Below are 55782 nucleotides of genomic sequence, written 5' to 3' on the forward strand. Positions count from 1 at the left end.
GCTGGACGCCCTTGGCCACCCCGTACGCCGAGCCGCCGACGGTGCCGGCGACGTGCGTGCCGTGCCCGTTGCAGTCGTCGGCCGAGCCGCCGTCGACAGCGTCGAAGCCGGTGACGGCCCGACCGCCGAAGTCGCTGTGGCTGAACCGGATGCCGGTGTCGATGATGTAGGCGTGCACGTTGCTCGCCGTGTTGGGGTAGGTGTAGGAGCTGTCCAGCGGCAGGGCCCGCTGGTCGATCCGGTCCAGGCCCCAGGAGGGCGGGTTGGTCTGGGTGCCGGTGATGGAGACCGTGTGGTTCTGCTCGACGTACGCCACGGCGGGGTCCGCGGCGATGCGGGCGGCGGCCTGGGCGCCGACCCGGACCTCGAAGCCGCGCAGGGCGGCGCCGTAGGTGCGGGCGACCGAGCCGCCGTGCCGGCCGACGAGCCGCTGCGCGGTGTCACCGACGCTGCTGCGGGCGACCGAGCTGTCCTTGAAGACGACGATGTAGCTGTCGGCCACGGCGGTGGCACCACCCGCGGCGCGGATCGTGCCCACCGGCTCGGCGGCCATGGCGGGCGTGGCGGTGGCCACCATGGCCAGCGCGGCCACCCCGACGAGTAGGGACCTGCGTGGAAGACCCATCTTCTACTCCCTCCGACCGGCACCGACCGTCCAACTGTTCGTGACGAGTGAATCGATGAATGCCGATCAGGCCGAGGGTAGAGCGACGTGAACAGAAATTCAAACATGTCGAATCATCTATAACACCGGGAAGATGGCCCCTAGGGGAGGCGGTTACGGGACGAACGGGGGACCAGCCCGGATTCACGATCATCGAAAGCGGGCAAGGCTGTTCGTCATGGAGAGTCACCTCACCGTGCTGCTGCCGCTGACCGCCGTCTGGCTCACCGCCGGCTGGTTCGCGGACGGGCTGCCCCGGCTGGACCACGCCCGGGCCCTGCACCGGCGTACCGGATGGGTGCTCGCCCTGACGCTGACCGGCCTGGGGCTGACGGCCGGCGTGCTGGTCGCGGGGCTCTCCAGCGCCGGCGCAACCCCGGCGGACCGGGCGGCTGCCGGTCTCACCCTCGCCGCCGCCCCCGCGCTCGTGGTCGCGGCCTGCACGGTGCGCCGGGTACGCCGGCTGCGGGCGGGCGCCGCCGCTCTCTCCTCGGCATCGGAGACCCCGGCGCCGCACGGCCTGCGGGCCTCCGCCGCACACCCGCTGATCGGGCTCCCGGTGCAGGTCACCGGCCTGGGTATCCTGCCGGCGGTGGCCGCGGCGAGCACCCCGGACCTGCCGTTCGGGGCCGGCGTCACCGGCCTGGCGATCACCGTGGGCGTGCTGGGCGTCGCCGCCATCGGCGTACGCCACGCCCTGCGACACAGCCGGCTCGTCGAACGGGCCGTGCCGGCACACCCGACGTCACCGCGAGCGGCCGGGGCCCTGCACGTATAGCAGCTCCAGGATCGCCCGGGTCGCCTCGAACCAGCGGTCGAGCCAGCCGGGCGGCGGAACGCTGCCCTTCGGCGGCAGCTCCATCAGCAGCCCGCGCAGCAGCGGATGGTCGACCAGCGACTCGGCCGGCTCCACCGCCCAGCCACCCGGCGGGAACGACGGCTCGGTCAGCGGGTTGGGATCCAGCGAGGGCAGGGAGAGCGGCGGGCCGGCCTGCTCCGGCGGGGCGGCCGGCGGCTCCCGGCCACCGATCTCGGTGTCGGTCGACACCACCTCGGTCAGGACGGTGTCGCGGCGTGCCCCCCGGTACTTGCCCCCGAACCGTTCCGGCTTGCCCGGCCCGTTGGTGAGGTTGTCTGACCCGATCGTCGTCATCCGTCCCGCCTGCCTCGCTCGGTTGCCGATCCGTGCGGCCGGTCGTCGACCAGCGCCGTACCGAGGGGTACAACGACACGGGACCCGATGTGGCGACGCCGACGGCGGGACGTCTTCGCGTCCGGCCCGGACACGGGCACGACGGTGCCCCCGCCCGGCTCTACCGCCGGACGGGGGCACCGTCGTCACATCACAACCCGTCAGCCCCTGTCGAACACACCGCCCCTGGCGCCAGCGACGAAGGCGTGCCAGCCACCCGGGGCGAAGACCAGGGCCGGGCCCGTCTTGTCCTTCGAGTCCCGCACGCCGACCGCCCCCGTCACGTACGCCACCTCCACGCAGTTGTCACAGTTCGGCCCGCTCTTCGAGCTCTTGAACCACGTCGCCTGCGTCAGGTCCACGGGGAACCCTTTGGTCGCCATTTCCACAACGGCTCCTCTGCCAGTTTCGCGATGTGTGCGATGGACTCCTCCGGACGAATGGCCGCCGCTCGGATGTGATCAAAGATGAAGCTGTACTTCTGCAGTTCGTCACTCTTCTCCAGGAAGAGCCCACCCGTGGCATTCTCCGCGTACACGACATCCGGATCACCGGGCTCAGGGAAGCTGAGGATCGTGAAGGTGCCGTCCATGCCGGCGTGCGCTCCCACCCCGAAAGGCAGTATCTGGAGCGTCACGTTCGGCAGTTCCGCCACCTCGACCAGCCGTTTGAGCTGATCACGCATGACCTCGTCCCCGCCCACCGGACGGCTCACCACCGCCTCATCGAGCACCACCCACAGATCGACCGGATCATCCTGCGTCAGCAACGACTGACGGCCCAGACGGACACGCACCCGTTGTTGCACCTGGTCGGGCGTGAAGTCGGGCCGGGCGGCCCGGATCATCGCGCCCGCGTACTCCTCGGTCTCCAGCAGACCGGGCACCACCTGCTGCTCGTACGCCCGGATCGAGCTGGCCGCCGCCTCCAGTCCGACGTACGCGCCGACCAGCACCGTGCTGTAGGGGTGCCACCAGCCCTTCTGCCGCGCCTCCCGGGCGATCTGCACCAACTCGTCGCTCTCGGCGCCCACCACGCCGTAGATCCGCAGCATGTCCCGCACGTCGCGCGGCGTCGCCGTGGTGTGGCCGGTCTCGATCCGCGACACCTTCGACGCCGAACACTCCAACTGCTCGGCGACCACCTCGATGGTGATCCCGGCAGCCTCCCGCTGCCGGCGCAGTTCGGCGCCGAGGCGACGACGTCGGATGGTGGGGCTGCGCCGCTCGCTCACGGGATCAACCCGCCCTCTGGTCGGGACCACCGGCTGTCAGGCCTCACCCGGCCCACCTCCGCCTCGCCGTGCGCCACCCTCGTCACCCGCCAGGGGCGCGACCGTCGTACGGCGGGCATCGTTCGCGGCGTGGGGTGGTGCCGGTCATCGGCCGGCCGCGACGGGCGAAACCGGCCCCCAGTGTGCCGGGCGGACGTGAACGGCTTCAAGCGCCGCTTTGCGCGAGCCGCTCACGTATCGGCAAAAGTCGACATGCAACTTGCATGTAGCACGTCGCTGATGCAGTCTGTCCGTATGGCACGGGTTACTCACCGTCTCCGTCCGCTTCCCCGCCTTGGTGACCCCACGGACCGCGGGACGCGCGGCGGCGGGTCCGCCCGACAGTCCACAACCAGACCTGCCCCGGGTTGATGACCTCGCCGCTGCACGCCAGTTGGCTGCGGCGGCGGGAGCGGTACCCGGAGTAGCCGGGTGTTGGTCGGGTGGCGGTCCGCCACCAGCGGGTACGGCCCGACCACCACCGCCCGCAACACCGGTCCACGAGGCATGACCCCGCCATCGGGCCATCGACGTCCCCCGACCCACAGCCGCCGGCCCGCCCGCCGGCCGACCCTTCCCAGGAGCCCATGTGCTTCCCCGCTCCGGTGACGTACTGCACGTGACTCGCGCGGCGAGTGTCCAGTTCCTCAGACCCATCATGTTCCGGGTCATCCGGGTGCTCGACTGGCCGACCTACGACGGCTGGATCTGGCTCGAAGGCTACGAGTTGAACGCATCAGGGGACGCGGTCACCCGGCGGTCGATCTTCGTCCAGCGGGAAGGGCTACGGCAGCTGTCCTCGGCCCCCGAGCCGCGGCCGCACACCGTGCACGCGCCGCGCCGACCCGTCTCCCGCACCCCGGCCCGGGTGGGCTGACCTGCGCGATCGGCAGCCTGGGGGCGTGCCGTCGCCATAGGATGAGGTACGCCCACCCCGGCACGTTTCCACCCCGCGCGTCCAGGACCCCGAACCTGGGATGGCCATGGTCAATCAGCCCGCCGCGCGGCGGCACCACCGCTCCCGTATCGCCTACGCCTTCGGACTCCTGGCGCTGATCGGCGCCGCCATCACCCTGGTGGTCGTGGTCCGCGATCCCGCCCTCTCGTCCACCACCCGGCTGACCACCCCGGTCCCGGCTCCGGAGATCACCGTGGTGGACGAGGACCCGCCCGACGACGGGCCGGACGCCCTCGACGCCCCGTACGCACTGACCGGACCGGACGAATCGGATGCGCTCGACGCGACCGACGATCCCGGACCCGTCGCCGCCGGGGCCGACGTCCCCGCCGGCTCCCAGGGCGGCCCGGCGCAGGCCGGCCGCCCCTCACCGGACGACGTCCGCCAGTCCCTCTTCTGGTCCGGGATCTTCGGGCTGGCCATCTCGCTGGCCGGGCTCGGCCTGATCGGGACGAGACGGCGCATGTGGTGACCTGGCGGCACTCCGTCCGGGGATGCGGTCAGCGGCTCACCGGGTGGCGGTCGGTTCGACCGACGGCGTGACCTCGCCGGTCGGCGAGGCGGCCTCGCGGGCCACCACCAGCGTGACCTCCCTGTCCTCAGCGACCAACTCGCCCGCCTCCGGTTCGGTGCGGAGCACCGTTCCGGCGGGACGGTCGGACGTCTCGTACTCCACCCGATGGTCCAGCCCGACGTCGTCCAGGATCGCCTGCGCCGTCTCCAGCGGCAGATTGACCACCGGCGGCATCGGCACCTCAGCCGCCGCAGAGGGCGTCGGGGAGGCCGACGGCGACGAGGTGGTGGGGGCGGGCGAGGTCGGCGCGGCGGTGGTCGGCGAGGCGCGGGGCACCGACGGCGACGGCTCCGGTCCGCCCGGATCGTCGTCCGCCGACTGGAGAGCCAGCCACAGCCCGACGCCCAGCAGGCCGAGCAGCAGCAGCACGACCACACCCCACAGGATCGGCAGCCACCAGCGTCGCGCGGCCTGGTCCTCGGCGTACCAGTCGGCCTCCGGCTGGTCGGCGGGTCGGGCGGGACGCACCTCCGCCCGGCCGGACCAGGGCGCCGGCCCGGACCGCTCCGGCTCCATGGCGGCCGTACGGTCCGGCGGGGCGGTGCCGTCGCCAGGCACGGGTCGGATGGCGTCGCCGTCGCCCCGGGCGGGACCGGGCAGCGACTGCGTACGGTCGGGTTCCGCCCCGGCCGGGGGATTTCCCGGCGGGGGCAACGGACGGGTCCGGTCGTCGTGCTCCCCGGCGGGCGGTTCCTGGCGGTCGTCGCTCATCGCACGTCCCTTCCCGGCCCGGGCGGGCGTCGTGGGCCCCTGACCGCCAACCTAGCGGTCCCGGGGGCCATCGGCCGGGATCAGCGTGCCGGACGCTCCGTCACGGTGTCGGGGTGGCCGATCCGCCGTCCTCCGGGGCGTCGCCGCACCAGATGGACACCTGGTCGTTCCACCGGGCCGCGCCGTCACCGGTCGGGTCCTGACGGCTCACCGTGCCGGTCCTTCCGGTCCGGTACTGCGGGTAGAAACCCTCGTCGACGAGTTCGGCCGCCGCCTCGGCACACTTGTCGCCCACCACGTCCGGCACGGTGGCGGCCGGCGCCGGCCCGCTCACGTAGAGCGTCACGGTGCGCCCCGGCTGCACCTCCGTCCCGACCTCCGGGGAGGTGCGCTCCACGGCCCTCCCGGTGCCGTGGCCGAAGACGAGTCGCCAGCCCAGCCGCTTCTCGCGCAGCTCGTCGCGGGCGTCCGTGAAGTCCTCGCCGATCACCGCCGGGACCGTCAGCCCTGCGGAGCGGCTCGGCGCGGTCGTCCGGGGAGCCGACGGCGACGGCCGGCGTGAGGTCGGCGAGGCCGCGTCAGGGGTGCCGGTGGCGGGCAGGCTCGCCGCCGCCGGCGGTCGGGCCGGTGGACCGTCCTCGCCGGCCAGGATCCAGCCGCCGGTCGCGCCGACGGCGGCGAGCAGCACGACGGCCACCCCGCCCCTGAGCAGCACCGTCGACCGGCCCGTCCCGGCGTCGTCCCGAGCGCCCGCGTCCCCGTCCGTCATCCACCCACCCCACCTCGATCACCGGCGACCGTACCCGCCGCCGACGACGCGGACGCGTCGCGGTCCGCTGACGGCGGATCGCCACGACTCGCCGCGCCGAGCACGGGACGTTACGCTCCCCGGCATGGCCAGACGAGGCTGGGGAGGATCGATCGCCACCGCGGTCGGCGTCGCTGCCGGCGCGGGTGCGGCCCAACTGGGCTTCGGCTACGGGCTGGGCATCATCAACTGGGCACCGGCGGACGCGACCGCCGGCGGGACCGCCTGGGTGGCGGGTCTGATCTGGGCCACCTGGATCGCGGCCACCTCGACGGTCTTCGGCGCGGTCTGCGCGCAGCGCCTGCATGACCGCGCCCCGGCACCGGACGCCGGGCCGGCCGACGCAGTTCCGACCGGGCCGGCCGACTCGGCTCCGACCGGGCCGGCCGGGCACGCCCTCGGGTCCGTCGCGCTCGCCGTGGCCGCCGGGGCGGGCGCACTGATCACCGTGCTGCTGGTGGCCGTACCGGCCCGGGAGGCGGTGGCGGTGGCGGACACCGGCTCGCCCCGGAACGTCGCGGCGGGTTACGCGGTGATCGGGGTGCTGGTCGGGGTGCTGACGGCGGTCTGGGCGCTGCGCTCGCGGGCCGCCGCGAACAACGTGATCGCCACGGTCGGCTGGCTCTGGCTGCTCGCTGTGGTCGCCGTCGTGGACGGCGTACTGGCCGGGCGCGGGCTGACCAGTGCGCAGCTCGGCATCTGGCAGCTCGGCCCCGACGACGGGCGCTACTGGATCCGCGACTACTTCTACTGGCCCGGTGCGCTGCTGTCCCTCGGATCCGCGCTGGTGATCGGTGCCCTCGCCGCCCGCCGGGACGCCCGGCATCCCGACCACCGGGTCGGGGCGGCCGTCTCGGGCGCGGCCGGGCCGCTGCTCGTCGCGACCGCGTACTTCCTGGCGGTGCCGAGGCTGACCGCGATCAGCCCGGAGCAGGTGTCGGCGCACCTGATCGCGCCGTACGCGGTGATCGTCGGGGTGGGCGGCGCCGTACTGGTCGCCGCGCTCGCCCAGCGGGCCGCCCGACGGGTCGCGAACCGGGGACCGGCGAGGGTGCCCCGCCAGCGCACCGGCGAGCCCGCCGACCACCCGGGCGACCCGGCTGCGGGCCGGCACACCCAGCCGGCCGACGGTCCCGCCGATGACGCCGAGGCGCCGCCGGACGGCACGGACACCTTCGCTGCGCCGGGCGGTACGGACACCTTCGCGACGCCGGGCGGCAGCGCGCCGGCCGTTTCGCCGGCACATCGCCACCACGACGCTGCCGGTCGGGTGGAGGCCGAGGAGGGCATGCCGGCGTCGACGACGGCCGAAGAGCCGTCCGTCCCGGCTGCCGACGATCCGGCCACCGGCCGCCGATCCCGCTCCGGCCGCCGGACCCGCTGAACTTGGGCCGGGCGCGGGACGGCTCCGGCACGCGACGCCCGGACGCGGGTCAGTCGACCGGCCAGGTGTGCACGGGCTCGTTGCTGCGTTGCAGCTCGGCGTAGCGCTGCACCATGTGGTGCAGGGCGGCGTCCCGGTCCATGCCGCGTTGCCGCTCGGCCGCCCAGACCGCCTCGGTCTGCCAGACCGCACCGTTGCGGCCGGTACGGCAGCGCTGCTCGATGATGCCGAGCAGCCGGTCGCGTTCGGCCGGGGCCACCCCGAACCGGTCGAGCCCGGCGGCGGCTTTGGGCAGCAGGACGTCCAGGACCAGCCTGGTCACCGGCACCTCACCGAGGCGGGGCCAGTGCAGGACGGCGTCCATGCCGCGCCGGGCGGCGGCGTGGAAGTTCTCCTCGGCGGAGCTGAAGGTGAGCTGGCTCCAGATGGGGCGTTCCGCCTCCGCCAGCCCCCGCGCCAACCCGAAGTAGAAGGCGGCGTTGGCCAGCATGTCGACCACGGTCGGGCCGGCCGGCAGCACCCGGTTCTCCACGCGCAGGTGCGGGCGGCCGTTCATGATGTCGTAGACCGGCCGGTTCCACCGGTAGACGGTGCCGTTGTGCAGGCGTAGCTCGCCCAGCTCCGGCACGCCGCCGCCGTGCAGGACCTCGACCGGGTCCTCGTCCTCACAGATCGGCAGCAACGGCGGGAAGTAGCGGACGTTCTCCTCGAACAGGTCGAAGATCGAGGTGATCCAGCGTTCACCGAACCAGACCCGGGGGCGTACGCCCTGCGCCTTCAGCTCGTCCGGCCGGGTGTCGGTGGCCTGCTCGAACAGGGCGATCCGGGTCTCCGCCCAGAGCTGCCGCCCGTAGAGGAACGGCGAGTTGGCCCCGACGGCCACCTGCACCCCCGCGATGGCCTGGGAGGCGTTCCAGTAGTCGGCGAAGCTGTCCGGGGCGACCTGGAGGTGGAGCTGGAGGCTGGTGCAGGCGGCCTCGGGGGCGATCGAGTCGGTGTGGGTCTGTAGGCGTTCGACACCCCGGATGTCGAGCTCGATGTCCTCACCCCGGGCGCCGACGATCTGGTCGTTGAGCACCCGGTAACGCTGGTTGGTGGAGAGGTTGTCCTCGACCAGGTGACGCTCGGTGAGGGTGGGCAGGATGCCGACCAGGACGATCTTCGCGTCCGACCTGGCGGCCCGCTCGTCGGCCCGGGAGAGGCTGCCGCGCAGGTCCTGCTCGTAGTCGGCGAACCCGTTGCCCTCGATCAGCCGGGGCGGCGCGTTCAGCTCCAGGTTGAACTGGCCGAGCTCGGGTTGGAAGAGCGGATCAGCGATGTCGGCGAGGATCTGGTCGTTGCGCATCGCCGGCTCGGCCGACGAGTCGACCAGGTTCAGCTCGATCTCCAGCCCGGTCGTCGGCCGGTCGGCGTCGAATCCGAAGTCGTCCAGCATCAGGGCGAAGACGTCCAGGCACCGCCGGACCTTCTGTCGGTAGCGGACCCGGTCCTCCCGGGAGAAGGCGCCCTGCTCGACGTCCCTGCCCATGTTTCCTCCCGGCGCGAGGCGCAGTCGGACCGTGCCGGCCCGGTGAGCGCGTGGTGAACCCTCCACGTTAGGAGCGTCGGCATCGTCGGGACCAGAGGCAGGTACCGGTGGTCCCGTGGCCGGGACGACCGTTCTCCGGTTCGGCGGGCGCGCTCCCGGGGCATCTCTACCCAGCCGATGTCGGGCCGGACCGCGAGTAGGTCGTGACAAATTGCACCCCGTCCGGCGGCCTCCGTTTCCGCGTACACACGTCGGGCCCGCGCCGTGGTGCGGCGCGGGCCCGGAGGCGGTACGGCGGATCAGGCCTGGCGGACGGCCTCGCCCTCGATCTCGATCTTGATCTTCCTGCCGACCAGCACGCCGCCGGTCTCCAGGGCGACGTTCCAGGTCAGGCCGAAGTCCTCGCGGTCGATCTCGGTGGCGGCGGAGAAGCCGAAGATGTCCTGCCCGAACGGGCTGCGGCCGACGCCCTCGAACTCGACCTCCAGGTCGACCGGGCGGGTGACGCCCTTGATGGTCAGCTCGCCGGAGAGGACGAACTCGTTGCCGTCGCGCGACTTCACGGCCGTGCTGCGGAACTCCAGGGTCGGGAAGTTCTCGACATCGAGGAACTCGGGGCTGCGCAGGTGCCCGTCCCGGTCGGCCTGGTTGGTGTTGATGGTGGCCGCCTGGATGGTGGCGCTGACCGAGGACCCCATCGGGTCCTCGGCGACGGTGATGGTGGCGCTCGCGTCGGCGAACTCACCGCGTACCTTGCTGACCATCATGTGCCGGGCGACGAAGCCCACGCGCTTGTGTGCCGCGTCCAGCAGGTAGGTGCCGGCGGCCGGGATCGTGAGGCCGTCCCAGTCGCGGGTAACCGGTGCGGTGCTGCTGGTCATGGAATTGCCCTCCGTGGGAAGATTGTTTAGTAGCCCAATGACTGCTGAAGCAACTATAGGCACAACAACATTCCCCCTGTCAAGGACTGCTACGATGGAACGCGTGGACCAGAACGTGTTCGACGACCCCCGGATCACCGCCGTCGGCCTGCTCGTCGAGGCGCACGCCGGGATCTCGGCCCGGTTCGCCACCCAGTTCGAGGAGCACGGCCTCTCACCGGTCGAGTTCGAGGTGCTGACCAGGCTCGCCCGCTCACCCGGCAACCAGTTGCGGATGACCGATCTGGCCGCGCAGACCTCTCTCTCGACGAGCGGCGTCACCCGGGTGGTGGACCGGATGGAACGTGACGGCCTGCTCGCCCGCCGCGCGTGCCCCTCCGACCGGCGCAGCTCGTTCGCCGTGGTCACGGCCTCCGGCCTGCAACGACTCGACGAGACCCTGCCCGGGCACCTGCGGATCATCGAGCAGTGGTTCACCGGCCAGCTCGACCCGGAGTCGCTGGCCGCCCTGCTCGACGGGCTGCGCCGGGTCCGGGACGCGGTGCACCCCGGCGCCACCGCCGGAAGCACCGGCGCGACCCCCGACTGGGACGGGACGGTCACCCCGTCCTGAGCCGCCCCCGGGGCCGCTCGGCACCGGCAGAAAGAGCGGCAGAACTGCCGCGCCCACGGGGGGATAGGCGACCAAACCGGACGGAGCCACGGGCGGGCGGTGGCTAGTCTTCGGCGGTGGGGACGCACCGGGGGGTGCTGGCGCGGGCGACGGGTGAGGGGTAGCAAGAGGGGCTTCGTCGCCCGCGTCACCCCCGGTTTACTTTGTGGGGCACCCACGTCCGGCCGGCTTCTCCCCGGCTACCCGCTCCGGCTCTCGGTCGACGCGTGGAGCAACTCCTCCTCGTGCGGCAACAACCGGACACCGCTCTGCCGGCAGGCCCGGTCGAGACGGTCCAGCACGGCACGATCGCCCGAACTCGCGGCCCACCCGACCAGCGCCTCCACCACGTCGCGCCGGTCCTGGCCGCCGACGTCTGCCTCCGCCGCGGCGGCGAACCACTCCGTCGCCAGCTCACGATCGCCCCGGCGCAGCGCCAGGTGCCCCTCGACCAGCGCGCAGATCCCGTCCTCCGGACGCGCCCCGGGCGACGTCGCGCCCTGCGAACGCCCGGGGGACCAGACCTCCCCGAGGCCCGGCACGGGCGATCCCGAGGGCGGGCGCAGCTCGGCCAGCACCTCGGCCGCCTCGGCGGACCGGCCGGCCCGGGCCAGCGCCAGGCCCACCGTGCCGAGCACCCGGCGACGGTGGCCGGGGTCGCCGAGGTCCGCCAGCGCCGCCACCGCCCGCCGGCCCTGGTCGACGGCTTCGGCGTACCGGCCGTCGAGGCGGGTCACCTCGGCGAGGTTGGCCCGCGCGAGCAACCGCAGCCGCTGCTCCCCGCTCTGCGCCGCGAGCCGGTCGACCGCGGCCAGCCGGCGCCGGGCAGCCGCCAGGTCACCGACCCGGATGTCGTGCCAGGCGAGATTGTTCTGCGCCACCGCCATGTCCCGGACCCGCCCGTGCCGGACAGCCAGTGCGAGCACCGCCTCGACCTGGGTCCGCGCCTCGTCGTGCTCGCTGACGGTGACCAGGAGCGCGCAGAGCACCGTACGCGCCTCCAACTCCCCGGTGACGTCACCGGCCTCCCGGAACGCGGCCAGCGCCTCCCACGCCGCCGACAGCTCCTCGGCCCCGGCGCCGTGCTCGGCGGCGAGCCGGGCCACCCCGAGGGACGCCCACGCCCGCAGCACCGGGCCGGCATCGGCGGTACGCGGATCCGCCAGCAGGCGCCGCAGCCACTGCCGGCCGGGGACGTCCCGCCCCCGGAACCGCCACCACCGGGACAGCGCCGCCGCCAACCGCAACGCGGTCAACGGATCGTCGACGGCGGCGTGCGCCAGAGCCGAACTGATGTCGCCGCTCACCTCGTCCAGGCGGTGCACCGCCGCCAGCAGGTCGGCGCCGGCCAGCTCCGGTGCGGTCCGCGCCACCAGCCGCGCGACGACCTGCGCGTGCCGGCGCCGGATCGCGGTCAGCTCGCCGGCGCCGGTCGCCTGCTCCATGGCGAAGTCCCGCACGGCGTCGAGCAGCCGGAACCGGAACGGCCCGGTGCCCCGGACACTCAGCAGGCCGAGTTCGACAAGCCGGTCCAGCAGCGGGACCGGATCCACGACCACCGTCCCGTCCCGGTCGGCGGCGTCGGCGAGCATCTCCTCGGCCAGCTCGACCGACCAGCGGTTGCCGAACGCGGCGAGCCGACGCAGCGCGGCCCGCTCGTCCGGGGCGAGGAGGCGGTAGCTGACCGCCACCGCGTCCCGCAGGGTCTCCGCCACCGCTGCCCGAGAACCCTCCGGGCGGCCCGGCTCCGCCGTGTCCCAGCCCGGCCGCTCGGCCGCCCCCGGCGAGGTGGCCAGGTCGAGGACGCGGTCGCCGTACCGGTCGAGCAGCTCGTTGAGATCGAGAATCCGGCCCCGGGCCGCCATCAGCTCGATGGCGAGCGGGAGCCCGCCCAGGCGGCGCACCAGCGCGGCCAGGGCGGGCAGCTCGGCGGGACCGGGCGGCTCCCGGCGGACCTGGGCGAGCCGGGCGGTGAAGAGAGCCACGGCGGGGTAGTCGGCCAACGCCGCCGAGCCCGCCCACTCACGGCCCGGCGGCGGTACGTCGAGCGGGGCGACCGGCCACACCCGTTCCCCGGGCAGGCCGACCGGGCGCCGGCCGGTGACCAGCACCCGCAGCGACGGCACCGCCGCGCCGAGCCGGTGGACCGCCTCGGCGACCACGTCGGGTGCCCGCTCGGCCGCGTCCACGAGCAGCAGTGCCGGTCGGCCGTCGAGACGGGCGGGCAGTTCGGGAAGGCGGGCGACGCCGAAGACGGCGACCGAGGCGGAGAGCACGTCGGCGGTGTCCGAGCCCTCGCCGACGAGCACGCCGGCCGCCCCGCCGGAATGGTCGCCGGCGACCGCGTGCGCCACCGACAGGGCCAGCGCGGTCTTGCCCACGCCGGCCAGCCCGACCAGGCTGACCAGCCGGGGCCCGTGGCTGTCGGTGAACAGACCGACCAGCTCGGTCAGGTCGCGGTCCCGGCCGATCAGCGCGACCGGGGGCGGGAGCACGGCCGGCGTACCGGCGTGTCGGTCGAGGTCGACACGGGCCGGCGCGGCGTTTCCGGGGGCGATCGGCCCGGCGGCCGGGGCCGGCCCCCGGGCGGCGGCCAGGAACGTCGACCGGGCGGCTCCGGCCAGCTTCAGCGCGCCGGTGAGCAACTCGACCGTGGTGCGATGCGGCCGGGACGAGCGGCCCCGTTCCAGGTCACGGACGGTCCGGATGCCCACACCGGCTCGGCCCGCCAGCTCGGCCTGGGTCAGGCCGGCGGCGAGCCGGTGGCCGCGCAACAGCTCCGGCAGCCCGGTGGGACCGCCCGGATGCCGCGAACGATCATGATCCGGAGTCATGGGCAGGAAGGGTACGGACGGGGTGTGACCGACGGCAGTCGAGCGTCACCCTGCCGACGCCCCGGCGCGGATATCCGACAACGGCACGGACGGACAGCGGCGCGAACCGGCCCCGGCAGTGCGAAACGGGCCCGGTGGCGCGGCGGCTGCCGGACCCGCCGCCGTCACATACCGAGATCGCGCGCGATGATCATGCGCTGCACCTCGGACGTGCCCTCGCCGATCTCCAGGATCTTGGAGTCGCGCCAGAACCGCGCCACCGGGTACTCGTTCATGAAGCCGTAGCCGCCGTGGATCTGGGTGGCCTCGCGGGCGTTGTCCACCGCGATGGTGCTGGCGTGCAGCTTGGCGATGGCGGCCTGCCGCTTGAACGGCTCACCGGCGAGCATCCGCGCCGCCGCGTCGTAGTAGGCCAGCCGGGCGGTGTGCGCCTTCATCTCCATGTCGGCGATCTTGAACTGGATCGCCTGGTAGTTGCCGATCGGCTGGCCGAACGCCTGGCGCTCCTTCGCGTACCTGACCGACTCGTCGACGCAGCCCTGGGCGAGGCCGACGGCCAGGGCGGCGATGGCGATCCGCCCCTCGTCGAGGATGCGTAGGAACTGGGCGAAGCCCCGGCCGCGCTCGCCGAGCAGGTTCGCCGCCGGCACCCGACAGTCGTCGAAGGTCAACTCGTGGGTGTCCGAGGCGTTCCAGCCGACCTTCGAGTAGCCCGGCGCGACGGTGAAGCCCGGCGTACCGGAGGGGACGATGATGGTGGACAGCTCCTTGGAGCCGTCCGGGCGGGTGCCGGTGACCGCGGTGACGGTGACCAGCACCGTGATGTCGGTGCCCGAGTTGGTGATGAACGCCTTCGAGCCGTTGATCACCCACTCGTCCGTGGCCTCGTCGAGCACCGCGCGGGTCTGCGTGCCGCCGGCGTCCGAGCCGGTGCCCGGCTCGGTCAGCCCGAAGCCGGCCAGCGCCTCGCCGCTCAGCAGCTTCGGCAGCCACCGGGCCTTCTGCTCGTCGGTGCCGAAGCGGTAGATCGGCATCGCACCCAGCGAGACCGCCGCCTCCAGCGTGATGGCGACGCTCGAATCGACCCGGGCCAGCTCCTCCAGCGCGAGACAGAGCGCGAAGTAGTCGCCGCCCATGCCGCCGTGCTCCTCGGCGAAGGGCAGGCCGAACAGGCCCATCTTGCCCATCTGCCGGATCACCTCGTACGGGAAGGTGTGCTTCTCGTAGTGCTCCGCGATGACCGGGGCGACCACCTCGCGCGCGAGTTCCCGCACGCTCTCCCGCAGCGCCTCTTGCTCCTCGGTGAGCCGGAAGTCCATGCAATCCTCCTGTGTGGATCGGCCGCCGGGCGCTCGTGACGCCGGGGACGGGTCGCTGGTGCGGTGCGGGCCCGCGCCGGCCGGGTGGGCCGGCGGCGGGATCAGACCGGGGTGACGCCGTGCCGGCGCCGGGAGAAGTGCCGATCCTTGGTGCGGGCGGCGGCGAACCGGCGGACCAGTTCGGCCCGCAGCTCGTGCGGCTCGACGATCGCGTCGACCACCAGCTCGCTGGCGAGCCGGACCACGTCGATGTCGCGCTCGTACTCCTCGCGCTTCGCGGCGACGAACGCGGCCCGCTCGGTCTCGTCCTCGATCGCCGCGATCTTGTTCGCGTAGACCGCGTTGACCGCCGCCTCGGCGCCCATCACCGCGATCTTGGCGGTGGGCAGCGCGATCGTGGCCTCGGGCTCGAAGCCCGGGCCGGCCATCGCGTAGAGGCCGGCGCCGTACGCCTTGCGGACCACCACGCAGATCTTCGGTACGGTCGCCTCGGAGATCGCGGTGATCATCTTGGCGCCGTGCCGGATGATGCCCTGCTTCTCCACCGCGCTGCCGACCATGAACCCGGGTACGTCGGAGAGGAACAGCAGCGGCACGTTGAACGCGTCGCAGAGCTGCACGAAGCGGGTCGCCTTGTCGGCCGAGTCGACGAAGAGCACCCCGCCCTTGAACATCGAGTTGTTGCCGACCACGCCGACGACCTCGCCGTTCAGCCGGCCGAAACCGATGGTCAACTCCTTGGCCCAGAGGGCCTGGATCTCGAAGAAGGATCCGTCGTCGAGCAGGCCCTTCACGTACCGCCGCATGTCGAACGCCTGCCGCTCGCTCGCCGGCACCAGCGCGGCCAGGTCGACCTTCTCCGGCGCTCCGACGGCCGGCGCTGCCGGTGGCTGCTGCGTCCAGTTCGCCGGCAGGTACGACAGGTAGCGCCGGACCACGTCGAGGGCGTCCGCCTCGGTCTTGCAGAGGAAGTGCCCGACGCCCGACTCGGCGCAGTGCACCTTGGCCCCGCCCATCGCCTCCAGCGTGGTCTTCTCGCCGGTGACCATCTCGACCATCCGGTCGGAGCCGAGATACATGCTGGCGTTGCCGTCGACCATGGCGACCACGTCGCAGAACGCCGGAATGTACGCCCCGCCGGCCGCGCTCGGCCCGAACAGCGCGCAGACCTGCGGGATCGAGCCGGAGGCACGGACCTGGTTCCAGAAGATCTTGCCGGCGCCGCGGCGGCCGGGGAAGAGATCGACCTGGTCGGTGATCCGGGCGCCGGCCGAGTCGACCAGGTAGATCATCGGCACACTGGTCGAGTAGGCCCGCTCGATGATCCGGATGATCTTCTCGACGGTGCGGGCGCCCCAACTGCCGGCCTTGACCGTGGAGTCGTTCGCCATCAGGCAGACCGGGCGGCCGTCGATGGTGGCGGTGCCGGTGACCACGCCGTCGGCCGGGAGTCCGTCGGCCGTCGCGTTGGCGTAGAGGCCGTCCTCGACGAAGGAGCCCTCGTCCACCAGGAGCGCGACCCGCTCCCGGGCGAAGAGCTTGCCCTTGGCGGCGTTCGCCGCGTGGTACTTGTCCGCACCACCGGCCCGGGCCCGCTTGCGCAGCTGCTCCAGTGCCTCACCGTCGAGCGTCACGCCGACTCCCTCGCCACCTGAGCCGGTCACCTCGCGGGCGACCGACTGACCTGAACGATCGTTAGGCTAGCGCATTCGCGCGATGCTCGGCGACCCGCGGGCGACGGCGGAGACATCACCCGACCGCGCCCGCCGAGAGGCATTGAAAATCATGAATCTATATGGCTAGGCTCCAGACACCCCTCCTCCCGGAATGGAGTCAACGATGACCTCACGACTCAACCGGCTCGCGGTCGCGTTCGTCGCGACGGCACTTGCCACCCTCGGCGTCACGGTCGCCAACCCGGCACCCGCCTCCGCCGCCATGACCATCTGCTACAACACCAGCCAGGCGGGAAGCTACGCCGGCACCGCCAACCAGGCCGCCTCGATCTGGAACAACGCCACGTCGAACCTGACGCTCACGGCGAACTGCGGCTCCAACCTGCGGATCTACCAGATCACCGGCGGCGGCTCGTACGCCGTCCGGACCAGCCTCGGCAACGGCCGGGTCTACATCGACACCCAGCAGGCCGCGCAGTACAGCCCGCTGCGGATCATGACCCACGAGATCGGGCACATCCTCGGCCTGCCCGACAACTACAACGGGAACTGCTCGCTGCTGATGTCCGGCGGCAGCGCCGGCACCAGTTGCACCAACCCGTACCCGAGCACCACCGAGGCGAACCGGGTGAGCAACCTCTTCGCCGGCACCCGCAGCACGGACCGCGCCGGGTCCGAGATCTTCCGCGACAGCTGGCCGGCCGCGCTCACCACGGTGGGCTGACCGACCGGGTACGTCGGAGGGGCCGGCACGACGCCGGCCCCTCCCCGCATTCCCGAGCGGTCAGCTCGGCATCGGCGTCAACCGGGTACGCGGGCCCGCGCGGAGCACCCCGGACGGGAGCTGCCCGCCGACCAGCCGCTCGGCCAGCTCGGCTGCCTCGATCAGGGCGGCCAGGTCGACGCCGGTGTCGATGCCCATGTCGTGCAGCATGTGCACCGCCTCCTCGGTGGCCAGGTTGCCGCTGGCCCCCGGCGCGTACGGGCAGCCGCCGAGGCCGCCCACGCTGGCGTCGAACTCGGTCACCCCCAGCTCCAGCGCGGTCAGCATGTTGGCCAGGGCGGTACCCCGGGTGTTGTGGAAGTGCAGCAGCACGGGGACGTGCGCGTTGCGGTCGCGTACCGCGGTCAGCAGCTCGCGGACCCGCCGGGGCGTACCCATGCCGGTGGTGTCGCCGAAGGCCACCCGGTCGGCGCCGTCGCGGACCACCCGGTCCACGATGCCGGCCACCCGGGCCGGGTCGACGTCCCCCTCGTAGGGGCAGCCGAAGCTGGTCGCCACGATCACCTCGGCCTGCGCGCCGGCGCCGTGCAGCAGGTCGATCAGCTCGGCGATGTCGTCCAGCGACTCGTCGGTGCTGCGGTTCACGTTGCGCCGGTTGTGCGTGTCGCTGGCCGAGACCACCACCTCGATCTCGGTGAAGCCGGCCGCCAGGGCCCGCTGCGCACCCCGGGTGTTCGGCACCAGCGCCGAGTAGCGCACGCCGTCGGCCTTCACGGCCCGCTGCCACACCTCGTCGGCGTCGGCCATCTGCGGGATCGCCTTCGGGTGCACGAACGAGACGGCCTCGATCCGTTTCACCCCGGTGCCGGAGAGGGCATCGAGCAGCCGCACCTTGGCCTCGGTCGGGATCGGATCCTCGTTCTGGAGCCCGTCGCGCGGCCCGACCTCACGGATCGACACGGAGCCTGGCAGTTCCGCCATAAGGGGTCACCTCACTGTGACGCGTGCTGTCCTGTCCTCCCCAGCCTCCCACCCACTCCGCCCGCTCCGCACCCAGCGGCATCGATCATGAGGTTGACCGCGGCAACAACGAGGAACCGCACGGCCAACCTCATGATCGACGCAGCGAACCGGGGGGTGGGGGTGAGGTGGGTCAGGATGGTCAGCGCATGCGGCCGACGATGCCGGTGTCGTAGTCGCCGGAGAGGAACTCCTCGTTCTCCAGGAGTTCGGCGTGGAAGGGGAGGTTGTTCTTCGGGCCGGCAAGCTCGAAGGCGGCCACCGCCGCCCGCGCCCGCTCGATCGCCTCGGCCCGGGTCGCGCCGCTGACGATGAGCTTGGCCATCAGGCTGTCGTAGAACGGGGTGACGGTGTTGCCGTCGACGTAGCCCGAGTCCACCCGGACGCCCTCGCCCGCCGGCTCCACCCAGGTCTTGATCACACCGGGACCGGGCAGGAAGCGCTTCGGGTCCTCGGCGTTGATCCTCAGCTCGATGGCGTGTCCACGTGGGGCGAGCGCGTCCGGGTCGAACGTCGGCGCCAGGCCGGCGGCCACCCGCAACTGCTCCTCGACCAGGTCGACGCCGTAGACCAGCTCGGTGACCGGGTGCTCCACCTGGAGCCGGGTGTTCATCTCCAGGAAGAAGAACTCCTGCGTCGACGGATCGAACAGACACTCCACGGTGCCCGCGTTGCGGTAGTTCACCGCCTCGCCGGCCCGCACGGCCGCCGCCAGCAGCCGCGAACGCAGCTCCGGGGAGACCGCCGGCGACGGCGACTCCTCGACCAGCTTCTGGTTGCGCCGCTGCACCGAGCACTCCCGCTCGCCGAGGGCCACCACCCGGCCGTCGGCCAGGCCGAGGATCTGCACCTCGACGTGACGCACCCGGGGGAAGTACCGCTCGATCAGCACCGAGCCGTCGCCGAACATCCGCTCGGCGAAGGAGCGCACCTTGTCGTACTCGCTGCGCAGCGCGGCCTCGTCGGTCGCCACGCCCATGCCCATGCCGCCACCACCGGCGGCGGCCTTGACCATCACCGGGTAGCCGATCTCCGCCGCCGCCGCGACCGCCGCTTCGAGGTCGGCCGCCGGCTCGGTGGTGCCGGGCGCGACCGGCACCCGGGCCGCCGCCATCAGGTTCCGGGCGTTGATCTTGTCGCCCATCGCGGTGATCGCGTCCGCGCCGGGCCCGACCCAGATCAGCCCGCTCGCCTCGACGGTACGGGCGAAGTCGGCGTTCTCCGACAGGAAGCCGTAGCCGGGGTGGATGGCCTGCGCGCCGGTCGACTTGGCCGCCGCGAGGATGGCCTCGACGTTGCGGTAGCTCTGGGCCGGGTTGGCCGGGCCCACGCACACCGCCTCGTCGGCCTCCGTCACGAACGGCAGGCCGGCGTCCGCCTCCGAGTGCACCGCGATCGCGCGGATACCGAGCCGCCTGGCGGTACGGATGATCCGGCGGGCGATCTCGCCCCGGTTGGCGACCAGCAGCGACTCGATCATGTTTCCTCCCAGCGTCCAGGGGTCGGGACGGTGCTAGGGAACCATGGCCGGAAGGTTACTGACGAGTTGGCGTCGGGTCAGGAACCGGGGTGGGCCAGGAGAGCGGCCAGGGTGGCGGCGCGGAGCAGCTCGGCCCGCCGGCGCCGGTCCACCTCACCGCCGAGGAACGGCGTCGAGTTCATCAGGCCGAACGCGGCGTGGGCCAACACCCGCGCCTCGCCGTCGGGCATGCCCGGATGCAGTGTGGTCAGCACGGTCACCCACTGTTCGACGTAGAGCCGCTGGAGCCGGCGGATCCGACGCCGGGGCTCGTCGGGGAGCCGGTCCAGCTCGTGCAGGTGCAGGGCGATCACCGCCGGGTTGGCCAGCGCGAACTCGACATGGAAGTCGATCAGCGACTCCAGCGCGCCGCGCGGGTCGTCGGGGTGACCGGTAGACCGCTCCTGACCACCGGTGAGCAGCTCCTCGCTGACCGGAATCAGCGCGGCGACCAGCATGGCCTCCTTGCCGGCGAAGTGGTGGTAGAGCGCCGGGCCGGTGACCCCGGCCGCCGCGCCGATGTCGTCCATCGAGACGCCGTGGTAGCCCCGGGAGGCGAAGAGGCCGACCGCGATCTCCAGGATCTCGTCCTTGCGGGACCGGCGCCGGCCCGACCCCGCGGCACCGTTCCTCCCGCCCCGTGCCTGCTGCTCCACCGTCACCGGGCAAGCGTAGACCTCGACCGGCCCCGCGTGGAGCCTCTGTTACCCGTCGGTTGGCTCACGTTCGGGCCGGTGATCGCCACTTTCGCGCCGGTGACCGCCGGGCCCGCCCCCTTGACCCTCGCCCCGATCGAGCCCCGAGGCTCGCCGGCACGCCCGCCCCACACCGCGGGAGCTCCGCCCACACCCGCCCACACCCACCCCCGCTCCCTTCTCCGCGATCTTGCACTTTGTGCCCGGGCGAAACGGCTGATAAGCCGCGAATCAAGGGCCACAACTGCAAGATCGCGGGGAACGGGCGGGGGCGGGGAAGGGGCGGGGGTGGTTGGTTTGGCGGGAGGGGGTTGAGGGGGTGCAGTGGGTGCGGTGGGTGCGGTGGGTGCGCGGGACTCCTCCCGGCCACCGCCCAACCTTTTCCGGGTCCCGGTGCGTCTGCTTGGTGACGCGGTATGCGTGACGGCCGGTTGGAGGGGAGGTCGGATGGGACCGCCGACGACCGACGACGGACGGGACGGCTACGTCGCTTTCGTCGAGTGCCACCAGCACCGGCTGCTACGCGCGGCCTACCTGGTCTGCGGCAACCGGCACCAGGCCGAGGACCTGCTCCAGGATGCCCTGCTCAAGCTGGCCCTGCGCTGGCCCGCCGTGCGGCACGGCGACCCGGCCGCGTACGTGCGCGCGATCCTCTACCGCGACACCGTCTCCTGGTGGCGGCGCCGCCGCCGGGAGTGGCTGAGCGCGTACCCGCCGGAGCGGGCGACGGCCGAGGGCGACGGAGCACTGCGGCTCGCGCTGCGTGACGCCCTCGGCCACCTGCCGCCCCGGCAGCGGGCCGTACTGGTGCTGCGTTACTTCGAGGACCTCACCGAGGCGGCCACCGCCGAGGCGCTCGGAGTCACCGTCGGCACCGTCAAGAGTCAGTCCCATGCGGCGCTACGCCGGCTCCGCGAGGTCGCGCCGGAGCTCGGTCACGACGAGGAACGGCCCGGCGACGGCCTGGTCACCGGGATGGAGGTGAACCCGTGAGGGAAAAGGAACTACACCAACTGCTCACCGTCGCTGCCGAGGACGTCCGGCCGGCGCACCCCGCGGCGACCGGCTGGGAACGGGCCCGCCGGGTGCGTCGCACCCGCCGCGCTGCCGGCGCCGCCGCGCTCGCGGTCGCCCTGTTCACCGGCGGTACGGCGCTGGCTCTGCGCCCCGCCGATCCGCCGTCACCGGCAACCATCGCGACACCGGGCCGAAGCGCGATCCCGACCCCCGTGCCCGTACTGACGCTCCCGGCCGACCTGGCCTATCCCGGGCACCCGCTGGGCCGTCTGGGCGATCCGGTCGGCGCGACGCTCTCGGCCCGCCCGGTCCGCAAGGCGCTGGCGCTGTACCAGCCGGTCGACCCGGAGACCGCTGTCGAGGGGCGGATCCGGGTGCTCGGCGACGACGGCATCGTCCGGGACCTGGACGTGGTCACCCCCGCCAGGACCCGCGACGCGGAGGGCAACGAGGCGGTGCCACTCAAGACCGGAAGTCTCTCCCCGGACGGACGGACCGCCGCCTTCGCCCAGACCGGCGAGGTGATCGTGGTCGACCTGACCACCGCCGCCGTGCGCCGCCACCCGCTCAAGGGCTACCTGGAGCACGTCCTCTGGTCAGGCAACCGGCTGCTCGTCGGCGACCAGAACGCAACGTACGAGGTGGACCGGGCCACCGGCACCGCCAGGAAGCTGCCGGTGTCGCCGTGGGACGTGGTCGCCTCGGACCCGGCCGCCCGGCCGGATGCCCTACTCGAACTGGGCGGCACGCCGATGAGCGTGACGCGGATCCGACCGGTCGGCGAAGTCACGCACCGGGACAGCCGCCCGGTCGACTTCCGAGCGCTGCCCCGCGGCAACGTGGTCGACGAGTTCTACGGGCGGGGCTGGCAGCGGGGCGACCTGGTGGCCCGGGCCGGCTGGCTCACCATCGGAGACTCGAGCGGGATGGAGGGGGTCGCGCTGCTGAACGCCGGAACCGGCGTGGTGACCCACCTGCTCAACGTGGGCTTCGGCCGCTGGAAGAGCTGCTGTGAAGTGCTCGGCTGGGACCCGGACGGGACGGTGCTGCTCCGCTACGACCCGGGCGGGCTGCTGCGCTGGCGGCCGGAGACCGGTGAGGTCACCGGCGTGGTCCAGGACCTGTACGGCGAGGTCTCCCTCGCCACCGGCTGACCGCGCCGGCCTGTCCCGGCACCACCGCGTCCGTCAGTCCCCGTACGGGCCGCCCGTACTGTGGCCGCCATGACAGCTGCCCTGGTCGGAGCCGGCTCTACGGCACCTATCAAGATCTTGCTGGCCGAGGACCAGGGGATGATGCGCGGGGCGCTCGCCCTTCTGCTGGACCTCGAAGAGGACATGGAGGTCGTGGCCCAGGTGGCCACGGGCGACGAGATCGTGCCGGTCGCGCTGAGGATCCGGCCCGACGTCGCGGTGCTGGACATCGAGTTGCCCGGTCGTACTGGGCTGGACGCCGCCGCCGAGCTGCGTATTCAACTGCCCGACTGCAAGGTGCTCATCGTGACCACGTTCAGCCGTCCGGGCTATCTGCGCCGGGCGATGGAGGTCGGGGCGATGGGGTTCCTGTCGAAAGACGGCCCGGTCGACCAGTTGGCGGCGGCCATCCGGCGGGTGCTCAACGGTGAGTCGGTGATCGACCCCGCGCTGGCGGCTGCCGCGCTCAGCGCGGGGCCGATCCCGCTGACGGCCCGGGAGCGGGAGGTGCTGGAGGCCGGGCGGGGCGGGGCGACGGTGGCGGACATCGCGGTGAAGCTGTGGTTGTCGGAGAGCACAGTCCGTAACTACCTGTCGTCGGCCATCGGCAAGACCGGCGCCCGCAACCGTACGGAAGCGGCCCGGATCGCCGACGAACGAGGCTGGCTCTGAACCGGCTGCTCTGAACGGCTCTCCACTGTGCTGCCGGCAATGACATTTGTCCTGCCGGAGTCCGGACATTCTCTTCTACAGGACGTCTGAACTGCGCAATAGCGTTCTCGGCATGACGAGAACACACGGGGCGACAGCGACGGTGGCCTTTGCCGGTGCGGTCCGGACGTTCGGAGACGTGCAGGCGGTCGCCGGGCTCGACCTGACGATCGGGTCGGGCGAACGGGTCGCGCTGCTAGGCCGCAACGGGGCGGGCAAATCGACCTCGATCAGCCTGCTGCTGGGTCTGGACGAGCCGACCGCCGGCCAGGTGCGGCTGTTCGGGGATACGCCGCAGCGGGCGGTCCGCGCCGGGCGGGTCGGCGCGATGCTCCAGGACACCAAGCCCGTTCCCCGGGTCACGGTGCGCGAGCTGGTGGCCTTCGTCGCCAGCACCTACCCGAAGCCCATGCCGGTCGACGGGGCGCTGGCCCTGGCCGGGCTCGATGAACTCGCCAACCGGCGGGTGGACCGGCTCTCCGGCGGCCAGGCGCAGCGGGTCAACTTCGCCGTCGCCCTCGTCGGTGACCCGGACCTGCTGGTCCTCGACGAGCCGACCGCCGCGCTCGACGTGGCGGCCCGCCGCTCGTTCTGGGCGTCGATGCACGCGTTCACCCAGCGGGGCAGGACGGTGCTCTTCTCCACGCACTACCTGGAGGAGGCGGACCAGAACGCCGACCGGGTCGTCGTCATCGACCAGGGTCGGGTCATCGCCGACGGCAGCGGCACCGACATCAAGCAGGCCGTCGGCGCCAGCCTGGTCTCCTTCGACCTCCAGGGCCGTCCGGCGCCCGCGGGCCTCGCGTCGCTGCCGGGCGTGCTCTCGGTGACGGTCCTCGACGGCCGGGTGCGCCTGCGGACGGCCGACTCCGACGCGACGGCCCACGCCCTGGCCCAACGAGGGCCGGTACGGGGCCTCGAAGTGACCTCCGCCGGCCTGGAGGACGCCTTCCTGGCCCTCACCTCCGCCCCGTCTGACTGACGTCGTCCTCCGTCCCACCAGAGCGTCTCCTCCATACCAACCCAGAAGGCAGGTTCGTGATGCTCGGCCAGATCGTCCCGGTGTACCAGTACTCCAAGCTGGAACTTCGCCGCATCTTCCGGGACGCCGGTTTCGTCATCTTCGGCATCGGCACTCCGGTACTGATGTACCTGATGTTCACCAACGTCGGCGGCAGGACCGACGGCTCCTCCGGCTGGGCGGTCACCGCGATGGTGGGCCTGGCCGCGTACGGTGCGCTGAGCGCCGGGCTGACCGCCGGCACGGCGGTCGCCGAGGACAAGGCGGTGGGCTGGCTCCGGCAGCTACGTATCACCCCGCTGACCCCGGCCCAGGTGGTCGCCGGGCGGGCCGTGACCGGTTCACTGACGGTCCTGCCGACGATCGCGGTGGTGCTGCTCACCGGGGCGATCGTCAACGGCGTACGACTCGGGCTCGGCCAGTGGGTGGCACTGATCCTGCTGCTGTGGATCGGATCCCTGCCTTTCACCATGCTCGGCCTCGCCAACGGCTACGCCCTCTCCGCTCAGACCACCAACGTGGTCAACGTGATGACCAACCTGGTGCTCGCGTTCGTCGGCGGCCTGTGGTTCCCGGTCTCGGAGTTCCCCGACTGGCTGGCCGCCGTTGCCCGGTGGACTCCGGCGCACCGTTTCGGGGAGCTGGGCTGGGACACCGCGCGGGGTGTCGTACCGGGCCTCGACACGGTTCTGGTGCTGGTCGCCTGGCTGGCGCTGTTCAGCGGGTACGCCGGCTACGCGTACCGTCGGGCCAGCCGTCGCGCCTAGCGGTGGGACCAGGGCTGTCGTCGGGCAGTGAGACCACGACACGGGCAGGAGACGGCCGGACATGCGAAAGCCCCGATGGCCGACCACGAACGTCGACGCCGACCAACTGCCGGAGCTGACCGGGGGAAAGGCTTTCCTTCCGTGGCTGATGTTGACCGCCGGTGCCGTCGCTGACCTCGTACGGGGTGACGTGTCCCTGCCCTGGCTGGCCGGTGCCGGCCTGCTGACCTTCATCGCTCTCTACGTCGCGGTGACGTTCCGAGCGTTCGGCTCCCGTCGCCGTACGAACCCGACCACGCTGGGCCTGGTCGCCGCCCAGGCCGCCGTCACGTACTCGCTCGCCCTGGGGTACGGCGGCAGCTGGATCCAGCTGTTCATGCCGTTGGCGCTGGCGTGCGGTGTCGCACTCCGTGGTCAGCACCTAATCGTGGCGCTGATCGTCCTGGGCGGTTCGGCGGGCGTGATCTCCGGGGAACGGGACCACGACCCGCTGGCGGCGATGATCAACGGTTACGGGACCTTCATCTCCGGCGTGGTGACGGCCGCGATCCTCGGTCTCGCGGCGACGACGGCGGAACTCCGCCGGACCCGGGAGGAACTTGCCCGGTCCGCGGTGGATCAGGAACGCCTACGCTTCGCCCGCGACCTGCACGACCTGCTCGGACACAGCATGTCGGTCATTGTCGTGAAGGCCGAGGCGGTGCGACGACTGATGGAGCGAAACCCGGCGCAAGCAGCGGCCCAGGCGTCCGACATCGAGACCGTCGGCCGGCAGGCCCTGACCGAGATCCGGGAAGCCGTCTCAGGCTACCGCGAGAGCAACCTCGCCATCGAGCTGGACCGGGCCCGGTCGGCCCTGACCACTGCGGGGGTGACGCAGGATGTCCGGCTCTCCGGTCCACCACTCGATCCGGAGCCCGAGGCGGTGCTCAGTTGGGTGGTGCGGGAGGCGGCGACGAACATCATGCGGCACAGCAAGGCCACCCGTGTCGAGATCGTCATGGCACACACCAGGCAACAGATCCGACTGGAGATCACGGACAACGGCACCGGTCCGCCCCCGTCCCGTCCGGCGGTCCGGCGTGATGCGACCGCCGGCACCGGGTTGAAGGGCTTGGCGGAACGCCTCGCCGAGGCGGGCGGATCATTGGTGACCCAGGCCGGACCACAGGGCGGTTTCCAGGTGATCGCCGAACTACCGAAGCCGATGTGACCTCGAAGCCGCAGCCGGCACGCGGGGACCGACTGATGTGTCAGCTCGCGAGGCCGCCGGGCTGGTCGCCCTTCACGACGGGGGCCCGGACCAGGTTTCCCCACTCGGTCCACGAGCCGTCGTAGTTGCGCACCTGTGGGTAGCCCAGCAGGTGCCGCAGCACGAACCAGGTGTGACTCGACCGCTCGCCGATCCGGCAGTAGGCCACGATGTCGTCGTCCGGGCTGAGCCCGAGCTGGTCGGCGTAGATGGCGCGCAGCTCGTCCGCCGACTTGAACGTACCGTCGTCGTTGGCGGCGGACTTCCACGGCTTGCTGACCGCGCCCGGGATGTGCCCGCCGCGCAGCGCGCCCTCCTGCGGGTAGTCCGGCATGTGCAGCATCTCGCCGGTGTACTCGCCCGGCGACCGGACGTCGACCAGCGGGCGGCCCGCCGCCACGTGCGCCATCACCTGCTCGCGGTACGCGCGCACCGGCGCGTCGTTGCGCTGCGGCACCGGGTAGTCGGCGCGGGGCCGGGTGGCCTTGTCCCGGGTCAGCTCGCGGCCCTCGGCGACCCACTTCTGCCGGCCGCCGTCGAGCAGCCGCACGTCCGGGTGGCCGAAGAGGGAGAACACCCACAGGGCGTACGCGGCCCACCAGTTGAAGTTGTCGCCGTAGAAGACGACCGTGTCGCCCCGGCCGATACCCTTGGCGGCGCACAGCTCGGCGAAGCTGCGGGCGTCGAGATAGTCCCGGGTCACCTGGTCGTTCAGCTCGGTGTGCCAGTCCACCTTCACGGCGCCCGGGATGTGGCCGGTGTCGTAGAGCAGCACGTCCTCGTCGCACTCGACCACGACGAGACCTGCGTCGCCCAGGTGCTCGGCCAGCCATTCGGTGGTGACCAGCCGCTGCGGGTCCGCGTACGACTGGAGTCGGGGATCAGGATCGCTCGGCACAGACATGATCCCCAAGGTACGCCCGATCGCGGGCCCGCGGCCGGTCATCGGAAATCGGTGCAGCGGATGTGACGCGTCGCGCGTGACAGTGGCGAAACCACCGACCACCGAGGATCGCCATGACCGTACGGCACCGAACCGGGCCGCCCCGGGCCGCCGCGTCACCAGTGGACTTCACCGACTTCTACCAGGCGCACTTCCACCGGCTGGCGGTGCAGCTCTACGCGTATCTGGGGGACCACGCCGAGGCACAGGACCTGACCCAGGAGGCGTTCTGCCGGGTGCTGGAGCGCTGGGACCGGATCAGCGCGTACGACGACCCCTCCGCGTGGGTCCGTCGGGTCGCCTGGAACCTGGCCACCAGCCGCCTGCGCCGGGTCCGCACCGCCGTGCGGCACCTGGCCCGTCAGCGGGAGGAACACATACCCGGCCCGGAACCGGACCGGGTGGCGCTGAGCCGGGCCCTGGCTTCCCTGCCCGCGAGTCAGCGCCGGGCCATCGTGCTGCGTCACCTGGCGCACCTGAGCGTCGCGGAGATCGCCGATCAGATGGACGCCCCCGAGGGCACCGTCCGCTCCTGGCTGTCCCGGGGCCGGGCGGCGCTGGCCATCTCCTTCACCGAACGGCAGGAGGCCCACGATGCGTGAGACCGCCGTGGACGAGATGTTCGCCGAGTTCGAGGCCGACGCCCTGACCAGCTTCCGGCCACCGGGCGTACCAGCGGCGCAACGCCGGGTACGCGACCGCCGGCGACGTCGCCGGCGGCTGTTGGCGGGCGTGGGCGCGCTTCTCCTGGCCGGACCGGCCGGAGCGTTCGTCGCCGCCGGCCGGGACGCGGATCCCGGCCCGCTGATCCCGACGCCCGCCCCCTCCGTGTCGCCGACACCCACCGGGCAGCTCCCGGAACGGAGGGTCATTTTGCCCGGCGCGCCCGGCGAGCTGACCAAACTGCGATTCGTCGACGCCCGGCACGGCTGGGTGCTCTTCGACACCTGCGATCCGGGCGATCCGGACGCGACCGGTTGCCGGCGGACTGTCGGGCGGACCACCGACGGCGGGGCGACCTGGCAGCCGACGGCCAGGCTCGCCGACACGGAGGGACTGGCGTCCCTGTTGCCGGTCGACGACCGGACGCTCACGGTGATGGTCGGCGGTGGGTACATCGTCACCACGGACGGGGGCGCGGCCTGGTCCCACCACCCGTTCAGCGCCCCGCCGCCGAGCACCGCCACCCGCAGCGGGTTCCTCGTCCGTTGCCCGGGCGGACCCGGGCTGGGCGACGACGCGACGGGCAGGAAATGTCGCCTGGCGCGGGTCGGCTCCGGTCCCGTCCAGTCGCAACCCCCGGTGACCCTCACCCGGGAGAACACCGACCAAAGGCTCGTCGAGGGCGGCGACGGGCGGCTCTGGCTGACCGTACGCGACAGGGACCGGCTCACCGTCCTGGTCAGCACCGACGAGGCGGCGACCTGGCGGAAGCTGCCGGCCGTGACGGGGGCCGGACGGCTCCTGGTCTCCCCGGACGGTGCCGACGCCTGGCTGGTGAGCGTTCAGGAGGACGGATTCGACGTGAAAGCGACAAAGCAGGTGTGGCGGCTGGTCGGGAGCAGGTGGGAGCAGCGACCGGGCCTGCCCGACAGCACCAGTGACGTCGCCGCCGCGAACGGAGGGGTCCTCGCCGTCACCGGTGCCTACGGCAGCGCCGGCTTCTGGGCCGGCGGACGCTACGTCGACGTGCCCGAGTTGAGCGCCGCGCTGCGGTATGGCACCGACGAGAGCCCTTCGGTCGAGGTGCTGCGGGACGACACCGTCGTCGTGAGCACCGGAGCCGCCCAGATCACCGGCGTCGGTTCCGGCGTCGCACGCACGTGGACCCGGATCTCCTGACGACGCACCACGAAGAAGCCGGGGGGACAGCATGGGCCAGGCTGCCGGTACCGTCGACGGGCCCGACCGATGCCGTCGGGTTCGTCGACGGGCCCGTCGGCGGCGCGGGCATGCTCGACGGCGGGTTCGCCCGGCGTCGCAGGCAGGCGCGGGTCAGGCGCGGCGGTGGGCGATCCGCCCGGCGACCACGGTCACCAGGCAGGTGCCGTCGGCGTCGTGGACGGCCAAATCCGCGCGCCCACCGGCAACCAGCGTCGGCGGTACCGCGGCGGGCAGCACCAGCAGGTCGTTGCGCTCCACGGCCGCCCGCAGCGCCGGATCGGTCAGGTGGCCGGCCAGCACGGCGGTCACCCCGAGGCGCAGCAGCGCGTACACCCGCTCGCGCGGCGTGTCGGCGGCCGGCAGCGGACCGTCGTGCACCAGCCCCGGCCCGAGCGTGCCCGGCCAGCGGCGGGACCGGGCCCCGGCGTACGTCCCGGTCAGTTCGGCCAGCGGACCGACCGCGACGATCCGGTCGGCCCGGACCACGACGGCGGTCCCGGCGGTGGCCGGGGCGTCGGGCGCGGTCCGCAGCAGCGGCGCGGTGTGCAGGGTGAGCACGGCTCAGTCGGTGATCGGGCCGAGGGACGGGCGCTTGGCGGTGACCGTGTCGCCGGAGGACCGGCCGGTGAGCCGGCGCTTGATCCACGGTGCCAGGTGCCGCCCGGCCCAGTGCAGGTCGGCGGCACGGGCAGCCAGCCAGGGCGTCGGCGCGGGGTGTTCCGGCACCATCAGCCACTCCTCGTCGCAGCCGACGCCCAGCGCGTTGAGCACCTGCGCCGCGACCCGCCGGTGCCCGGCTTCGGAGAGGTGCAGCCGGTCGGTGCTCCAGAGCATCGGGTTGAGGTACGTGTCGTCGGCGTACAGGTCGACGAGCGTTGCGCCGTGCCGCTCGGCGGTCTCGCCGACGGCCCGGTTGAGCAGTTGCGCCCGGGGGGCGACGAGCCGTTGACCGGGCAGCCGGGCCATCACGTCGGCAAACCGGAAGAGGATCACGTCGGCACCGCCGGAACGCAGCTTCCGCACCACGTCGTCGAAGCGGGTAACCAGCGCGTCCGGGTCGAAACTGCGGCGGAGCATGTCGTTGCCGCCGGCGGCGAAGCTGATCAGGTCGGGCTTCATTGCGAGTGCGGCGGGCACCTGCTCGGCCACCACACCCGGGAAGAGTCGGCCCCGGATTGCCAGGTTCGCATACCGGAAGTCGGGGCCGGCGTCGACCGCCAGCCGGGTGGCCACCAAATCCGCCCAACCCCGGTAGCTGCCGTCCGGGTACGCGTCGTCCATGCCCTCGGTGAAGCTGTCCCCCACCGCCACGAAACTGCGCCAGCGCACCTGATCATCCCTCCGCCATACGGTGAGGAAGGGCACCTTGCCAACGCTTCCGATAGAGGAAGGGTCCCTTCCCAACGCGGGACAGTCTTCCACCAGAGAGTCCGTCGTCGGGGCCCGTGCACGGGCAACGTGGCGGAGGTCATCGACCCGGATCAGGAGTCGGGCCCGGTCCGGCCCGACGAGCGGCGGTACGACCCCCACGCTGCCGCCGACCGCTCCCGCCTCGGAGGCGGACGACGAGCAGCGCCAGGGTGGCACCGGACAGCGCCGCCGCGGCCAGGAACGTGCCACGTGTCGAGGTGGCCGCCTGGACCGAACCGAGCAGCAGCGGCGAGACGAACAGGCCAGCGAAGGTGGCGCTGGCCAGCAGGGCGGTGGCCTGGCCTCGTCGGGCGGGTGGGGCGTGTTCGGCCACCATGACGGTCAGTGCCGGCACGGCCAGTCCCATGCCGATCCCGAACACGGCTGGTGCGACCAACATCAGCACCGGCGCACCGGTCAGCCCGAGGGTGATCAGCGCGGCCGTGAAAACGGCGAGGGTGACCGCGAGCAGCCGCAACTGGCCCAGGCGGGCCCGGATCCGCGGGTAGCCCAGGCCAACAATGCTCATGACCAGCGACGGGGTACCCGTGAAGACCGCCACGACGGCCGTCTCGGTGATGCCGACCTCGGCCAGCCGCAGCGGGAGGAACACCAGCACCCCGTACAACAGCAGGCTGGTCACCGCCTGGAGGCCGTAGATCCCGACGAGCGCGGGGTGGCCGCGGAGCAGATTCCACAGCGACCCCGACCGGCCCGGGCGGCCGGCCGACACGTCGCCGGAGGCGTTGGCGGCCCGGCGGCCGGGAAGTGCCCACAGCGTGACCAGGCCGAGCGGCACCCCGAGCAGGTAGACGCCGAACGGCGCGTGCCAGGAGATCCCGCCCAGCACCCCGCCCAGCAGCGGGAACAGGACTCCGCCCAGGCTGATCGCGGTGGACCGCCAGCCCATCGTCCGGTCCCGGGCCGCCCCCTCGTGGAGGTCGAGCAGCCCGAGCGTGGTCCCCGCGAAGACCAGCGCCGCACCGACGCCGAACAGCAGGCGGGTGGCGATCAGCAACGGATAGCTGTCGGTGGCCAGACCCGCGCCGCCGGCGAGGCCGTACAGGATCAGCCCGAGGGCCAGCGGGGTACGCACGCCCCACCGGTCGATGGCGCGGCCGACCAGCGGGCCGGCGAGAGCGAGGGAGAGTCCGTGCGCGGTCAGGACGAGCCCGGCGGCGGTGCCGCTGATTCGGAGCTCGGTGCGGATCAGTTCGACCACCGGGGTCAGCACCGCGCCCGCGAGCACGGTCAGCAGGGAGCCGGCGAGCAGGACGGCCAGCGCCGTCCGGCGGCCGGCGACCGGGGCGGTGGTGGGCGCCGCGACGCCGGTCACGAGCGGGCCGCCGGCCAGGTGAGCGGTCCGTGTCGGCTCCATGACGTGAGTCTTCAACCTCAACCACAGTCGAAGTCAAGCTGCCAAGCGGCACCGCCGAGAACCGCGGAGGTGGCGATGGCCCACTGGGTGCCCAGCCGACGGGATTTACCAGGCAGGAGCGTTGTCGGCCATCCGTCGGGCCGTCCCATTTGCGGAACTGCCGGCTGATCGGCCGGGTCCGGTCAGCTGGATGGCGGTGCTACGGATGCGCCGCGGCCTCCGGTGTGCGAGCCTCGTCCGAACCATTTTTCACGGGGTCGTGTCACTTGTTAACCGCCGGGTGTACCCAGCACAGCAGACGGTGACGCCGCCCAGTTCCGGGGAGAAACACTGTGCCGAACCTTGACGTCGCACTGAAGAGTGCAATGAGCATCGACGGCGCGATCGGCGCCGCACTTGTCGACTACAACAGCGGCATGACGCTCGGCGTGGCCGGAGGCACCGGGGAGATCGACCTGACCGTCGCCGCCGCCGGCAACACCGACGTCGTCCGCGCCAAGCTGCGCACCATCGAGATGCTCAACCTGAACGACGAGATCGAGGACATCCTCATCACGCTCGGCAGCCAGTACCACCTGATCCGTCCGTTGACGAGCCGCACCGGCAAGGGGCTCTTCTTCTACCTGATGGTGAGCAAGAGCGGCGCCAACCTGGCGATGGCGCGTCACCAGCTGCGCACCATCGAGAAGAGCCTGGAGCTGTGAGCGGGATCGGCGGCACCGAACCCCCCCTTCCCCGCCGCGCCGCCCGCGACACGGACACCCTGCCGCCACCGCGCCGATTGCCTCCGTCGCTGGCCGGGAACACGGCACTGCCGTACCCGGCGATCGGGCAGGAACTGGCGGAGCTGCGCCTGCACATCCCCGGGGTGCACGGCTGCGTCCTCGGCGGCGTGGACGGCCTGCTCATCACCCACAACCTGCAGACCGAGGTCGACCCGCACGACCTGGCGGCCCTCGCCGCCACCACGTACGGGCTGGGTCGGCAGGTCGGGCTCCGGCTGGGGCAGGGCGACTTCCAGCAGTCCACGGTCCGCAACGCCGACGGCTACCTGAGCGTCTACGCGGTCAGCCCGCAGGCGCTGCTCGCCGTGGTCGGCGAGGACAGCATCAACGTGGCCCGGCTGCACCTGCACGCCCCGGGGGTGGCCACACGGCTCGCCGGCCTGCTGGACGAATCCGCGCACGCCACCGGCCACAGGTCCTGAACGGAAAGGACTGGTTGACCCGGAGGGCCGGGTGGTCGGGCCGCGCGGGCCTCCGGAATCCGCCTCACCGACGTACCGAAATGGATCGTCGCTCCACCGCCCGCCGCCGTACGCTGCGCCAATGCTGCTACGCATGTCGACCCTGCTGCTCCGGACCCTGCGCGAGGACCCGGCCGACGCGGAGGTGCCGAGCCACCGGCTCCTGCTGCGGGCCGGTTACATCCGTCGCGCCGCACCGGGCGGCTACACCTGGCTGCCGCTGGGCAAGCTGGTGCTGGACCGGATCACCGAGGTGGTCCGGCAGGAGATGACGGCGATCGGCGACCAGGAGGTGCACTTCCCGGCGCTGCTGCCGGCCGAGCCGTACCGGACCAGCGGCCGGTGGACGGAGTACGGCGACGACATCTTCACCCTCGCCGACCGGCGCGGCGCGGAACACCTGCTCGCGCCCACCCACGAGGAGTTGGCCGCGCTGCTGGTGAAGGACCTGTTCACCTCGTACCGGGACTTCCCGGTGACGCTCTTCCAGATCCAGACCAAGTTCCGGGACGAGGCTCGGCCCCGCGCCGGCCTGCTGCGCGGGCGCGAGTTCCTGATGAAGGACGCCTACTCGTTCGACCTCGACGAGGCGGGCCTCACGGCGGCGTACGAGCGGCACCGGGGCGCGTACCGGCGGATCTTCGACCGGCTCGGGCTGGAGCACACCGTCGTGCACGCGACGTCCGGGGCGATGGGCGGTTCGGCGTCGGAGGAGTTCCTGGCGGCGACACCCGTCGGCGAGGACACCTTCGTCGGCTGCACCGCCTGCGACTACGCGGCCAACACCGAGGCGGTGACCACACCCGCCCCGCCGGCCGGCGACCCCGACGCGCAGCCGGCGGCCCAGGTGCACGACACCCCCGAGACCCCGACCATCGCCAGCCTGGTCGGGCTGGCCAACGCCCGGCGGCTGGGCGGGCGGGACGACTGGACCGCCGCCGACACCCTGAAGAACGTGGTGCTCGCCCTGCGCCACCCCGGCGTGACCGAGCCCGAACTGCTGGTGGTCGGGTTGCCCGGCGACCGCGAGGTCGACCTGAAGCGGCTCGGCGCCTCGGTCGCCCCCGCCACCGTGGACGTCTTCGACGGCTGGGACGCCCACCCCGAGCTGGTCCGTGGCTACCTCGGCCCACAGGTGCTGGCGAAGCTCGGCATCCGCTGTCTGGTCGACCCCCGGGTGGTGCCGGGCAGCGCCTGGCTGACCGGCGCGAACGAGCCGGGCCGGCACGCGACGGGGGTCGTCTGCGGCCGGGACTTCGTGCCTGACGGCACGATCGAGGCGGCCGAGGTGCGCCCCGGCGACCCCTGCCCGGCCTGCGGCAGCGGCGAGCTGACCACGCGGCGGGGCATCGAGATCGGGCACATCTTCCAGCTCGGTCGCCGCTACACCGACGCCTTCGCCGTCGACGTCCTCGGCCCCGCCGGCAAGCCCGTCCGGCCGACCATGGGCTGCTACGGGATCGGCGTGTCCCGCGCGGTCGCGGCGATCGCCGAACAGCACCACGACGAGCGGGGACTGGTCTGGCCGGAGTCGGTCGCGCCGTGCGACGTACACCTGGTGGTCGCCGGCAAGGGGCCGCAGTTGGAGGCGGCGCTGGAGCTCGGCGGGCGGCTCGCCGCCGCCGGCCTGCGGGTGCTCGTCGACGACCGGACGCAGGTCTCCGCCGGGGTGAAGTTCACCGACGCCGAGCTGATCGGCATCCCGCGCACCGTCGTGGTCGGCCGACGTCTCGCCGACGGGTACGTGGAACTTCGCGACCGGGCGTCCGGCGAGCGCGTCGAACTGTCGGTCGACAAACTGGCGGAACTGCTCGTCGATCGGGTAGACCGGGAGCGCGGGGACGTGGTGTAGCGAATGTGTCACGGGGTACCGCAGTCTGATCGACTGAATGCGTTCTGGAGGCTCTCATGACCGGTTACCGGGTCAGCGACGTGATGACGAAGCAGGTCATCTACCTGCCCGCCGAGACCACCCTTGACGAGGCGGCCAGGGTGATGAAGGAGGCGGACATCGGCGACGTGGTGGTCACCGACGGTGCCACTCTCGCCGGCATGCTCACCGACCGGGACATCGTCGTCCGGGCGGTGGCCGAGCGCAGCGACCCGGCCAGCACCACGATCGGCTCGATCATCACCCGCGAGGTGGTGATGATCGAGCAGCACTCGACCGCGGCCGAGGCGGCGGCCCTGATGCGGGAGCGGGGCATCCGGCGGGTGCTGGTCTGCGACAGCGACCGCAAGCTGGTCGGCATCGTCTCCCTCGGCGACCTCGCCATGCAGCTCGACCCCAGCTCCGCGCTCAGCGACATCAGCGAACAGGCACCCACCGTCTGAGGTGTCAGGAGGGGCTCCTTCCTGACACCTGCGGTAGAGGAAGGAGCCCCTCCTGACGGCGGTAGCCTCGGGGGCATGTCATCCATGCCGGCCAGGCTTTCCGAGATCGTCGACGAGTTCGCCGACGCGCCCCGCGACGTGGTGCTGGAGATGCTGCTGGAGTATGCCGACGTCATCCCGCCGCTACCCGCCGGCTCCGCCGACCGGGAGGGCATGGAGCAGGTGCCGGAGTGCCAGACGGCGTTCTTCCTGCGCGCCCGGGTGACTTCGGAGAAGACGGTGGAGACCCTCTTCGACTGCCCGCCGGAGGCGCCCACCACGCGCGCCTTCGCCGGCATCCTCGCCGAAGGGCTGGCCGGGGCGAGCGCGGACGAGGTGCTCGACGTGCCCGACGACCTCTACCAGCGGATGGGGCTGGCCCAGGTGATCAGCCCGCTGCGGGTGCGTGGCGGCACGGCCATCCTGGCCCGGCTCAAGCGGCAGGTCCGGGAACAGATCGGCTGACCGGAGGGTTGTCACCCGGCATGGAGATCGAGATCTACGCCGACGTCGCGTGCCCCTGGTGCTACATCGGCAAGCGTCGGCTGGAGCAGGCCCTGGAGTCGTACGACGGCGAGGTGACCGTCCACTACCGGCCGTTCCAGCTCGACCCGTCGCCGGTGTCGGAGCCGCGTCCGCTGGTCGACGCGCTGGCCGCGAAGTTCGGCGGGCCGGACCGGGTCCGACAGATGTTCGGGCAGGTGACGGAGGTGGCCTCGGCCGCCGGCCTCACGCTCGACTTCGATCGCGCGGTCACCGCCAACACCTTCGACGCGCACCGCCTGGTCTCGTGGGCCGCGGACCGGGGCCGGGCCGCCGAGCTGGTCGACGCGCTCTACCGCGCCCACTTCACCGACGGCGTCGACGTGGGCTCCCGGGACGCGCTCGCCACGCTCGCCGCCGAGGTGGGCCTGGACGCGGCCGAGGCACGCAGTTTCCTCGACTCCGACGAGCGGGTAGCGGAGCTCTCCGACGAGCTTGCCGCCGCCCGGCAGATCGGGGTGACCAGCGTGCCCACCTTCGTGCTGGCCGGCAAGTACGCGGTCACCGGCGCCCAGGAGCCGGAGACGCTGCTCGCCGCCCTGACCGAGGTGGACCGCCGCGAGGCCGAGGCCGACTGAGTCGCCGACCCGGCGACAGGCATCGATCAACGTGATGTTTCACGTGCAACGGTATCGACGCTCATAACGGGTCAGGCAGGCCTGGCCAGCCCTTCCACCACGCGGGCGCCGGGCAGCGCACCGAGCGCCGACCCGGGCAGCGCAATCTTGCTGTGCCGTACGCCCGAACCGATGATCACGTACGGGGCGGCGACCACCCGCGCGTCGACCAGGATCGGCCACTGCTCCGGCAGGCCGATCGGGGTGATGCCGCCGTACTCCATGCCGGTCAGCTCCACCGCGTCGGCCATCGGCGCGAAACTCGCCTTACGGACGTCGAGCGCCCGGCGGGCCACCCCGTTGACGTCGGCGCGGGTGGTGGCGAGCACGACGCAGGCCGCGTAACGGACCACCCCTTCACGCTTGCCGGCCACCACCACGCAGTTGGCCGACTCGTCCAGCCGTACCTCGTACGCGGCACAGAAGGCGGCGGTGTCGGCGAGCTCGGCGTCGATCGGCGCCACCAGCACGTCGTCGATGTCCACCGGCGCCTCGGCGGGCCACTGCCCGAGGGCGGCGGCGACCGGCGAGGCAAGCAGGTCGAGCCGACTACGGGCGGGTTCTGTCTTCAACGTCCCCATCACGACTGCGATCCTCGCACCCGGCCACCCCCACCGCCCGCCGGAACGCCACGCGTCCCGAGGACCGGTCCCCGCCCGCCGGAACGCCACGCGTCCCGAGGCCCGGATCCCCGTCCACCGAACCCACGCGTCCTGTGGGCGGATCCCGTCCATCGGGAGGACGCGTTCCGAAAGGCCGGATTCCCGTCCGCCGGTGACCGGTCACCGGCGGACGGGACGGGCGAGCCGGTCAGTTGCCGGTGAGGAACCCGTTCTCGCGAAGCATCGTGCGGTCCCGGGCGACGGACAACTCCTCTGCCCGCTCGGCCTGGACCCGACGCGTTTCCATTTCTTCCAAGGCGTGACGGACGGCGAGCCGGATCACGCCGTAGAGGAAGACGAACCCGGCGACGTAAAGGATGACGGTGGTGACCATGGCGAACATGGCGTCACGTTAGGCCGGACATGAACGCGCAGGCCGTTCATCTTGCGCCGGTTCCCCCGTACGTGTCGGCGAGGTGGTCGGCCCAGGTCCGGGTGCCCGTCGGGGTCGCCCCGGTGATGAGTCCACCCGACCGCAGGGCGCGGCCGAGCCTCCCGGGTATCCGGATCGGGAGCAGCGGGCGGCAGGACCGCCTGGCGGCCGTCCACGCGTGGACCGCGTCCTCGAAGCGGAGCACCTCCGGGCCGCCGTACTCCTCGATGCCGCGCAGCGGGCCCACGGTGAGCCGCCGGACGAGGCGGTCCGCGACCTCGCCGGGGTCGACCGGTTGGGCGAGCACCGCCGGGTCTCCGAGCACCGGGCCGAGCCGGCTCGCCCCGCGCAGCATCCCGTCGAGGAACTCCGGGAACTGGGTCGCCCGCAGCACGGTCCACGGCACCGTCCCGGCCGCCACGACCTGCTCGGCGGCGAGCTTGTGCCGGTAGTAGGGGATCGGCACCCGGTCCACCCCGACGATCGAGACGTAGACCAGGTGCCGTACGCCCGCCTGGCCGGCGGCGACGACCAGCCGGCGGGTGCCGAGCACGTCGACCCGGTGGGTCTGCCGCCCCCGGTTCGGTGCCGAAGCGAGGTGCAGAACGGCGTCCACGCCGGCCACCGCCTCGGCCAGCCCTTCCCCGGTGGCCAGGTCGACCACCACCCACCGCACCGACGATCCGGTACGCGCCCGCCGGCTCGTCGCCCGGACGTCCCAGCCCTCGGCGCGCAGCCGGGGCAGCACCACCCGCCCGAGCCGACCGCCCGCCCCGGTGACCAGCACCCGCATGGTTTCCTCCCGCTCCGGCCGTCGCGCGCCCGCCGCCCGACGGTGGTGGTGACGGTGCCGGGCCTCCGTACGTGACCGGCTGTGCGGCGGGTCACCGGAGCAGGTCGGCCGCCGTGATCAGCACGAAGAACCCGATGACGATCTCGCTCACCACCCACGAGTGCTGTTGGGCCCAGTCCCGCATCCGGGGCAGCACCGCCTCGGCGCGGTGGCCGAGCAGCAGCAACGCCAGCAGCGGCAGGCCCAGCAACGTCAGGGTGAGCAGGACGAACGGCAGCAGGTGCCACCAGGACAGGTCGTGCCGGGCGGCGCTCGCCCCGACGGTGAGCATGGTGAGGTCGTCCGTCGGCATGGCCAGGAAGAGCAGCACGCCGAGCCGCAGCGCATACCCCGGGCTGGCCTGTTGGAGGCCACTCATCCACTTCGGCGTGCCGGTGGTGTGCCGGCGCAGGAAGACGACCACCGCCAGGACGACCAGCAACGCCAGCACCACCACGTCGATCCAGCGTCCGACCGTTCGGTGCCCACCCGAGCCGGCCCCGATGTTGATGTTCACGACCCGGATGAGCAGCCAGCTCACCGTCACCCCGCCCGACACCACGAGCCCCGCCCCGGCCAGGTAGCCCAGCGACGCGGCACGCGGCCGGTCGGCCGAGGCGAGGAAGACCGCCGCGACCAGCTGCGTCCCGGCGACCATCACCACGGCCATCGGCAGGATGGTCAGGAAGTTCATCGCCCGCCCATCCTCCCGGGCGTACGGTCCGGACCGGGCCGAATCGGCGCATCCCCCGGAGATCGGGGGATCGGGACGTCGACGGGTCCGGTGCCGACCACCAGCGCCGGGGCCGGCACCGGACCCGGCGGAGGGCGGTCAGCCGGCGCGGATCCCGGACACGCCGGGCACCACCCGGCCCGCCAGCACGACGCCCAGCAGGGCCAGCCCGCAGGCCACCGCGAGGGTGCCGGCGTAGCTGCCCGGTCCCGGAGCCGCACCGGCGGCGAGCACCGCGCCGGTGAGCGCCAGCACGGTCGCCGCGAAGAGCGAGTCGCCCAGTTGCAGCGAGGAGCTGTTGCGGCCCTGCTCGCCTGGGGCGGACAGTTCCAGCGTGAGAACCGACAGCGAGGGGTAGAGCAGACCCATGCCGAGGCCCGCGCCGGCCCAGCCGAGCACGCCGACCCAGACCGGCACCGCCGGCGCAACGGCGAGCGTGACCACGGCCGTGCCGGCGGCGATGCAGATCAGACCCGCCCTCGGCAGGGTGGCCCGGGAGCGCGGCGCGGGCATCCGCCCCTGCGTCCAGGCACCCGCCGACCAGGCGAGCGCGCCGGTGGTCAGGACCAGGCCGGCGGCGGTCGGCGACAGCCCGCGCTCCCGGGAGAGCATCAGCGGGATCACCACCTCCGCGCCGACGAACGCGGCCGCGGCGAGCCCGCGCAGTCCGATCACCGTGGGCAGTCCCCGGCCGGCACGCAGAAACCCGGCCGGCAGCAGCCGGGGCGCGCAGACCAGCAACCCGACCAGCGCCAGGGCCACCAGCCCGACGGCGGCAGCGCCGCGCTGCTGCCCCCCGACGTGCAACAGTGCGGCGCTCACCGCCGCCCCACCGGCCCAGCCGATCCGGACCGCCGCGCCGGCCGGCAGCCCCGTCACCGTGGTCGCGCCGACCGCGCGCAGACCGGGGTGGATCAGCAGCACCGCCGGCACCGCCACCGCCGGCACCGCCAGGAAGACCCAGCGCCAGCCGAGGTGTTCCACGATCAGGCCGGCCAGCGCCGGCCCGACCAGCGACGGTACGACCCACGCGGCGGCGAACGCCGCGAAGATCCGCCGGTGCAGCGCCTCCGGGTACGCCCGCCCGACGATCACGTAGAGCGCCACCGAGAGCAGGCCGGAGCCGAAGCCCTGCACGGCACGACCGGCGACCATGACGCCCATGCTCGTGGCGCTGCCGGCGAGCACCAGTCCCAGCACGAACCAGACGAGCCCGTGCCACATCGGAGCCCGGGGACCCCGCGAGTCGCACCAGATGCCGGAGACGACCATGGCGAGCACGCCGGCGGCGAAGGTGCCCCCGAAGGCGATCCCGTAGAGGGCCAACCCGTCGAGACTGCGGGCGACGGTCGGCATGGCGGTGCCCACCGCCAGCGCCTCGAAGGCGAGCAGCGAGATCAGCGCGACGCTGCCCACCGTCATGGCCCGCAGCCGGGGCGCGAGGAGTCCGGCCTCGCCGGCGACCGGGACGGTGGGGGCGTCGGCTCGTGGAGAGGACCGCCTGGCTGACCGCGCTGCCGTGTCGGTCACCTCCGGCCCGCCGGACGCGGCAGCCACCGCGGCCGGTGGCCGCCGCGGGCCCGTGGATCCGACAGGCCCGCCTCGGCGCGGAGCAGTTCGATCAGCATGTGCTCAGCATCGGGCCTCAACCCCGATTGAGGTCAAGGGTGACCCGGCTCTCAGGCCGCCTCCAGCGCGTCCCCGAGCCCCTTCGCCAGCCCCGACAGGTGCTGGTCCGCCAGCACGTGCCCGCCGCCGATCACCAGTGCCACCGGCCACTCGACGATCTGGAGCGCGGCGAGCAACCCGACGCCCGCGTAGAAGGCGAGCCGGTCCGGCGAGGGTACGGCGACCTCGCCCAGCAGCGGAATCTCCACCCGCCGACTGAACGCCCGGATCGTCTCGTGCGTCCCGCTGAGCTGTCGTGTCAGTGTGCTCATCCCTGCCTCCCCGATGACGACGGTGACGACACCGGCATTCCACCGGCATGGCAGGCCATGTCCGCCGAGCGGCAGAAATTCGGTCCACCACGCGGAACGAACTTCCGCTTCCCGCCGGGCATAACGGGCGGTCCGCCGGGGAAGCCAGGCCGCCGGAGCGGAACGTGGGAGGCGAGATGGCGTACGGCAGGAACAGCGGCAGCGGGGGGCCTGACCGGCGCCTGTCCGGTCGTACGCCTCAATGACCTCGCTGGGTCGTGCCGCCGGCCGGCTCCTTCCACCGATCGCCGTGCCGCGTGTCGTCAATGAGGCGTCCCGAAGCGTCGGCGCAGCCGCGACCCGGGTGGCCCGGGTGGCCGGGCTGACCCGGCGTCGGGTCTGGTCCCGCCACGGCCGGCACCACATCGAGGTGCTCGGGGTCTGCCAGGACGGCGGCGACGTCCTCGCGCGCCAGGTCGAGGCGGCGTTGGAGCGGATGCCCGGGGTGCAGTGGGCCCGGGTCAACGCCCCGTCCGGCCGGGTGGTCGTCGCCGTCGGTACGCCGGAGCCTGCCCTGCGGGACCTAATCGCGACCGTCGCCCGCACCGAACGCGCCTGCCCACACGAGCCGGACCCGGGAATCCCGCCGCCGCACCCGCCCGAGGAGGGGCCGCGTACGCCACGCACCCTCGGCGCGCTGGCCTCCGACGCCCTCGGCCTGACCATCTCCGCCGCCACCCGGATCCTGCCGTTCACGCCGGTGCCCGGGGAGGTCGCCGGCCTGCTCGTCGCGGTCGACCTGCACCCGAAGCTGCACGCGCTGGCGGACCGGGGACTACGCGCCGACCCCCGCGCCGATCTGCTGTTCCCGCTCGCCGAGGCGGTCGTGCTGGGCCTGACGGGCAGCTGGGCCGGGCTCGTGCTCGACGGCGCGCAGCGGGTGGTGCAGTGGGGCGAGGCGCGAGCCCAGGCCCGCGCGTGGGCGCAGGCGGAGCATCGGCTGACCGGGCATCCGGAGCGGGCCGCCGCCCAGGCGCCGAAGGTCGAGCGGCCCCGGCCGAAGCCGGACGGCCCCGTCGAGAAGTACATCAGCCGGATGCTCACCGCGGGCGCCGCCGCAGCGGCCACGATGCCGGTCGTCGGCCCGAAGCGGGCTGCCGCGCTGGGCCTCTCCACCCTGCCCAAGGCCCCTGGCAGCGGACGCGAAGGGTACGCCTCGCAGCTCGGTCTGCTCCTCGCCCGGCGTGGGGTGATCGCGATGGACCGCAGCGTCCTGCGCGAACTGGACCGGATCGACACCCTGGTGTTGGACGCCGCCGTGCTCGGCTCCGACCGGGGCGTGCTGGCGGACCTGGCGCCGCTGGCCGGGGCGGACACCGGGCAGGTGGCGGCGCGCGCGTTCGCCCTCTTCGACCCCGCCGCGCCCGGGGAGCTGCGGCATGCCGACGGCTGGCGGCTCGGACCGCTGGACGCGCTGGACGTCGAGAACCCGGGCGACACCGCCGACAGCCGGCGGCTGCGCGACGCGGGCGGCACCATGCTCGGCCTGTCCGACGGCGACACCCTCGCCGCCGTACTGCGGGTCGAGCCGGAGCCGGCGCCGGGCGTCGACGTCCTGCCGACCGTCGCCCGGCAGGCGGGCCTGCGGCTGGTCGTGGCCGGCGACGACGAGCGGCGGTACGGCTTCGCCGACGCCCACCTGCCGGGTCGCGACCGGCTGGCCGAGTCGGTGCGGGCGCTGCAACGCGACGGGGCGGTGGTGATGGTGGTCTCCGCCGACGGCGCCGCGCTCGGGGTCGCCGACTGCGGCCTGGGGCTCTCCGCCCCCGAGGACCTGCCGCCCTGGGGCGCGCACCTGCTGGTCGGTGCCGACCTGCCGGTGGTGGCACTGATGATCGAGGCGACCGGGGTGGCCCGCCGGATGAGCCGGCAGAACATCGGCCTGGCCGTGGCCGGCACCGGCCTCGGCGCGCTGGGGGCGCTCACCGCGGCACCCGCACAGTTGCCCGGCCGCGCCGTCGCGGCCGTGAACGGGGCAGCCGCACTGGCCTTCGCCCACGGCGTCCTGCGAGCGCGCCGGCTGCCCGGCCCGGCGGACACCGCGGCGCCGGCCGTCACCGCCTGGCACCTGATGCCGTCCTCAACCGTGCTCGACCAGCTCGGCAGCGGCCCGGACGGGCTCGCCACCGGCGAGGCCGAGCGCCGCCGGGGCGACGGAACCGGTCAGCCCACGGGCCCGACGGGGCTGCTCCGGGCCTTCGTCGACGAGCTGGCCAACCCGCTCACCCCGGTCCTCGCCGCCGGGGCGGTGCTCTCCGCCACCTTCGGCTCGCTGGTCGACGCAGCCCTGGTCGGCGGGGTGGTCGGCGGGTCGGCACTGCTCGGGGCGGTGCACCAGCACAACACCGAGCGGTCGCTGGCCGAGCTGCTGTCCCGCTCGGCGGTGACCGCCCGGGTACGCCGGGACGGCGCGGAACGGATGCTGCCGGCCGATGACCTGGTGCCCGGGGACGTCATCGTCCTCGAATCGGGGGATGCCGTCCCGGCCGACTGCCGGGTGCTGGAATCGGCCGGCCTGGAGACCGACGAGTCCTCGCTCACCGGCGAGTCGCTGCCGGTCGGCAAGACCGACCAGCCCGTCGTCGCCGCCGCCGTCGCCGACCGGCGGTCGATGCTCTACGAGGGCACCACCGTCGCCGCCGGCAACGGAACAGCGGTGGTGGTCGCGACCGGCGCGAACACCGAGGCTGGGCGGAGCCTGGCGATGGCCCGGCAGGCCCCGCCGTCGAGCGGTGTGGAGGCGCGGCTGGGCCGGTTGACCCGGGCGGCGATCCCGCTGGCCGCCGGCTCGGCGGTTGCGGTGGCCGGCGCGGGGCTGCTGCGGGGCGTACCGCTGGCGGAGACCGCCGCGACCGCCGCGAACCTGGCCGTCGCGTCCGTGCCGGAGGGGCTGCCGTTCCTGGTCAGCGCCGCGCAGTTGGCCGCCGCGCGACGGCTGGCGGAACACGGCGCGCTGGTCCGCAACCCGCGCACCATCGAGGCCCTCGGCCGGGTGGACGTGCTCTGCTTCGACAAGACCGGCACCCTCACCGAGGGGGAGCTGATGCTCGCCGGGGTCGGCGACGACGGCCGGTACGCACCGGTCGACCGGCTCGACGGCGGCCTGTCGATCACCCTCGCCGCCGCGCTGCGCGCCACCCCGGCCGCCGCCGACCCCCGCGATCTGGCCCAGCAGACCGACCGCGCGGTCCGGTCCGGCGCGCAGGCGGCCGGGGTGACCGAGCAGACCGGCGCGGACGGTTGGGAGCCGGTCGGTGGACTGCCCTTCGAGCCGTCCCGCGGCTACCACGCCACGGTCGGCCGAGCCGGGGACCGGCTGCTGCTCAGCGTGAAGGGGGCGCCGGAGTCGGTGCTGCCCCGCTGCTCCGGCCGGAGGCTGCCGGGGGGAGTCGACGAGCCGCTCGACGACGAGGGGCGCGGCGGGCTGCACGCCATGCTCGCCGACCGGGCGGGGGTGGGGCACCGGATCCTGGCCGTGGCCGAGTGCCGGGTCTCCTCGTCCGACGTCACGGACGAGCAGGTGCGCGACCTGACCTTCGTGGGCTTCCTGGCCCTCGCCGACGGGGTACGCGAGAGTGCCGCCCCCGCCGTGCGCCGGATCCGTCAGGCCGGCGTGCACACCATCATGATCACCGGTGACCATCCGGCGACCGCCGAGGCGATAGCGGCCACCATCAGCGACCACGAGAACCAGCGGGTGGTCACCGCGTCGGAACTCGACCAGCTCGACGACGACGCCCTCGCCGCGCGGCTCGCCACCACGGACGTGGTGGCCCGGTGCACCCCCGCGCACAAGGTACGGATCATCCAGGCGTTGCAGAAGTGCGGGCGTACGGTGGCGATGACCGGCGACGGCGCCAACGACGCCCCGGCGATCCGGCTGGCCGACGTCGGCATCGCCCTCGGCCAACGGGGCACCCCGGCGGCCCGGGCCGCGGCCGACCTGGTGGTCACCGACGACCGGCTGGAAACCATCATCGCCACCCTGGTCGAGGGCCGGGCGATGTGGTCCTCGGTACGCCACGCGCTCAGCATCCTGGTCGGCGGGAACCTCGGCGAGATCGCGTTCAGCGTGCTGACCGCCGCCGCGACCGGCCGCTCGGCGCTCACCGGCCGGCAACTGCTCCTGGTCAACCTGCTCACCGACCTGGCGCCGGCGTTGGCGATCGCGGTCCGGCCACCCGGTGCGGACCATGCCGACGGACTGCTCCGGGAAGGCCCCGACACCTCGCTCGGCGAGACGATGACCCGGGAGATCGGGCTACGCGCCGCCGCCACCACGCTGGGCGCCACCGCCGGTTGGACGTTGGCCCGCTACACCGGGCGACGCCGGCGGGCGGGCACCGTCGCGCTGGTCTCGCTGGTCGGCACGCAGCTCGGGCAGACGGTGCTGGCCGGTGGCACCAGCCCGGCCGTACTGGCCTCCACCGCCGCGTCGGTCGGGGTGCTGGCGGCGGTCGTCCAGACGCCGGGAGTCAGCCAGTTCTTCGGCTGCACACCGCTCGGTCCGGTCGGCTGGACCATCGCGACGGGCTCCGCGCTCGGCGCCACCTTCGCGAACGGCGCGCTCACCCGCCTGGTGGAACGGCTGCCGCCGGCCGCGTCCCCGTCGGCACACCCACCGAACCCCGACGGCCGTTCCCCGACCCACGACGCGCACGACACGGCCGACAGGCCGGCACGGCCCTGAACGCCACCGGTGGCGTCCGTTGGGGGTGCGCGTCGACTCTGCCCCGTCGATGCTGTCGAGCTGCCCGCACAGATGGGGCACGTCGGCCTCGCCGCCGACGTCGCCCGCCCACTCAACCCTCCGCCGCACCTGCCGGTCTCACAGATGGGGCAGCTCGACAGCGCCCCGCCACACTGCCCGGAGCCCTTTCCGGGCGCGCCGGGCACCCGACGGCCGCGATGCCGACGAACTCGTGCCCCCGTCCTCCCGGCCCGTGCACCCCTGTCTCACCCTGCCGGATGCCAGGTGGCGGCGGCGCGGCGCAGCCGGTCGTTGATCGCCCGGCCCACGCCGACCTCGGGGACCGGCTCGACCAGGATCTCGCCGACCCCGGTGGCGTCCAGTTCGTGCAGCGCGTCGAACAGCCGCGCGGCGGCCTCGGTCAGATCACCGTCGGCGGAGAGCACCTCCACGGCGGCCCAGTCGCCCGCCGGCCGGTCCCGGAAGGCCAGGAAGCCGCGCCGCACCCCGTCCGCCGCCGGCGGCTCGCCGCCCGATACCAACCGCAGCGGCGTACGCGGGGCGTAGTGCGCCGCCAGCGTGCCGGGCGCGACCGGCCGCCCCGAGCTGCCCGGGCGTACGGTCACCGGGCCGGCGGCCTCCTCCAGCGCCTCGACCGGCAGCGCGCCGAGGCGCAGCACCACCGGCTGCCCGCCCCGGGCGTCCACGATGGTCGACTCGATCCCGCACCGCGTCGGCCCGCCGTCGAGCACCACGTCCACGGCGGCGCCCAGGCCCCGCACCACGTGTTCGGCCCGGGTCGGGCTGAGCTGGCCGAACCGGTTCGCGCTCGGTGCCGCCACCGGCACCCCGGCCTCGGCGATCAGCGCCCGCGCGTGCGCGTTGTCCGGCACCCGGACCGCCATCGTCGCCAGCCCGGAGGTGACGATCGGCGGGATCGCCGCCGGCCGGTCCACGATCAGCGTGAGCGGCCCCGGCCAGAACCGCTCGGCCAACGCCGCCACCGCCGCCGGCACCGCCCCCACCAGCTTCTCCAGTTCGGTCGCGTCGGCGAGGTGCGTGATCAGCGGGTCGAAACTGGGCCGCGCCTTCGCCTCGAAGATGCGGGCGGCGGCCCGGGCGTCCAGCGCGTTCGCGCCGAGCCCGTAGACGGTCTCGGTGGGAAAGGCCACCAACCCGCCGGTACGCAGGACGGAGGCGGCCTCGGCGATGCCGCGGTCGGCCGGGAGCACGCGCGGGGACGGTCCAGTGGTCACACCTGCGACGCTAACCTGCCGGGGTCGGCGTCGACTCGGCGGTGGCCGGGGCGTCGTCCGGTGCGCGAGGATGGCGGCATGCTTCCTGCCCCTCGGGCTCTCCTGCTGGACTTCGGCGGCGTCCTGGCCGACGCGCCACCCCAACCACCGGCCGCACCGGGGCTGGTGCGGCGGCTGGCCGGGCTCGTCGACGACGCCGTCCCGGACGAGCAGATCGCCCGGGACCTCGGCGAAGGCACCCGGGCGTACGCCCGGTGGCGCGACGACGTGGGCCGGACAGGTGACCCCGTCGAGCTGCCGCACGGCCAGGTCTGGGCCGACTTCGTGACCCGGTCCTGGCCGCGGGAGGCCCGCGACGCCGTCGAGCGGGAGGCGACCCCGCTGGCATACGCCTGGACCTGGCGGGAGGAGTGGGCGGTGCGGCCCGGCATCCCCGAGGCCTTACGCCACGCCGCCGACGCCGGCCTGCCGATGGCGGTCGTCAGTAACACGCTCTGCGGCGCCGCCCATCGGGACTTCCTCGCGGTCGCAGGGCTCTCCGGGCTGTTCGAGGCCGAGTTCTACAGCGACGAGGCCGGGCCCCGAAAGCCGAACCCGGAGCTGGCACTGCTGGCGGCCCGCGCGATCACGGTGCCGATCGGCGACTGCTGGTTCGTCGGCGACACCGTGCACCGCGACATCGCCTGCGCCCGTCGCGCCGGCGCCGCCGCCGCGATCCTCATGCGGTCACCCCGCACCGACCGGGAGGCGGCGCTGCCGGGAGTCGAACCGGACGCGCGGATCGAGGACGGCTACGGGCTCCTCGCGCTCCTGCGTGAGCACGCCCCCGCGTGACAGTGGGTCCCCGAGGCCCATCGCCACGGCTCATCGATGACCTGCTCGTCATCGACGACCCACCAGCGCCAACAGGATTGTCATGCTCCGGTTTCCCGCGTCCTATCCGGTCGTCACCGTACGGATCTTGTCCAGAATGCGGCCGGCGTCCTGACCCAACTCCACGACGATGTCCAGCGCCTCCCGCCACACCCCACGCGCCGCCGACCGCTCGCCCTCGGCGAGATGGGTGTCGCCGAGGTGCGTGAGCGTGGCTGACTCGTAGTAGCGTTCACCCGCCTCGCGCCAGAGCGACAGGGCCTGTCGGTAACACTCGGTGGCCTCGGAATATCGGCCCAGGTGGTGGTACGCGCACCCCAGGCTGTCCCAGGTGTGGGCCTGCCAGTAGCGGTTACCGGCCTCCTGGTGCAGCGCCAGCGCCCGCTGGCAGTGGTGTAGCGCCAGCTCGTGGTTACCGAGCTGGCTGTGGTACCAGCCCGCGTTGTTCAGGGCGTTCGCCTGCCCGGATCGGTGCCCGGCCGCCCGGAACAACCGCAGCGCCTGTTCGGCGTAGCGCAGCGCGAGCCGGGGCTGGCTCCGATGCTCGGCGACCGTGCCCAGGTTGAGCAGGGTGCGGGCCTGCCCGACCTGATCGCCGAGCCCGCGGTAGAGCCGCACCGCGTGCCACAGGTGGTCGCGGGCCTCACCGTGCAGGCCCCGACGCAGGTGCGCGATGGAGATGTTGCGGTGCGCTCGGGCCTGCCCGTCCCGGTCCCGGACCCGGTTGGCCGCCTCCAGCGCGAGCTGTTGAACGATCGCCTGGTCATGCCAGTGGCCACGCCGGTCCAGGAACGTGGTCATGGCCCAGCCGAGCTGCCACGCGTGGACGTCGTGGCCATCGCTGCCAGCCCGCCGCAGAAGATTGAGCAGCACCGGATACTCCTGGCTGAACCAGGCCCGGGCCGCCTCGCGGTCGCCGATGACCGCTACGGTCACGCCGAGGACCGCCGCCGGCAGCCGGATCGGATCCCGGTGTGGGTGCAGCCGCAGATCGGCAAGGTGGGCGCTGCCCAGGTAGTGGTCGAACATCCGGTGGGTCACGGCCGGCCGCTCGGCGCTGTCCTCCTCGATGTCCGTCCGCTCCACGGCGTACGCGCGGAGCAGGTCGTGCATGGCGTACCGGCCGGGCGTGTGCTCGGTGACCATGTGCGCGTACGCGAGTTCGGCCAACAGCGGGCGCACCCGCGAGGGTGGAACACCGGCGAGGCTGGCCGCCGCGACCGCACCCAGGTCCGGGCCGGGATGCATGCTGAGCAGTCGGAACAGGCGCGCGGCCGGACCACTCAGGGCACGGTACGACCAGGAGAAGACCGACCGGACGTCGGTTTCGGCGTCCATGCCCGTGAACCCCTCCAGACCCCCGTGGGCCAGCTCCAACTCCTCGGCGATGGCCCGCAGGGAAAAGTGGGGGTGACTGACCATCCGGGACGCCACGATCGCCAGTGCCAGGGGCAGCCCCGCCGACCGGGCGGTGATCGTCGTGACGGCCGCCGGATCGGCGGTGAGCCGGGCCGCACCGAGACGGCGGATCAGCATGCGGTGCGCGTCGCCGAGCGGCAGCGGATCGAGGGTGATCGGATGTGCGCCCTCGGTCGTCACCAGGCCGGTCAGCCTGCTGCGGCTGGTGATCAGGGTGAGGCAGCCGGGTCCACCCGGCAGCAGCGGGCGGACGTGCGTGCTGTCGCGGGCGTTGTCCAGCACCAGCAGAACCCGGCGCTCGGCCAGCAGCGTGCGCAGCAACGCCGACTGGGCGGCGAGGCCCTCGGGCAACTGCTGTGCTGGCACACCGAACGCGGCCAGGAAACCACGGACCGCCTCGCCGGGGTCAACCGGCGGACCCGTCGGATAAAAGCCGCGCAGGTCGACGTGGAGTTGGCCGTCCGGAAACCGGTCGACCACGAGGCGGGCGAAGTGGACCGCCAGGGCCGTCTTCCCCACCCCCGCGATGCCGGAGACGACCGCCACCATTGCCGTGCCGGCCCGAGCGGCCGCGTCCAGCAGCCCGCACAACCCGTCAAGCTCAGCGGTACGTCCGGTGAAGGCGTGCGGCGACGCGGGTAGCTGCGCTGGAACCGGCCTGGCCGGGGTCGGCGCCGCCGGCCGGCTGGGCTCCGGCCGGGAGATGGCCGTGGGCGCCGTGACCGGCGCCAGTCGCGGGTCGGCTTTGAGGATCGCCCGGTGCAGCTCGGCCAGTTCCTGTCCCGGCTCGATTCCCAGCTCACCCACCAGCAGTCGCCGCACCTGGTGATACGCCCGGAGCGCCTCGGTGCGGCGGCCGGCCCGGTAGAGGGCGAGCATGAGCTGCCCGTGGGCCCGCTCGCGCAGTGGTTCCGCCGCGACCAGGTCGGCGATCTCATCCACGAGTTCGACTCCCCCGCCCAACGTGAGTTCGTGTGACAGGCGTTCTTCCTGGAGGCTGCGGCGTTGGTCGTTGAGCTGCGCCGCCGCCGCCTCGATCAGCCGTCCGGTCACCCCGGTGAAGGCGGGCCCGCGCCACAGCGCCAGGGCCTCCCGCAGGTGGACGACCGCGCCCGCCAGCTCTCCGGCGGCGGCGAGCCGGCGGCCGTGCTGTGCCCGGTCGGCGAAGACCCGCAGGTCGATGTCGTCACCCGGGACGCGCAGCACGTACCCGCCGGACTCGGTGCCGATCTCGCCTGCCGTCACCAGCCGCCTACGTAGCATCGACACGCAGTTGCGAACCACCTTGACCGAGCTGGTCGGCGGATGCTCATCCCAGATCGCCTCGACCAACCGGGACATTGGCACCACCCGGTTCGCGTCGAGCAACAGGGCGGCCAGGACACGTTGCTCCCGTGATGCGGCCAGGGGAATCTCGCCACGGTCGAGCTGCACTCTGAACGGACCCAGTACCTGAAACCTCACGTACCTCCCGCCCTCGTCCGTGCGCCGGTCGGTGCGAACCCGGCCCGGCCGCCACCCGGACGAGCCGTGCCACTTCGGATTGTCACACCGCCACGAGCGCGTGCATATCTGGTTGTTGACGGCGGACGGAACCAGTCCGGTCCCGTGGTGTTCGGGGTGCCGGGCCAGGCGCCAGCCGGGGACGCTCCGGGGACGAATCAGGGACGGTCCGGCGCAGAGTGTTCCGGGAAGGTCACTTTGATTGGCGGGAGGTAGTCATGACACACCGCAAGGTCTGGCTCAGCCTGTTCGTGCTGGTCCTGGCAACGGTGTCCGTCGGCTTCGGGGCACGCAGCCAGGCGAACCCCGGCTGGCCGGGCGGGACGCCACGGTACACGGCCACCCAGCTCTCCAACGCGATCCTGTTCAACGACGGGCCGGCCGCCCATCGGCTGGTCTACCTGGAGCGCCCGCCGACGCGGTGGACGCCGATGCTACGGCTCGCCCAGAACGCGCTCAACGCGGAGCTGACCCGTCGGGGCGCCTGGTCCGACGGGTACATCTCGCAGCGGGTGCAGAGCGGCAATCCGGTCCTGGTCCGGGATGGCCTGGTCACCCTCGTCGCGCTGGCCCGCGAGGTGTTGAACCGGGAATTCGGCAAGGCAACCGTGGACTCCGCCGTGCTCCTGGTCAACGACGCCCTGCTCGAGAACGCGTACGAGGTCGTCCGAGCCGACTCCTACATCGACATGGACAACAACAACCGGACCCCACTGGAAGTCGGCACAATCAGGGCGATCTTCGCCGGCGGGTTCGCCGACTGGTCGTGGGACATGGCCGGCAACCCGGCGCCACAGGCCAAACTGGTGCAGGACCAGCTCATCCAGATCATCAGCCGCGACCTGCGGGTCAGGTAGTCCGCAGTGGACGACATCGGGCTGGGCCGGCGGATCGCCGCGATCGCGTTGGTCGCCGGATTGCTCGTGGGCTACATCGTCCGGGCGGTGGTGCCGGTGGCCGCGATGCCGGCCCCACCCGGCCGGTCGGTCGCCCGCGTACTGATACCGGAGGGCTGGGCGTTCTTCACCCGCGACCCCCGCCTGCCCAGCCCGGTGGCCTACACCACGGACCGGGACGGACGGTGGCGGGTTGCCCCGGGCCGCAGCCGTGGCCCGGCCGGCCTGGACAAGCGGGACCGGGCCCGCAGCGCGGAGATCTCGCTGCTCACCCGCCAGTTGGACGGGCCCGCGTGGACCAGGTGTGACCGCGAAGCCGCCGCCTGCCTGGCCACTGCCCGGGAAACCGAAGCAGCCAACACCGCCACCGTCCGCACGCTCTGTGGCAACGTCGGAATCGTCCTTCAGGAGGTACTCCCGTGGGCCTGGAAAGACCTGCCTACCGTACTCCCGTCGCGAGTGGCCCGGCTCACGGTGGCCTGCTAGACGGGTGGCTGGCCCGGGTCGGCCGTCGCTGCCGACCTGGGCTGTCGGTCGCGCCCTGGTCCAGCGGGGTCGGGCTGGCCCGGACCCTGCTGGCCGCCGGCACCAGTGCCACCCTGCTGGTCAACCCACCGGCGATCCTGCTGGCCGTGGACGGCGTCGAGCACTGCACGGGACCGGCCGCCGCCGGTATCTGGTGCGCTCTTCCCTCCGGGCACGGGCAACTCGCCCGGTGGATCGGAATCGCCGTGCTGATCGTGGTGGCCAGCGGCTGGCGTCCCCGGTGGACCGCGCTGCCACACTGGTACATCTCCTGGAGTGTGATCGCCAACCTGTCCGCGTTGGACGGCGGCGACCACATCACGGCCACCCTTACCCTGCTGCTGCTCCCGCTGGCGCTCACCGACCCCCGGCGGTGGCACTGGCAACCGCCGCCGGCCGACACCAGGATCGGCACCGGCCGGGTGGTCGCGCACGCCGCTCTGATCCTCATCTGGCTCCAGGTCGCCTTCGTGTACCTGCACGCCAGCATCGCCAAACTAGACGTGACCGAGTGGGCCGACGGCACCGCAATGTTCTACTGGCTGCGCACGCCCGGGTACGAGCCGCCCAGCCTGCTGCGCCCGCTGACCGAGACGGTCACCGGCTCCGCGGCGGGGGTGACGCTGTTCACCTGGTCGGTGCTGGTGCTGGAGTTCGCTCTGGCCCTGGCCCGACTGTTGCCTCCCGGGCTGCGCCGCGTACTACTCGTCGCCGGCCTGGCGTTCCATATCGGTATCGCGGTCGTCCTGGAGCTGGTCACGTTCGGCTTCGCGATGAGCGGGGCCCTGCTGCTCTACCTGTCGCCCGTGGGACACCAGGTCAGGCTGCCGGCAATTCACGGTAGCGCGGGCGCGCAGTACGTGACAGCGCACGTCGGCCCGGACAGGCCTACGGCTGTACCGGAGCAGGACACGGCGTAACCGGCTTGGCTGTACTCGGAACCGAGATCAACCGGTGTTCGTGCTGGTGGAGCCCAGGGGACTCGAACCCCTAACCCCTGCCTTGCAAAGGCAGTGCTCTGCCAGTTGAGCTAGGGCCCCGAGGCGGACGATGCCGCCGGTGCTGGCAAGTGCCAGCGGGGTCAGCGTAGGTCGGGCGCGGTGGTTGCCTCGTGCCAGAGGGCGCGCTCGTCGTTGGAGTCCTTGACCTTCTTGGCCACCAGGGCTGCCACACCGACGATGCCGGCCAGAATCAGAAGCTTCTTGAACATGGGGCCTACCCCTCGTGCTCGACTGCCGTCCGACGATGTGCGGTGGGGCTAGCTGGAATCGAACCAGCGACCTCAGAGTTATCAGCTCTGCGCTCTAACCGACTGAGCTATAGCCCCGCGTGGCGACGAGCAAGGTTAACCCATCCGTCCGCCCGGCCCCAAATCGGGGGCTGGGCCGACGCCCGGGCGTTGCCGTCGCCTCTGAACCTACCGGAGGCTTCGCGCCCGGCCCAGCCGATTACGCCGCCCGCGCGGACCGCTGCGACGCCCGGTGACGTGCTGCGCAACGCACGAAAGCCGGGGCTCCACGCTCGGTGGTGCCCCGGCTTTCGAGGTGGTTCAGTCGCGCTCGGCGAGGGTCAGCTCGACGCCGCCGACCAGGTCCGCGCAGACGTTGTAGACGAACGCCCCGAGGGTGGCGAGCGCCGTGAACAGCACGACATTGACCAGGCCGATCAGCGCCGAGCTGAGGATCACGCCCTTGGCGGTGATCTGGAAGCCGCTGGTGCTCTGGCCGCCGCCGGCGCTGACCAGGTCGGTCAGGCTGTCGTTGACGCTGGTGAACACGCCCATCGCGTCGAGGGCCAGGTAGAGCACCGAGGTGGCCACCACCACGACGATGAAGAGCACCACCGACACCGCGAACGCGAACTTCATGACGGACCAGGGGTCGATCCGCTTGAGGTTCAGCCGGGCCCGGCGCGGCCCGCGCGACGCGGCCGAGCTGACCGACGTACGCGCGGCGCGTACCGCGTCACCCACGCGGGCCGCCCCGACGGCGGCCGCGCCGCTGACGCCCGGCGGAAGGCCGCCCCCGTTGGCGGGGCGACCCATGCCGGTCGGACGGTTGCCGTCCGGCTGGGGCTTCGCGGTGCCGGTGACCCGGGGCTGGGTGCCGGTGGCGCCGGTGACCCGCGGCTGTGTCCCGGTGGTGCCGGTCGGCTGGCCGGCACCGATCTTCAACGGTTGCGTCGTTGTCGGTGCGGCGGGGGCCGGCTTGGCGGCGGGGGCCGGCTTGTCGGCCTCCACCGCTTCGGCCCGTTCCGTCGCGTCCCCGCCCTCGGAGGGCTTGTCCGGGGGCGGTGTCATTCCGGGAGCCCGGGTGAATTTCGGGGCAGGCGCGTCGGCGGGGACGGTGGCCCGACCCACGGCCGCGCGGCCGGTCGCTGGTGTGCCACTCTTCGCGGCCTCCTCGTCGACCGGGGTGGCCGAGGTCCCCGTGTTCCCCGACTTCGCCTGTGTCTCCGTCATTCAACTAGTCCTGTTCGTCAGGCTCGTCGGCATTGCGAGCAATTGCCACGATAGTCACGCCATCCGGAAGGTCCATCAGCTTGACCCCCATTGTGTTCCGGTCACGCGTGCGGCGTACAGGCTTCACCGGAGTCCGGATGACACCACCGTTGCTGGTGATCGCGAACAACTCGTCGTCCGGGTCGATCACCACCGCACCGACCAGGCCACCGCGCCGCTCGGTGATCTTCGCAGTCAGCACGCCCTTACCTCCCCGGCCCTGCACGGGGTATTCCTCGATCGGGGTACGTTTCGCGAATCCCCCGTTCGTGGCCACCAGGACGTCCAGCCCTTCGCGGACGACCTCCATGGCCAGCAGGACGTCGTCCTCGCTGAAGCGCATGCCGATCACGCCCGAGGTGGCCCGCCCCATCGGGCGCAGCGCCTCGTCGCTCGCGCTGAACCGGATCGCCTGCGCCCTCTTCGAGACCAGCAGCAGATCCTCCTCGGGGGCGACGAGCGCCGCCCCGACCAGCTCGTCCTCGTCGCGCAGATTGATCGCGATGATGCCGCCGGACCGGGGGGAGTCGAACTCCTCGAGCCGAGTCTTCTTCACCAGGCCGTTCTTCGTGGCAAGTACCAGGTAGGGGGCCACCTGGTAGTTCGGAATCTCGATGATCTGCGCGATCTGCTCGTCGGGCTGGAATGCGAGCAGATTGGCCACGTGCTGGCCCTTGGCCACCCTACTGGCTTCGGGCAGCTCGTACGCCTTGGCCCGATAGACGCGCCCCTTGTTGGTGAAGAAGAGCATCCAGTCGTGGGTTGAGCATACGA

At 72.9% G+C, this 55782-nt stretch carries 54 protein-coding genes and 2 tRNA genes (2 of these 56 running past the window's edge); 25 read left to right on the forward strand and 31 right to left on the reverse strand.

Annotated features, from left to right (window positions below; translation table 11 throughout):
* On the reverse strand, positions 1–625 hold the 5' end (the start) of the coding sequence (locus GA0070608_RS09385; RefSeq protein WP_091625180.1) for a S8 family peptidase. The gene continues 1241 nt to the left of window position 1, outside the view; 625 of the gene's 1866 nt are visible here — the first part of the coding sequence; it begins with the start codon at positions 623–625; the stop codon falls past the left edge of the window.
* A gap of 217 nt (positions 626–842) precedes the next feature.
* Here GA0070608_RS09385 and GA0070608_RS09390 point away from each other — a divergent pair, with 217 nt between their 5' ends.
* On the forward strand, positions 843–1442 hold the full coding sequence (locus tag GA0070608_RS09390; protein WP_091625185.1) for a hypothetical protein: 600 nt from the start codon (positions 843–845) through the stop codon (positions 1440–1442).
* Here GA0070608_RS09390 and GA0070608_RS09395 read toward each other — a convergent pair.
* The 3 genes from GA0070608_RS09395 to GA0070608_RS09405 form a co-directional block, all read right to left on the reverse strand.
* A complete protein-coding gene (locus GA0070608_RS09395; RefSeq protein WP_091625188.1) occupies positions 1410–1817 on the reverse strand; it encodes a hypothetical protein in 408 nt (135 codons plus the stop codon). The two genes, GA0070608_RS09390 and GA0070608_RS09395, sit on opposite strands and share 33 nt — an antisense overlap.
* 200 nt (positions 1818–2017) lie before the next feature.
* Positions 2018–2239 carry a DUF397 domain-containing protein gene (locus tag GA0070608_RS09400; RefSeq protein ID WP_091625193.1) on the reverse strand — a complete coding sequence of 74 codons (222 nt, stop codon included), beginning with the start codon at positions 2237–2239 and terminating at the stop codon, positions 2018–2020.
* Positions 2209–3090, reverse strand: coding sequence for a helix-turn-helix domain-containing protein (locus GA0070608_RS09405; protein ID WP_091625197.1), 882 nt, complete (start codon positions 3088–3090; stop codon positions 2209–2211). The genes GA0070608_RS09400 and GA0070608_RS09405 overlap by 31 nt, the downstream gene beginning before the upstream one ends.
* Before the next feature lie 628 nt (positions 3091–3718).
* Here GA0070608_RS09405 and GA0070608_RS09410 point away from each other — a divergent pair.
* Positions 3719–4006 (forward strand): hypothetical protein, encoded by a 288-nt coding sequence (locus GA0070608_RS09410; RefSeq protein WP_091625202.1) that lies wholly within the window; start codon positions 3719–3721, stop codon positions 4004–4006.
* Positions 4007–4106: 100 nt separating this feature from the next.
* A complete protein-coding gene (locus tag GA0070608_RS09415; RefSeq protein WP_176733672.1) occupies positions 4107–4559 on the forward strand; it encodes a hypothetical protein in 453 nt (150 codons plus the stop codon).
* 36 nt (positions 4560–4595) lie between these two features.
* Here the strand turns inward: GA0070608_RS09415 and GA0070608_RS09420 are convergent, their stop codons facing one another.
* Positions 4596–5372: a PASTA domain-containing protein gene (locus GA0070608_RS09420; RefSeq protein ID WP_091625206.1), complete on the reverse strand. Its 777-nt coding sequence runs from the start codon at positions 5370–5372 to the stop codon at positions 4596–4598.
* A 100-nt stretch (positions 5373–5472) separates the two neighbouring features.
* A complete protein-coding gene (locus GA0070608_RS09425) occupies positions 5473–6141 on the reverse strand; it encodes a PASTA domain-containing protein (RefSeq protein WP_091625210.1) in 669 nt (222 codons plus the stop codon).
* A gap of 124 nt (positions 6142–6265) precedes the next feature.
* On the opposite strand from GA0070608_RS09425, the gene GA0070608_RS09430 reads away from it, so the two are divergent.
* Positions 6266–7564: a hypothetical protein gene (locus GA0070608_RS09430; RefSeq protein ID WP_141719431.1), complete on the forward strand. Its 1299-nt coding sequence runs from the start codon at positions 6266–6268 to the stop codon at positions 7562–7564.
* Positions 7565–7613: 49 nt separating this feature from the next.
* Here GA0070608_RS09430 and GA0070608_RS09435 read toward each other — a convergent pair whose 3' ends face one another.
* On the reverse strand, positions 7614–9092 hold the full coding sequence (locus tag GA0070608_RS09435) for a glutamate-cysteine ligase family protein (RefSeq protein ID WP_091625213.1): 1479 nt from the start codon (positions 9090–9092) through the stop codon (positions 7614–7616).
* Positions 9093–9391: 299 nt separating this feature from the next.
* The gene (locus tag GA0070608_RS09440; RefSeq protein WP_091625218.1) at positions 9392–9973 is read right to left on the reverse strand and encodes a YceI family protein; all 582 of its coding nucleotides are present in this window, start codon (positions 9971–9973) and stop codon (positions 9392–9394) included.
* 103 nt (positions 9974–10076) lie between these two features.
* Here GA0070608_RS09440 and GA0070608_RS09445 point away from each other — a divergent pair, with 103 nt between their 5' ends.
* Complete coding sequence (locus GA0070608_RS09445) at positions 10077–10586, forward strand: MarR family winged helix-turn-helix transcriptional regulator (protein ID WP_091625223.1); 510 nt, start codon at positions 10077–10079, stop codon at positions 10584–10586.
* Positions 10587–10825: 239 nt separating this feature from the next.
* Here the strand turns inward: GA0070608_RS09445 and GA0070608_RS09450 are convergent, their stop codons facing one another.
* The 3 genes from GA0070608_RS09450 to GA0070608_RS09460 form a co-directional block, all read right to left on the reverse strand.
* Entirely contained in the window at positions 10826–13459 is a 2634-nt protein-coding gene (locus GA0070608_RS09450; RefSeq protein WP_091625227.1) for an ATP-binding protein, read from the reverse strand.
* A 164-nt stretch (positions 13460–13623) separates the two neighbouring features.
* Positions 13624–14778 (reverse strand): acyl-CoA dehydrogenase family protein, encoded by a 1155-nt coding sequence (locus GA0070608_RS09455; RefSeq protein WP_091625231.1) that lies wholly within the window; start codon positions 14776–14778, stop codon positions 13624–13626.
* Positions 14779–14879: 101 nt separating this feature from the next.
* Positions 14880–16412, reverse strand: a complete 1533-nt coding sequence (locus tag GA0070608_RS09460) for an acyl-CoA carboxylase subunit beta (RefSeq protein ID WP_091625236.1) — start codon at positions 16410–16412, stop codon at positions 14880–14882.
* Positions 16413–16617: 205 nt separating this feature from the next.
* Here GA0070608_RS09460 and GA0070608_RS09465 point away from each other — a divergent pair, with 205 nt between their 5' ends.
* Positions 16618–17178: a snapalysin family zinc-dependent metalloprotease gene (locus GA0070608_RS09465; RefSeq protein WP_091625241.1), complete on the forward strand. Its 561-nt coding sequence runs from the start codon at positions 16618–16620 to the stop codon at positions 17176–17178.
* 60 nt (positions 17179–17238) lie between these two features.
* On the opposite strand, the gene GA0070608_RS09470 is transcribed toward GA0070608_RS09465, so the two are convergent.
* From GA0070608_RS09470 to GA0070608_RS09480, 3 genes are all read right to left on the reverse strand, one after another.
* Positions 17239–18159: a hydroxymethylglutaryl-CoA lyase gene (locus tag GA0070608_RS09470; protein WP_091625245.1), complete on the reverse strand. Its 921-nt coding sequence runs from the start codon at positions 18157–18159 to the stop codon at positions 17239–17241.
* A 181-nt stretch (positions 18160–18340) separates the two neighbouring features.
* Positions 18341–19678, reverse strand: a complete 1338-nt coding sequence (locus tag GA0070608_RS09475; RefSeq protein WP_091625250.1) for an acetyl-CoA carboxylase biotin carboxylase subunit — start codon at positions 19676–19678, stop codon at positions 18341–18343.
* A 77-nt stretch (positions 19679–19755) separates the two neighbouring features.
* A complete protein-coding gene (locus GA0070608_RS09480) occupies positions 19756–20379 on the reverse strand; it encodes a TetR/AcrR family transcriptional regulator (RefSeq protein ID WP_091625254.1) in 624 nt (207 codons plus the stop codon).
* Between the two features lie 480 nt (positions 20380–20859).
* Here GA0070608_RS09480 and GA0070608_RS09485 point away from each other — a divergent pair, with 480 nt between their 5' ends.
* From GA0070608_RS09485 to GA0070608_RS09510, 6 genes are all read left to right on the forward strand, one after another.
* Positions 20860–21405, forward strand: a complete 546-nt coding sequence (locus GA0070608_RS09485) for a SigE family RNA polymerase sigma factor (RefSeq protein ID WP_091625258.1) — start codon at positions 20860–20862, stop codon at positions 21403–21405.
* Positions 21402–22583 carry a hypothetical protein gene (locus tag GA0070608_RS09490; RefSeq protein WP_091625261.1) on the forward strand — a complete coding sequence of 394 codons (1182 nt, stop codon included), beginning with the start codon at positions 21402–21404 and terminating at the stop codon, positions 22581–22583. The genes GA0070608_RS09485 and GA0070608_RS09490 overlap by 4 nt, the downstream gene beginning before the upstream one ends.
* Positions 22584–22652: 69 nt before the next feature.
* Complete coding sequence (locus GA0070608_RS09495; RefSeq protein WP_091625266.1) at positions 22653–23294, forward strand: response regulator transcription factor; 642 nt, start codon at positions 22653–22655, stop codon at positions 23292–23294.
* Between the two features lie 112 nt (positions 23295–23406).
* Positions 23407–24315, forward strand: a complete 909-nt coding sequence (locus tag GA0070608_RS09500) for an ABC transporter ATP-binding protein (RefSeq protein ID WP_091625271.1) — start codon at positions 23407–23409, stop codon at positions 24313–24315.
* A gap of 59 nt (positions 24316–24374) precedes the next feature.
* Complete coding sequence (locus GA0070608_RS09505) at positions 24375–25121, forward strand: ABC transporter permease (protein ID WP_218107504.1); 747 nt, start codon at positions 24375–24377, stop codon at positions 25119–25121.
* Between the two features lie 61 nt (positions 25122–25182).
* On the forward strand, positions 25183–26334 hold the full coding sequence (locus tag GA0070608_RS09510; RefSeq protein WP_091625275.1) for a sensor histidine kinase: 1152 nt from the start codon (positions 25183–25185) through the stop codon (positions 26332–26334).
* 40 nt (positions 26335–26374) lie between these two features.
* Here GA0070608_RS09510 and GA0070608_RS09515 read toward each other — a convergent pair whose 3' ends face one another.
* Entirely contained in the window at positions 26375–27277 is a 903-nt protein-coding gene (locus GA0070608_RS09515; RefSeq protein ID WP_091634728.1) for a sulfurtransferase, read from the reverse strand.
* A gap of 113 nt (positions 27278–27390) precedes the next feature.
* Between GA0070608_RS09515 and GA0070608_RS09520 the strand changes: the two genes are divergently transcribed.
* The gene (locus GA0070608_RS09520; protein WP_091625279.1) at positions 27391–27918 is read left to right on the forward strand and encodes a SigE family RNA polymerase sigma factor; all 528 of its coding nucleotides are present in this window, start codon (positions 27391–27393) and stop codon (positions 27916–27918) included.
* Positions 27911–29158, forward strand: coding sequence for a hypothetical protein (locus GA0070608_RS09525; protein WP_091625284.1), 1248 nt, complete (start codon positions 27911–27913; stop codon positions 29156–29158). The genes GA0070608_RS09520 and GA0070608_RS09525 overlap by 8 nt, the downstream gene beginning before the upstream one ends.
* Positions 29159–29311: 153 nt before the next feature.
* Here the strand turns inward: GA0070608_RS09525 and GA0070608_RS09530 are convergent, their stop codons facing one another.
* The 3 genes from GA0070608_RS09530 to GA0070608_RS09540 form a co-directional block, all read right to left on the reverse strand.
* Positions 29312–29758, reverse strand: coding sequence for an imidazolonepropionase-like domain-containing protein (locus GA0070608_RS09530; RefSeq protein ID WP_091625287.1), 447 nt, complete (start codon positions 29756–29758; stop codon positions 29312–29314).
* Between the two features lie 3 nt (positions 29759–29761).
* On the reverse strand, positions 29762–30529 hold the full coding sequence (locus GA0070608_RS09535; RefSeq protein WP_091625291.1) for an SGNH/GDSL hydrolase family protein: 768 nt from the start codon (positions 30527–30529) through the stop codon (positions 29762–29764).
* A gap of 139 nt (positions 30530–30668) precedes the next feature.
* A complete protein-coding gene (locus GA0070608_RS09540; protein ID WP_091625296.1) occupies positions 30669–31988 on the reverse strand; it encodes an MFS transporter in 1320 nt (439 codons plus the stop codon).
* Positions 31989–32320: 332 nt separating this feature from the next.
* On the opposite strand from GA0070608_RS09540, the gene GA0070608_RS09545 reads away from it, so the two are divergent.
* The 6 genes from GA0070608_RS09545 to GA0070608_RS09570 all read left to right on the forward strand — a co-directional run bounded on the left by GA0070608_RS09545 (position 32321) and on the right by GA0070608_RS09570 (position 36728).
* Complete coding sequence (locus GA0070608_RS09545) at positions 32321–32692, forward strand: hypothetical protein (protein WP_091625300.1); 372 nt, start codon at positions 32321–32323, stop codon at positions 32690–32692.
* Entirely contained in the window at positions 32689–33195 is a 507-nt protein-coding gene (locus GA0070608_RS09550) for a roadblock/LC7 domain-containing protein (RefSeq protein WP_245715747.1), read from the forward strand. Before GA0070608_RS09545 ends, GA0070608_RS09550 begins: the two co-directional genes overlap by 4 nt.
* A 121-nt stretch (positions 33196–33316) precedes the next feature.
* A complete protein-coding gene (locus GA0070608_RS09555) occupies positions 33317–35086 on the forward strand; it encodes a proline--tRNA ligase (RefSeq protein ID WP_091625304.1) in 1770 nt (589 codons plus the stop codon).
* A 56-nt stretch (positions 35087–35142) separates the two neighbouring features.
* Positions 35143–35568 carry a CBS domain-containing protein gene (locus GA0070608_RS09560; RefSeq protein ID WP_091625309.1) on the forward strand — a complete coding sequence of 142 codons (426 nt, stop codon included), beginning with the start codon at positions 35143–35145 and terminating at the stop codon, positions 35566–35568.
* A gap of 75 nt (positions 35569–35643) precedes the next feature.
* A complete protein-coding gene (locus GA0070608_RS09565) occupies positions 35644–36072 on the forward strand; it encodes a SufE family protein (RefSeq protein ID WP_091625313.1) in 429 nt (142 codons plus the stop codon).
* Between the two features lie 20 nt (positions 36073–36092).
* Positions 36093–36728, forward strand: coding sequence for a DsbA family oxidoreductase (locus tag GA0070608_RS09570; RefSeq protein ID WP_091625316.1), 636 nt, complete (start codon positions 36093–36095; stop codon positions 36726–36728).
* Positions 36729–36799: 71 nt separating this feature from the next.
* Here GA0070608_RS09570 and GA0070608_RS09575 read toward each other — a convergent pair whose 3' ends face one another.
* From GA0070608_RS09575 to GA0070608_RS09600, 6 genes are all read right to left on the reverse strand, one after another.
* Positions 36800–37348 carry a YbaK/EbsC family protein gene (locus GA0070608_RS09575; RefSeq protein ID WP_091625320.1) on the reverse strand — a complete coding sequence of 183 codons (549 nt, stop codon included), beginning with the start codon at positions 37346–37348 and terminating at the stop codon, positions 36800–36802.
* A gap of 229 nt (positions 37349–37577) precedes the next feature.
* The gene (locus GA0070608_RS09580) at positions 37578–37772 is read right to left on the reverse strand and encodes a hypothetical protein (RefSeq protein ID WP_091625325.1); all 195 of its coding nucleotides are present in this window, start codon (positions 37770–37772) and stop codon (positions 37578–37580) included.
* A 37-nt stretch (positions 37773–37809) separates the two neighbouring features.
* A complete protein-coding gene (locus GA0070608_RS09585) occupies positions 37810–38595 on the reverse strand; it encodes an SDR family oxidoreductase (protein WP_091625328.1) in 786 nt (261 codons plus the stop codon).
* A 91-nt stretch (positions 38596–38686) separates the two neighbouring features.
* A complete protein-coding gene (locus tag GA0070608_RS09590; RefSeq protein ID WP_091625331.1) occupies positions 38687–39328 on the reverse strand; it encodes a GAP family protein in 642 nt (213 codons plus the stop codon).
* A 138-nt stretch (positions 39329–39466) separates the two neighbouring features.
* Positions 39467–40789, reverse strand: coding sequence for an MFS transporter (locus GA0070608_RS09595; protein ID WP_091634734.1), 1323 nt, complete (start codon positions 40787–40789; stop codon positions 39467–39469).
* A 257-nt stretch (positions 40790–41046) separates the two neighbouring features.
* Entirely contained in the window at positions 41047–41307 is a 261-nt protein-coding gene (locus GA0070608_RS09600; protein ID WP_091625334.1) for a hypothetical protein, read from the reverse strand.
* A gap of 241 nt (positions 41308–41548) precedes the next feature.
* Here GA0070608_RS09600 and GA0070608_RS09605 point away from each other — a divergent pair, with 241 nt between their 5' ends.
* On the forward strand, positions 41549–46036 hold the full coding sequence (locus tag GA0070608_RS09605; RefSeq protein ID WP_091625339.1) for a cation-translocating P-type ATPase: 4488 nt from the start codon (positions 41549–41551) through the stop codon (positions 46034–46036).
* Positions 46037–46302: 266 nt separating this feature from the next.
* Here the strand turns inward: GA0070608_RS09605 and GA0070608_RS09610 are convergent, their stop codons facing one another.
* Positions 46303–47292 carry an L-threonylcarbamoyladenylate synthase gene (locus GA0070608_RS09610; RefSeq protein WP_091625342.1) on the reverse strand — a complete coding sequence of 330 codons (990 nt, stop codon included), beginning with the start codon at positions 47290–47292 and terminating at the stop codon, positions 46303–46305.
* A 78-nt stretch (positions 47293–47370) separates the two neighbouring features.
* Between GA0070608_RS09610 and GA0070608_RS09615 the strand changes: the two genes are divergently transcribed.
* Positions 47371–48126 carry an HAD family hydrolase gene (locus GA0070608_RS09615; protein WP_091625345.1) on the forward strand — a complete coding sequence of 252 codons (756 nt, stop codon included), beginning with the start codon at positions 47371–47373 and terminating at the stop codon, positions 48124–48126.
* A 102-nt stretch (positions 48127–48228) separates the two neighbouring features.
* Here GA0070608_RS09615 and GA0070608_RS33000 read toward each other — a convergent pair whose 3' ends face one another.
* Entirely contained in the window at positions 48229–51048 is a 2820-nt protein-coding gene (locus GA0070608_RS33000) for an AfsR/SARP family transcriptional regulator (protein ID WP_091625348.1), read from the reverse strand.
* Between the two features lie 257 nt (positions 51049–51305).
* Between GA0070608_RS33000 and GA0070608_RS09625 the strand changes: the two genes are divergently transcribed.
* The 3 genes from GA0070608_RS09625 to GA0070608_RS09635 are packed head-to-tail and all read left to right on the forward strand — an operon-like array spanning position 51306 to position 53428.
* Positions 51306–51944 (forward strand): sporulation delaying protein family toxin, encoded by a 639-nt coding sequence (locus GA0070608_RS09625; RefSeq protein WP_091625351.1) that lies wholly within the window; start codon positions 51306–51308, stop codon positions 51942–51944.
* Between the two features lie 6 nt (positions 51945–51950).
* Entirely contained in the window at positions 51951–52469 is a 519-nt protein-coding gene (locus tag GA0070608_RS09630; protein WP_091625354.1) for an SdpA family antimicrobial peptide system protein, read from the forward strand.
* Entirely contained in the window at positions 52403–53428 is a 1026-nt protein-coding gene (locus GA0070608_RS09635) for a sporulation-delaying protein SdpB family protein (RefSeq protein WP_176733673.1), read from the forward strand. Before GA0070608_RS09630 ends, GA0070608_RS09635 begins: the two co-directional genes overlap by 67 nt.
* A 44-nt stretch (positions 53429–53472) precedes the next feature.
* Here the strand turns inward: GA0070608_RS09635 and GA0070608_RS09640 are convergent.
* The 5 genes from GA0070608_RS09640 to gyrA all read right to left on the reverse strand — a co-directional run.
* A tRNA-Ala gene (locus GA0070608_RS09640) sits at positions 53473–53548 on the reverse strand.
* A gap of 41 nt (positions 53549–53589) precedes the next feature.
* Positions 53590–53718 (reverse strand): DLW-39 family protein, encoded by a 129-nt coding sequence (locus GA0070608_RS33005; protein WP_218107505.1) that lies wholly within the window; start codon positions 53716–53718, stop codon positions 53590–53592.
* Between the two features lie 43 nt (positions 53719–53761).
* Positions 53762–53835 (reverse strand) — tRNA-Ile (locus GA0070608_RS09645).
* A gap of 222 nt (positions 53836–54057) precedes the next feature.
* Positions 54058–54969: a DUF3566 domain-containing protein gene (locus GA0070608_RS09650; protein WP_091625360.1), complete on the reverse strand. Its 912-nt coding sequence runs from the start codon at positions 54967–54969 to the stop codon at positions 54058–54060.
* Between the two features lie 4 nt (positions 54970–54973).
* On the reverse strand, positions 54974–55782 hold the 3' portion of the coding sequence (gene gyrA, locus GA0070608_RS09655) for a DNA gyrase subunit A (protein ID WP_091625363.1). Its footprint extends 1711 nt past the window's final position; the window shows 809 of its 2520 coding nt (coding positions 1712–2520); the start codon falls outside the window, past its right edge; the stop codon is at positions 54974–54976.

This window comes from Micromonospora peucetia, from assembly GCF_900091625.1.
GTDB lineage: Bacteria > Actinomycetota > Actinomycetes > Mycobacteriales > Micromonosporaceae > Micromonospora > Micromonospora peucetia.

What these genes read in the sequence shown, in the direction of transcription:
- GA0070608_RS09390 (WP_091625185.1), top strand. Translation starts at nt 843, where the DNA reads ATGGAGAGTCACCTCACCGTGCTGCTGCCGCTGACCGCCGTCTGGCTC.
- GA0070608_RS09395 (WP_091625188.1), bottom strand. Translation starts at nt 1,817, where the DNA reads ATGACGACGATCGGGTCAGACAACCTCACCAACGGGCCGGGCAAGCCG.
- GA0070608_RS09400 (WP_091625193.1), bottom strand. Translation starts at nt 2,239, where the DNA reads ATGGCGACCAAAGGGTTCCCCGTGGACCTGACGCAGGCGACGTGGTTC.
- GA0070608_RS09415 (WP_176733672.1), top strand. Translation starts at nt 4,107, where the DNA reads ATGGCCATGGTCAATCAGCCCGCCGCGCGGCGGCACCACCGCTCCCGT.
- GA0070608_RS09420 (WP_091625206.1), bottom strand. Translation starts at nt 5,372, where the DNA reads ATGAGCGACGACCGCCAGGAACCGCCCGCCGGGGAGCACGACGACCGG.
- GA0070608_RS09425 (WP_091625210.1), bottom strand. Translation starts at nt 6,141, where the DNA reads ATGACGGACGGGGACGCGGGCGCTCGGGACGACGCCGGGACGGGCCGG.
- GA0070608_RS09430 (WP_141719431.1), top strand. Translation starts at nt 6,266, where the DNA reads ATGGCCAGACGAGGCTGGGGAGGATCGATCGCCACCGCGGTCGGCGTC.
- GA0070608_RS09435 (WP_091625213.1), bottom strand. Translation starts at nt 9,092, where the DNA reads ATGGGCAGGGACGTCGAGCAGGGCGCCTTCTCCCGGGAGGACCGGGTC.
- GA0070608_RS09440 (WP_091625218.1), bottom strand. Translation starts at nt 9,973, where the DNA reads ATGACCAGCAGCACCGCACCGGTTACCCGCGACTGGGACGGCCTCACG.
- GA0070608_RS09450 (WP_091625227.1), bottom strand. Translation starts at nt 13,459, where the DNA reads ATGACTCCGGATCATGATCGTTCGCGGCATCCGGGCGGTCCCACCGGG.
- GA0070608_RS09455 (WP_091625231.1), bottom strand. Translation starts at nt 14,778, where the DNA reads ATGGACTTCCGGCTCACCGAGGAGCAAGAGGCGCTGCGGGAGAGCGTG.
- GA0070608_RS09465 (WP_091625241.1), top strand. Translation starts at nt 16,618, where the DNA reads ATGACCTCACGACTCAACCGGCTCGCGGTCGCGTTCGTCGCGACGGCA.
- GA0070608_RS09470 (WP_091625245.1), bottom strand. Translation starts at nt 18,159, where the DNA reads ATGGCGGAACTGCCAGGCTCCGTGTCGATCCGTGAGGTCGGGCCGCGC.
- GA0070608_RS09475 (WP_091625250.1), bottom strand. Translation starts at nt 19,678, where the DNA reads ATGATCGAGTCGCTGCTGGTCGCCAACCGGGGCGAGATCGCCCGCCGG.
- GA0070608_RS09485 (WP_091625258.1), top strand. Translation starts at nt 20,860, where the DNA reads ATGGGACCGCCGACGACCGACGACGGACGGGACGGCTACGTCGCTTTC.
- GA0070608_RS09495 (WP_091625266.1), top strand. Translation starts at nt 22,653, where the DNA reads ATGACAGCTGCCCTGGTCGGAGCCGGCTCTACGGCACCTATCAAGATC.
- GA0070608_RS09500 (WP_091625271.1), top strand. Translation starts at nt 23,407, where the DNA reads ATGACGAGAACACACGGGGCGACAGCGACGGTGGCCTTTGCCGGTGCG.
- GA0070608_RS09505 (WP_218107504.1), top strand. Translation starts at nt 24,375, where the DNA reads ATGCTCGGCCAGATCGTCCCGGTGTACCAGTACTCCAAGCTGGAACTT.
- GA0070608_RS09510 (WP_091625275.1), top strand. Translation starts at nt 25,183, where the DNA reads ATGCGAAAGCCCCGATGGCCGACCACGAACGTCGACGCCGACCAACTG.
- GA0070608_RS09515 (WP_091634728.1), bottom strand. Translation starts at nt 27,277, where the DNA reads ATGTCTGTGCCGAGCGATCCTGATCCCCGACTCCAGTCGTACGCGGAC.
- GA0070608_RS09520 (WP_091625279.1), top strand. Translation starts at nt 27,391, where the DNA reads ATGACCGTACGGCACCGAACCGGGCCGCCCCGGGCCGCCGCGTCACCA.
- GA0070608_RS09525 (WP_091625284.1), top strand. Translation starts at nt 27,911, where the DNA reads ATGCGTGAGACCGCCGTGGACGAGATGTTCGCCGAGTTCGAGGCCGAC.
- GA0070608_RS09540 (WP_091625296.1), bottom strand. Translation starts at nt 31,988, where the DNA reads ATGGAGCCGACACGGACCGCTCACCTGGCCGGCGGCCCGCTCGTGACC.
- GA0070608_RS09555 (WP_091625304.1), top strand. Translation starts at nt 33,317, where the DNA reads ATGCTGCTACGCATGTCGACCCTGCTGCTCCGGACCCTGCGCGAGGAC.
- GA0070608_RS09560 (WP_091625309.1), top strand. Translation starts at nt 35,143, where the DNA reads ATGACCGGTTACCGGGTCAGCGACGTGATGACGAAGCAGGTCATCTAC.
- GA0070608_RS09565 (WP_091625313.1), top strand. Translation starts at nt 35,644, where the DNA reads ATGTCATCCATGCCGGCCAGGCTTTCCGAGATCGTCGACGAGTTCGCC.
- GA0070608_RS09570 (WP_091625316.1), top strand. Translation starts at nt 36,093, where the DNA reads ATGGAGATCGAGATCTACGCCGACGTCGCGTGCCCCTGGTGCTACATC.
- GA0070608_RS09575 (WP_091625320.1), bottom strand. Translation starts at nt 37,348, where the DNA reads ATGGGGACGTTGAAGACAGAACCCGCCCGTAGTCGGCTCGACCTGCTT.
- GA0070608_RS09580 (WP_091625325.1), bottom strand. Translation starts at nt 37,772, where the DNA reads ATGTTCGCCATGGTCACCACCGTCATCCTTTACGTCGCCGGGTTCGTC.
- GA0070608_RS09585 (WP_091625328.1), bottom strand. Translation starts at nt 38,595, where the DNA reads ATGCGGGTGCTGGTCACCGGGGCGGGCGGTCGGCTCGGGCGGGTGGTG.
- GA0070608_RS09590 (WP_091625331.1), bottom strand. Translation starts at nt 39,328, where the DNA reads ATGAACTTCCTGACCATCCTGCCGATGGCCGTGGTGATGGTCGCCGGG.
- GA0070608_RS09595 (WP_091634734.1), bottom strand. Translation starts at nt 40,789, where the DNA reads ATGACGGTGGGCAGCGTCGCGCTGATCTCGCTGCTCGCCTTCGAGGCG.
- GA0070608_RS09600 (WP_091625334.1), bottom strand. Translation starts at nt 41,307, where the DNA reads ATGAGCACACTGACACGACAGCTCAGCGGGACGCACGAGACGATCCGG.
- GA0070608_RS09605 (WP_091625339.1), top strand. Translation starts at nt 41,549, where the DNA reads ATGACCTCGCTGGGTCGTGCCGCCGGCCGGCTCCTTCCACCGATCGCC.
- GA0070608_RS09615 (WP_091625345.1), top strand. Translation starts at nt 47,371, where the DNA reads ATGCTTCCTGCCCCTCGGGCTCTCCTGCTGGACTTCGGCGGCGTCCTG.
- GA0070608_RS09625 (WP_091625351.1), top strand. Translation starts at nt 51,306, where the DNA reads ATGACACACCGCAAGGTCTGGCTCAGCCTGTTCGTGCTGGTCCTGGCA.
- GA0070608_RS33005 (WP_218107505.1), bottom strand. Translation starts at nt 53,718, where the DNA reads ATGTTCAAGAAGCTTCTGATTCTGGCCGGCATCGTCGGTGTGGCAGCC.
- GA0070608_RS09650 (WP_091625360.1), bottom strand. Translation starts at nt 54,969, where the DNA reads ATGACGGAGACACAGGCGAAGTCGGGGAACACGGGGACCTCGGCCACC.